Here is a 57,671-nt window from a genome sequence, read left to right as displayed (position 1 = left end):
AATTTTAGAATGAAATTCTTCGAGTTGTGTTCAACTAAATTTAGTCGGGACAAACTTAATATAAATGAGTTATGGACTACCAATGTATAGTGAACACGCCAGTGAGGTAATTAACGTCACTGGCGTGTTCATTATTAATTTCTGAATTATCGTCACGGTATTATATTTCAACGACGAATGCTTCATACGGTTTAATATGGTCTAAATTTATATCATTTAAGTGATAATTATGCAATTTTATATCTACAGATGAAATATCTAATTCAAAAGGTAGGTTTAGTTCTGATACTTCATTTGTTAGATTGGCTACAATTAATACTGTATTGTTTTTAAATGAGCGTGTATATGCAAAAACATGCTCATTTTCTGCATCGACCATATTAAACTTACCGTAGGTGTAAATCAAATCAGATTTTTTAAGTTGAATTAACGCTTTATAATAAGAGAGTATCGAAAACTTATCATTTAGTTGTTGTTTAACATTAATTTCTGTATAGTTAGGGTTTACATGAAACCATGGCTTACCAGTAGTGAATCCACCATTGATTGAATTATTCCATTGCATTGGAGTCCTTGCATTGTCTCGGTTTTCCATTTTATATTTATCTAGTAATTGATTGACATCTCCACCTTCTTTTTTGACTATTTGATATTCAGTTTTAACTGCGACATCGTTGAAACTTTCAATGCTTTCAAATGGATAATTAGTCATACCTATTTCTTGACCTTGGTAAATAAAAGGTGTGCCCTGTTGTAAAAAGTAGGCAGTAGCGTGACTAGTTGCTGATTCATACCAATAATTTTTATCATCACCCCAGGTTGAAACACGGCGTGGTTGATCATGGTTTTCGATAAATAAAGCATTCCAACCTACATTTTCTAGTTGCTTTTGCCAACGATTTAAGACTTGTTTATAGGATTTAACATCGAATTTCGTATCGCCAGTACTCCATAAACCGAGATGTTCAAACTGGAATATCATATTAAATTTCCCTTTTTCTTCTCCTACCCATTCTTCAGCATCATTAGGAGTGACACCATTAGCCTCGCCTACAGTCATAATGTCATACCGACTTAACGATTTATCTTTCATTTCTTGGAGCCATTCTTGTATTCCTGGCTGATTCATATCTACATCAAATGCTGGAGCAAATTTTTTGCCATCAGGTATAGGTAAATCTCCTGCTTCAAAATTCTTTTTAATATGAGTAATGGCGTCAACTCTAAATCCATCAATACCTTTTTCAAACCACCAATTCATCATATCAAACACAGCTTGTCTTACATCTGGATTTTCCCAATTTAAATCTGGCTGCTTTTTGCTAAATAAATGGAAATAGTATTGCTTAGTCGATTCGTCAAACTCCCAAGTTGAACCATTAAAGATACTTTCCCAGTTATTAGGTTCAGATCCATCAGGTTTAGGATCCGCCCAAATATACCAATCTCTTTTTGCACTTGCTTTACTAGATTTTGATTCAATAAACCATGGGTGTTCATCTGATGTGTGATTCACCACTAAGTCTAATATTAATTTCATTCCTCTTTGATGTATGCTTGATAACAATTGATCAAAATCGTCCATTGTACCAAATTCACTCATAATGCCTTTGTAGTCACTAATATCATATCCATTGTCATCGTTTGGTGATGGATACATTGGGCTTAACCAAATGACATCTATTCCTAAATTTTCTAGATAATCTAATTTTTCAATTAATCCAGGCAAATCACCTATTCCATCTCCATTACTATCATTAAAACTACGTGGATATACTTGATATGCAACAGCTTCTTTCCACCAATTTCTTTTCATAAAATCATCTCCTCTATTATTAAAAAAACTAAAATATTAAAATAAACAAAATTAATAAGTTAAAATAAAAGGACTCATTAATTTTGATAAAAATTATGCTAAGAGAAAACGTTTACATTAAAATTTCAATAAAATCCCACCCAATTTAGAGTGAGATTTTTTAATTTTAATTATTCTTCTACCCATTGTGTATGGAAAATACCTTCACGGTCTTTACGTTCATAAGTATGTGCGCCAAAGTAATCACGTTGTGCTTGAATTAAATTTGCAGGTAAATCCTCTGAACGATAACTATCATAGTAATTTATACTTGCTGAAAAACCAGGTGTTGGCACGCCATTGTATACACTAGTAGCTACTACTTCACGTAGTGCATCTTGATATTCCATAACAATGTTTTTGAAGTAAGGGTCTAATAATAAGTTTTGTAGGTTTTCATTATTATCGTAGGCATCTTTTATTTTTTGTAGGAATTGTGCACGAATAATACAACCTTCACGCCAAATCATTGCTAATTCGCCTAACTTCAAATTCCACTCATTATCTTCACTGGCTTTTCTCATTTGAGCAAAACCTTGAGCATATGAGCATATTTTACTCATATAAAGTGCCTTACGTATTTTTTCTAAGAATGCTTTTTTATCGCCTTCAAAATGTGCTTTAGGTCCTTTTAAAGATTTAGATGCAGTAACACGTTCTTCTTTAATTGATGAGATGAATCTCGCAAATACAGATTCTGTAACGATTGTTAACGGAACACCTAATTCTAGTGCGTTAATTGAAGTCCATTTACCTGTGCCTTTTTGACCTGCAGTATCTAATATTTTTTCTACAAGTGCTTCATTGTCATCATCTAATTTATTGAAAATATCACCTGTAATCTCTATTAAATAACTTTCAAGTTCTCCAGCATTCCATTCTTTAAAAGTTTGAGAAATTTCTTTATGTGACATGCCTAATAAATCTTTCATCATTGCATAACTTTCAGCAATTAATTGCATATCAGCATATTCGATACCATTGTGTACCATCTTAACATAATGTCCTGCACCATTAGGGCCAATGTAAGTCACACATGAAGCACCATCTTGTGCTTTAGCAGCAATTGCGTCCAATATATCGCTGACTTTATTATAAGCATCTTTTTGACCACCTGGCATTAAAGAAGGTCCCGTGAGTGCGCCGATTTCTCCACCAGAAACCCCCATACCAATAAAGTTAATGCTACTTTCAGCTAAAGCTTTATTTCGACGAATCGTATCTTGGTAATTAGTATTACCACCATCAATTAAAATATCATCATCGTCTAATAAAGGTAATAAACCATCTATAGTGGCATCTGTTGCAGGTCCAGCTTTTACCATTAATAAAATCTTACGAGGTTTCTCTAAAGATTCTACAAATTCTTCTAAAGAGTATGTTGGGTAAATTTCTTTTCCAGGTGATTCTTTAACCATTTCATCAGTTTTTTGTCTTGATCGGTTATAAACAGAAACACTATAACCACGTGATTCAATATTCCAAGCTAGGTTTTTCCCCATTACTGCTAAACCCACTACTCCAATTTGTTGTGTCATATTACTTACCTCTCTTGTTCAAAAATTTTCAATAATATTGTAACATAAATCGCTAATTAACAATCATGATATGCATGTTTTATTCAGCTACTAACTCAATAATTTTTATTATTTGTCTTGTGAGCATATACATATCTTTTATTGCTATTCTTTCTGAAGTAGTATGTATGTTTTCATATCCTACTCCTAAAATTACGGAAGGAATACCGTATTGATTCATGATGTTGCCATCTGAACCACCACCAGCAATACAGGTATCCCCTTTTAGCCCGAGGGCTAATGCACTAGATATAGCATATTGTGTTACTTTGTCAGTTTCATTAACTTCAAATCCAGGATAACTTTTTTCAACTAACACTTCAGCTTGACCACCTAATTCATTTGCTGTTGTTTCGAAAGTCTCTTTCATATGTTTCACTTGTTTATTAATGCTTTGATCATCATGTGACCGTGCTTCTGCCTCTAAAGTGACTTCATCAGCTATAATATTAGTTGCAGAGCCACCGTGAAATTTACCGATATTGGCTGTTGTTAATGCATCTACTTGTCCCAATTTCATTCGACTGATTGCTTTTGATGCAATATTTATTGCGCTAATACCTTTTTTAGGTGTGCTTGCATGGGCTGTTTTCCCTTTTATAGTTGTATAAATCTTTACTTGAGTTGGAGCACCGATAACAGTAGTTCCAACATCTTTACTTGCATCTACAGCATAGCCGAAATCTGCATCTAGAAGTCGAGTATCTATTGCTTTAGCACCTACTAATCCAGATTCTTCTCCCACGGTTATAATTATTTGAATCTGTCCATGTGGCAAATTTGATTCCTTAATTTGTTTAATCGCTTCAATTATTGCCGCAAGACCAGCTTTATCGTCCGCGCCAAGTATCGTAGTTCCATCGCTATAAACGTATCCATCTTCTTTTACTACAGGTTGGATGTTTTTTCCTGGAACTACAGTATCCATGTGACTTGTAAAATAAATTTTCGGCACATTCTGATGACTTATATTACTTTTTAGCGTGCAAATAAGATTGTTAGCACCTAATCCATCATTTTTTGAAGCTTCATCTTCAATAACATTGAGCCCCATTTTTTTAAACGTATCTTTAAGATAAGGTTGAATTGTTTCTTCGTGTCCTGTTTCCGAATTAATTTGCACTAATTCTAGAAAACAATCTAATAAACGCTTTTGATTAATCATTTTTGGTCCCCCCTTTTTACTTGTATAAATATATTTTAACTGACATTATGAATTGTCAAAACTAATTTAACTCTTCACTAATGATTTAATTCTATGACATTTTACAACCTATAAGATAAAGTATATAATTTTATTATTATAAAGTTGATATTTTACGAGTGAATGAATTATAGTTTATAGTGTCAATGACTCAATGGTTGAATATGACTTTATGATGCGGAGGATTAAAATTGAACAATAAAGTGTTACGTGTCATTATTGTTGTTATGTTAATTGCAGTAGTACTAGCATTACTATTAACTAGCATAGCTCCATTAATGAACTAATGAAAAAACCGTTACATGACGTTAATTAATATTTCGTCAAGTAACGGTTTTTTTATATTTCACTATGCAATTTTAAAGAACCAAATTGAGATTTAATATTTAAGTATTCTTCTAGTTCATTTAGAATTTGAATAATATGTGCACGGGAATTTAAAGTCTTATGAGTAGTCGGTAATGGTAAATCATCGAGAGATAAACGTATTTCATAAAGTGAATGTAGTCTTAGAGCCGTATAATCATTGCTATTTACATTACTTCCAATTTCATACATTAATTGTGAAATCTTTTCAAGTATAGGATCATCTGTATTTATCTTTTCTAATAACGATGTCATACGTTTTAATAATTCAACTTGTTCTTCCCTCATATCGAAATAATGATAAAATGAATTTTCGTTTCGTACAAAGTGATTTTTAACATCTCTAAAAGCAAGTGATTTTGCTTTTTTAATATTTAAAAGTAATGAATCAAATTTAATATTTAAATGATCATTATGCATTGAGCAGGCTTGACTAAAAATATTAAATATTTCAGTTATTTGATTTTCGATATCCTGCTTAAAATGATTCAATTTCTTATCTAAACTAGGCATCATTAAGTTCATTAGAAATGCTATACCTAAGCCCACTATTAATAGCATTATTTCATTTAAAATAAGGTGCCCATTAATAGCCTTGGCGTTAAAGACATGTAATAATATGACACAACTAGTAATAACACCTTCTTGCACATTTAGAACAACAGTCAAAGGAATAAACAACAAAACAATTAAACCTAAAACAAATGCATGTTGTCCTAAAAGACTAAAAATTGCTGAACCTAAAAATAATATGAGTAAACATGAAACTAGTCGAGATAAAATTGCTTGTACTGAATGCATCTTAGTGTGCTTTATGCACAATACAACTAAAATAGCACTGGATGCATAATTATCTAAACCTAAAAGTTTACATATGATTACTCCTAAAGTCATTCCCACAGCAGTTTTGACAGTTCTAAATCCTATTTTATAGGGATTTAACTTAAGCATGGAACTAACCTTTTATCTTTCTTCACAATATTTATCAAATAAAGATTGCAACTGATTGATTACGTCCATTACATCATGACCTTCAATCTGATGTCGTTCAATCATTTCGGTGATTTTACCATCTTTAATCAAAGCAAAAGATGGACTTGAGGGTGCATATCCTTCAAAATATTCTCTGGCTTGTTGTGTTGCCTCTTTATCTTGCCCTGCAAATACTGTAACTAATCGTTGAGGTAATTTATCATAATGTAATGCATGTGCCGCAGCAGGACGTGCAATCCCACCTGCGCATCCGCATACGGAATTTACCATGACTAAAGATGTCCCTTTTTGTTGTAAAACTTGATCAACATCCTCAGCAGAAGTTAATTGTTGATAACCAGCATGCTCAATTTCGTTTCGTGCTTGTTCAACAACATCATTCATATATAAATCAAAGTTTAAATCCATGATTTGTCACCTTCCATAATAAGTTAATTTTACTTATTTTATTCTACTAATTAACAGCACATTGTTCAACAGGATTAATTTATGATGATTGAAAAATTCTAGTTGAAATTTAAAATGAATACTGAAGAACGCTTTAAGAAGAAATTCTCCTCCTTAAAGCGTTCAACTATAATATGAAGTTTAATTGGTAATCAATGTTTGTAATTAATAAATAGATGTATTTTCAATAGAATATTGTTCTATTTTTTTCTTAACAAGATTCATAAATTTTCCCGTTTGAACACCGTCGAGAATACGATGATCGATTGAAATACACAAATTAACCATATTTCTAATTGCTATCATATCATCTATAACTACAGGTTTCTTTACAACTGATTCTACTTGTAAAATGGCAGCTTGTGGATGATTAATGATTCCCATTGAAGAAACAGAACCAAAGGAACCAGTATTATTAACCGTAAATGTACCGTTTTGCATATCACTTTGTGATAATTTCCCTAATCTCGCTTTAGTAGCTAAATCATTAATTTCACGTGCAATACCTTTAATTGACTTTTCATCTGCATTTTTAATGACTGGCACATACAATTTATCATCATCTGCAACAGCAATAGAGATATTAATATCTTTGTGGATAACAATTTCATCTCCTTGCCATGTACTATTGAGTAATGGATTTGCTTTTAAAGACTCTGCAACAGCTTTTACAAAGAACGCAAAGAAAGTTAAATTGTACCCCTCGTTCTGTTTGAATTGAACTTTATGATGGTTTCTAGTCTGAACCAAATTCGTCGCATCGGCTTCAACCATCATCCAACCGTGAGGTATTTCGCTGACACTAGTAACCATATTTTGTGCGATAGCTTTTCTAATACCTTTAACTGGTACGACACGTTCATTTGATAATGGTGCGTTTTCATTTTTAGATGAGGATTGATGTAAAAAGTCACCATGGTTGATTGAATGATCTTTTTTATCTGTTTGTTTAAATTCTTTTTCTTTTTCTTGATTGTTTGGATTGTTAATAATATTTTGAATATCCTTCTTAGTAACACGACCTTCAAAACCAGTTCCTATGACTTGTGTTAAATCAATACCATGTTCAGAAGCTAATTTAAAGACAACAGGCGAAAATCGTCCATTGTTATTTGCGCGACTTGAGGCTGTATGCTCCTCAATTTCATGAGTGTTAGGATTATTTTCGAATTGTGACACCTTTACATTTGATTGAGAATGCTGATTTTGTTCTTCCTTAAAATCATTTGCCGATTCTGTTTGATTTTGATCATTTGCCGAATCGATTTTACAAATCACTGTGTTTATATTAACAGTTTGTCCTTCTTCAACCACTAATTCTGTTATTGTTCCTGAAATTGTTGAAGGCACTTCAGCTGTTACTTTATCTGTAATAACTTCACATAATGGTTCATACTCATCTACATGATCTCCAACTGATACTAACCATTGTTCAATCGTACCTTCATGCACACTTTCACCAAGCTTAGGCATTTTTATATCCAATTGACACCCTCCTTAAAATTGTGCGAGTTCACGCATTTTGTCCTGTATCTTTTCTGGGTTCATCATAATTTCATTTTCTAATGTTGGTGAAAACGGCATAGATGGGACATCCGGTGCAGCTAGTCGCATGATTGGCGCATCTAAATCGAACAAACAGTTTTCAGCTATAATTGCAGATACTTCAGACATAATGCTCCCCTCTAGATTATCTTCAGTAACAAGGAGAACTTTACCAGTACGTTGAGAGCGTTCAATGATAGTTGCTTTATCTAGTGGATAAACAGTTCTTAAGTCGACTACTTCAACATCGATGCCGTCACTTGCCAAAATATCTGCGGCTTGTAAACAGTAATTCACCATTAATCCGTAACAAAATACAGTAATGTCCTCTCCTGACCTTTTAACATCAGCTTTACCTAGAGGTACAGTATAATATGTTTCGGGAACTTCCTCTTTTAGAAAACGATATGCTTTTTTATGTTCAAAGTATAAGACTGGATCGTTAGATTCTATAGAGGATAATAGAAGACCTTTAGCATCATAAGGTGATGAAGGAATAACAATAGTTAAACCAGGACTTGAAGCAAAAATGCTTTCAACACTTTGCGAATGATATAATCCACCATGAACGCCACCACCAAATGGTGCTCTGATAGTCAGTGGGCAATTCCAGTCATTATTTGAACGGTATCTCATTTTAGCTGCTTCACTTATAATTTGATTTGTAGCAGGCAAAATGAAATCTGCAAATTGTATTTCGGCAATAGGTCTCTTACCTAGCATTGCTGCACCAATAGCAGTACCAATAATATTCGATTCCGCAAGAGGTGTATCAATTACACGTTCATCACCATACTTACTTTGTAATCCTTTAGTTGTGCCGAAAACGCCACCCTTTTTTCCTACATCTTCGCCAAGTATAAATGCATTACTAAAATGATTTAATGCTAAGTCTTGTGCATTTTGTATAGCTTCTAAGTATGATAATTTAGTCATTTTGTTGACCTCCCTCTTCATAAACATATGTCAAAGCTTCTTCTACTGAAGGGTATGGTGCTGCTTCAGCAGATTTAGTAGCTTCATTAATGAGTTCTTTATGCTCTGTTTCTAATTGACTCAACCAATTTTCGTTTATGATGCCTTGATCGAGTAAGGCCGTTTTAAATTTTATATTACAATCCTCTTGTTTCAATAGGTCTCTTTCTTCTTTTGAACGATATGTATCATCATCATCAGATGAATGTGGTGTCATACGTGAAGTGACTGCTTCTATCAATGTTGGACCTTCACCTGCTAGCGCTCGTTCTCTTGCTTCTTTCATTGCTTTGTATACCGCAATTGGATCATTTCCATCTACCTGGATTCCATGCATACCGTAACCTAATGCACGATCAGATAACTTTTCAGCAGCATATTGTAGTGAATCAGGTACAGATATCGCATATTTATTGTTAATTATTACACAGACGAAAGGTAATTTGTGAACTGCAGCAAAGTTCATACCTTCGTGAAAGTCACCTTGATTTGAACTGCCTTCTCCAACTGTCGCAGTAGCAATGTTTGGCTTGTTATCCATTTTAAGTGCTAATGCAGCACCGACTGAATGTGGTATTTGAGTAGCTACCGGAGAACTTTGAGATAAAATGCCTTTTTCTTTGTGACTGAAATGAGAAGGCATTTGTTTACCGCCTGAGTTAATGTCATCACGTTTTCCAAAAGCTGATAACATGGTATCTAAAGGAGAAATTCCCATATAAGTAACAAATGCTAAATCACGATAATAAGGGGATGAGATATCACCTTTTTGCATTGCATATGCCATACCAATTTGAGTTGCTTCCTGCCCTTGACCACTGACGACAAATGGAATTTTACCTGCACGATTGAGTAACCATAGTCTTTCGTCTGTTTTTCTTCCTAAGTCCATCCATTTATATATTTTTTTGAGGTCTTCTTCTGTAAGGCCTGCTGACTTGTAATCTATCATTTTTTTACCTCCAACTATACATGAATTGCTTGACCATTAGCTTTTAAACCTAATTCCATGACTACCTCGGATAATGAAGGATGTGCATGTGTTGTTAAACCAAGTTCTAAAGATGAGCCATTCATAAATTGTAACAATGAAATTTCATTTATTAATTCTGTAACATGTGGCCCTATCATATTAAGACCTATGATTTCATCGTCATCTTTATTAACTACCATCTCGCAAAATCCTTTTGATTGGGTTACATCTTCAATCATTGCCTTTCCTATAGCTTTAAAAGGAACTTTGATACTTTTTGCTTTAAGGCCTGCTTTTTTTGCTTGTTCTAAATTTTTACCAATTGAAGCAATTTCTGGATTTGTATAAACACATTTTGGTATCAGGTCATAATTGACAGGTATAGGGGAACAATCAAACATATGTTCAACTGCAACTATAGCTTCTTTTGAACCAACGTGTGCCAATTGTAATTGCCCTATACAATCTCCTGCTGCGTATATATGTTTATCTTCAGTTTGCTGATAAGCATTAGTTATAATATGACCAGCATCAGAAGTCTTTATTTTAGTGTTATTTAAACCAATATCATTTGTATTAGGCTTTCTACCAATTGCAATAAGTACTTTATCGAATTGGACGGGCTCATCTGAAATATTAATAGTTACACCCTTATCAGTTTGATTAAAATGCTCTTTGGTCAATTGAATATTTTCGTAAAATGTAACGCCTCGATCAGTTAATTCTTCTTTTAGTAATGAGGCAACTTGTGGACTCTCGGTAGGAAGAACTCTGTCGTTCGCTTCGATTACTACTACATCAGTACCTAAATCATTCATCAGAGATGCAAATTCTAAACCAATAACACCTCCACCTATGATTGCTAATCTTTGTGGTAGTGTATTTAACCTTAGGATATCATCACTCGATAGTATTTGTTGATGGTCAAAGTTAATGAACGGAAGAGATTGTGGTGACGACCCAGTAGCTATAAGCACATTTTTATTAGGTAGTATATCTGATTCGCCGTCTTCATATTCCACAGAAATTGTACCGCTCTGAGGAGAAAATATAGATGTTCCCATAATTCGTCCAATACCATTGTAAATATCTATATGATGATGTTTCATCAGTTGATTGACGCCTTTATGCAACTGTTTAACAATCGCATCTTTACGTTCTAAAATTTTAGGGAAATTAATTTTAAAATGATTGACATCAATTCCAAATGTATGTGCGTTTTTAATAGTATGATTGACTTCAGCCGATTTTAAAAGTGCTTTAGTAGGTATACATCCTTTATGTAAACACGTACCACCTAAGAGTGATTTTTCTACTATCGCTACTTTTTTTCCTAATTGAGAAGCTCTGATGGCGGCTACATATCCTGCCGTACCACCACCTAACACGACTAAATCATATTGTTTTTCTGACATGGTCTAACTCCTTAAATTTATAGAAGACTAAAAATACAAATATAAATTCTGTATTTTAGTCCTCTAGAGGTTTATTTAATGTTCACGCTATTCATTAGATAAAAAGAATAAACAAGAGATGAAAATAATAGTAGTATTAACATTATTGATATTTCTAATTACAATCTTGTTTTCTTCAATTTTAAATAATACTTAACTATTTTACATCATTTGTAATTTTAATCAAAACCAAAATCATTGTGCTTGAATTTGGTAATCATAATTAAATATTGTGATTTTGCTTAATCATTTCTTTTGCATTTTCTCTTGTGAGCTCAGTCACACTTGCTCCTGAAATCATACGTGCTATTTCATCTATTTTATTTTCATCTTTCAATTCTTTGACTTGAGTTGTAGTTCTATCGGCATTGGATGCCTTGCTTATAAGTAGATGATGATCACTCATTGAAGCTACCTGAGGTAAGTGTGAAATACAAATAACTTGAATGTATTGAGCAATATCTCGCATTTTTTCAGCCATTTTTTGTGCTGCTTGACCAGATACACCCGAGTCAACTTCATCAAAAAGAATCGCTGTTTGACCACGTGATTTAACAAATATACTTTTTAGAGCTAGCATAATTCTTGAAAGCTCACCACCTGAAGCGATTTTATTAAGACTTTTAAGTGGTTCACCACGATTTGGACTAATTAAAAATTCCACAAATTCAATACCTTCAATTGTAGGTTCATCTAATGGTTTAAACGAAATCTCAAGGTTAGCATCTTTCATTTGTAAATTTTGTATTTCAGAAACAATATGGTCCCTTAACTCTCTCGCTACACGCCTACGTTCTTGAGAAAGTTTTTTTCCAATATCTATCACTTCGTTATAAAGTGTTTTAATTTCTTCCCTTAATTGTGATGTACTTTGTTCATAGTTTTCTATTTTATCAATTTCATTTGCAAGTTTACTCTGATAACCAATAAGTTCAGTAATATCCTTACCATATTTACGTTTTAAATTATTAAGTAAATTCATTCTGGATTCATACTCATTTAAAACTTGTTCATCGAATTCAGTGTTAGCCATTTCGTCGTAAATTTCATGCTTTGCATCTTCTAGTATATAGTAAAATTGATCAATGTCCTCTTTTAATCTTACGAATTTTTCTGGAACGATATCATTAATCGTTTGGAAGTAGTTGCTTAATTCGTACAACCTATCGGGTATTGCATTTTCATCAGTTAGAACTTGATGTGCGTTGTTTAAAGCTAGGTTTAATTTTTCAGAGTTTTGAATTCTTTTAATATCGGATTCAAGTTGATCCACTTCGCCTTCTTTCAGTGAAGCTTCGGTTAGTTCCTCTAATTGAAACTTCATTAAGTCTAATCGTTGTAATAAAGCTTGATCCGCAGATTCTAATTCCTCTAATTCTTTACGTTTATTTTTATATTGCTTATAAGAAAGTTGATATTGATTAAGTAAATCTGAATATTGATTGTCTGCATAATCATCTAATAGTTGAAGATGATATTTTTGCTTAAGTAAAGACTGTGTTTCATGTTGCCCATGAATATCAAGCAGTTCTTGCATCACTTTTCTTAAGTCTTGTAGAGTGACAGTTTGATTATTAATACGACAAATACTCTTGCCAGAACTGAAAATTTCTCTTTTAACTAATAAAAAATCTTCATCAATATCTATAGCTAATGATTCTAGTATTTTAATTGCGTCTTTACTCTCATCTATATCAAAGATACCTTCGATAATCGCTTTCTTTTCGCCATGTCTGACGTAATCAGAAGAAGCTCTCATACCGATTAACTGTCCAATGGCATCAATAATGATAGATTTTCCTGAGCCAGTTTCACCACTCATAACTGTTAGACCGTCAGAAAAGTTTATATCAAGTTCGTCAATAATGGCAAATTGTTTTATTGATAAGGTTTGTAACATAAATTCATCGCATCCTTATAATAAATTGAAAATTCGAGTTTTGATTTCTTCACTCGCTTCTTCGTCTCGACAAATAAGTAAGCATGTATCATCACCACAAATTGTACCAAGCACCTCATCCCAATCAATTTGATCAAGTATAGCACCAATGGATTGAGCATTACCAGGAAGCGTTTTAAGTACTAGTAGATTACCAGTGCCTTCAATATTTACAAATGAATCCATTAAATATCTACCCAACTTCTCTAATGGATGATATCTACGATCATTTGGTAAACTATAAACATATTGTCCTGTAGGTGCAGGAACTTTAATTAATTGCAATTCTTTAATATCTCGTGAAACAGTAGCTTGTGTAACATTTAAATCATACTCATTCAAACGTTTAACTAGTTCATCTTGTGTTTCTATTTGTTCATTTGAAATTATCTCTCTTATTTTTATGTGTCTCACTGACTTTTTTGGCACAATTAACACCTCAAATTACGAATATTTATACATTGATTTTAACACATGGCGTTCTGAACTACTACTAAACACTATTTTGAAATTGTGAAGTTAAAATATCTAATGAGCACTATATCAGTATTTATTACAAAATCACTTTCATAATTAATAATACTAAAATAAGTGTTTAGAAATAAAAATGTGAATAATTCTTGTATATAAATTGAAGAATTAAAAAAGATTGCCTCATAGATAAGCTATGAAGACAACCTACAGATATAAATGTGTTATAACGTTAAAGTAAACATTCTGACGATAGTATAAAATTTTGTTATAAATTAATGGTCTCTGTTATAGAATAAATCTACAATATCGCTTAATTCAGAAGTATCATATTGATCAGAAATTTGATTTAAGCAGTTCAATGCAAGACATTGATGATTGTTTAACTTTTCTTCTGCTCCATCTTTTCCAAGTAAAGAAACATAAGTACTTTTATGATTTACTATATCACTGCCTACTTTTTTGCCAAGTTTTGATTCATCACCATATACATCCAGCAAATCATCTTTAATTTGAAACATCATTCCTAAATGATGACTAAATTCATCTAAATTCTTAGCAATATTTTGTTCAACTTGAGCAATGTCTACCGCGGCCATAACTGAAAAATTTAGTAAAGCACCTGTCTTAGTTTTATGAATTGACTCTAAAGTTTCTAAACGAATTGACTTCCCTTCACTTTCCATATCAAGCGCTTGGCCACCTACCATTCCCAAATGTCCACTTGCTTTTGAAAGTCTTTGTATAATATTTACTTTCACACTATCTTCAATGGTAGTATCATTAGAAACTAATTCAAAAGCTTTTGTTAATAATGCATCACCAGCAAGAATGGCTTTCCATTCACCATATACTTTATGATTTGTTAATTCTCCTCTACGGTAATCGTCATTATCCATTGCTGGTAAATCATCATGAATTAAAGAATAAGTATGAATCATTTCCAATGCTAATGCACTATTTAGTCCTTGTTGATAATCTTTATTAAGCATTTTTAGTGTTAATAATAATATGACTGGTCTGATTCTTTTACCACCAGCATTTAATGAGTATTTCATACTTTCTTCTAAATTAGTCTTTAATGGTGATGATTGTATTGATTTATTCAGTGATGTATTAATTATATCTATTAATTTATTCATCTGTAGTTTCTTCATTGCTTTCATCACCAACTTCTTCTTGCATTAATTCATTCACTTTTTTCTCTGCTTCTTTTAAAGTTGAATCACAATTAGCAGATAGTTTCATACCACGTTGGTATAAATCGAGGGATTCTTCTAAAGAAACTGCTTCATTATCCAATTTTTGAACGATATTTTCAAGTTCTTTCATCATTTCTTCGAAACTTTGCTTTTCTTTACTCATCATTACACCTTACTTTCTTAACCATTGCATCGACACTTCCGTCTTTCATTGTTAAAGATATTTTGTCGTTTTCATTCAATTTATGTGTGCTTGTAATCACTTCATCGTCTTTGTTGACAATTGCGTACCCCCTAAGCATCGTATTGGTAGGGCTTAAATTATTGAGATTTTCTAATTTATTTTTTAGCACTGTTTTTAAATTAGTAATGTTATTGGACATTATTTTGGACAATCTAGAATGCAATTGATAAACAGATTGCTTTTCTTGAGTAATCTGCTGATTTAAATTTTTAAAATTAAAACTTTGTTGAAGTAACTTGAGGTGATGTTTTGACTTTTCAACTTTAGTATTTAATAGAAGATTTAACTGTCTTTCTAATTCATCACGTTTTTGAATTTGTTGATCGTACAATAAACTCGGTTGCTTAAATTTGTAATATGATGATATGTGATTAAGTTGTTTCTTCTGATGTTCGATATATTGTTTTATATATCTTGATAATGTATATTCATACTGTTTAATTTGTTGTAATAACTCATATTGATCAGGTGTTGCTATAACAGCAGCTTGAGTAGGTGTCGCAGCTCTAACATCTGCTACAAAATCGCTTAATGTAAAATCAGTCTCATGACCTACAGCTGATATAATAGGTGTTTGACAATTAAAGATGGCTTTAACAACATCTTCTTCATTAAAGTTCCACAAATCTTCAATTGAACCACCACCGCGTCCAACTATTATTGTATCAACATCTAATGAATCGGCATATTGAATCTTTTCTATTATATCTTGCCTAGCCTGCGTGCCTTGAACAAGGGTACTGATTTGAATTTGCTCGACCAAAGGGTAGCGATTATTAATCGTACTATGTATGTCTCTAATGGCTGCACCTGTGCTCGCTGTTAAAACCGCTATTTTCTTTGGATACTTTGGTATAAGTTTTTTGTTACTTTGATTAAAATAGCCTTCTTTTTTCAATTTCTTTTTTAGTTGTTCAAGCTTTTGGTATAAATTACCAATACCATCGATTTGCATCTTATTAACATAAATTTGATAATTTCCTCGTCTTTCATAAACAGAAACGCGAGCTTCAATTAAAACCTCATCACCTTCTTTAGGCTCAAAGCCTAACTTAGAAGCATTTCCTTTAAACATCATTGCACTGATGACACTTTCTTTGTCCTTGACATTAAAATATAAATGTCCGCTTGAGTGCTTTTTAAAGTTAGATAATTCTCCTTTAATAAGAACTGATTGAAGATGAGGATCTTGGTCAAATTTATATTTTATATATTTAGTTAGTGCAGAAACACTTAAATATTCAGTCATAGTTATCACTCATTTTAATCATTTATATTACTTAAAACACCATTAACAAATTTATAATGATCATCATCACTAAACTGTTTTGTAAGTTCTACAGCTTCATTAACAACTACTTTTTTAGGTGTATCGCTGTGCAATATTTCAAACGTTGCCATTCTTAAAATAATACGATCTGATTTCAGTAAACGATCGATAGACCAGTCTTTTAAATGGGGTTTTATTGTGTCGTCTAAAACGATTTGATGATCTTTGACTCCAGTAACTAACCAGTATATAAAATCAAAGTCTAAATCAGAATGATCATCTTTAATAAATTCAATTGCTTCTTGAATTGTTAAATCCGTCTCTTTTATTTCAAGTTGAAATAAAGTTTGAAAAGCTTGTATTCTTGCATCTTTACGACTCATATTTTACTCCTTCAAATGTATTTATAAAATTATAGGTACAACTTTCTAGTTAAAGTGCACCTATAATTTAAATTATTTATTTTTCTGCTACGATACTTCTGATGTGAATATTAATTTGCTGTGGTTCAATAGCTGTCATTGTCGTAATTGAATTGAAAATCGCTGATTGAATTTGATTTGCAGTTTTAGAAATATTTACGCCATGTTTTAGAGAACAAAATACATCAATGTATATTCCGTCTTCTTTAGCTTCGATTTTTAAATCTCTGTTTAAATTTTTTCGACTAATCTTCTCTAGATTTGTTTTTTTTAATTCAGCAAAATGACCTGTAATACCTTCTACTTCTGATGTCGCAATGGATGCGATAACAGATAATACTTCTGGTGCTATTTCAATTTTTCCTAAATTAGATTGAGAATAATCTGCTACATTGACCATCCTTTATCCTCCTATTGGTTATTATCGTCCATAATATTATACTTTTCTAGGAATTTTGTATTAAATTCCCCACTTCTAAAAATATGATTATTTAGAAGTCTTAAGTGGAATGGAATCGTAGTGTCGATACCTAAAACAAGATATTCACTTAAAGCACGAATGCCTGTCATAATTGATTCTTCACGTGTAGGTTCGTGAACTATAAGTTTTGCCACCATGGAGTCATAGTAAGGTGGTATCGTATAATTAGTATAACATGCTGATTCAATTCTCACTCCAAAACCGCCTGGGGCAAGATATTGGGTAATCTTGCCTGGTGAAGGCATAAAGTTTTTGTAAGGATTTTCAGCATTGATTCGAAATTCAATGGCATGACCGTTAATGGAAATATCTTCTTGTTTAAAAGGTAACGCTTCACCCATAGCAACTTTGAGTTGTAATTTTACTATATCTACTCCTGTTACCATTTCAGTTACTGGGTGTTCGACTTGAATACGTGTATTCATTTCCATGAAATAAAATTGATTATCATCTAAATCATATATAAATTCAATTGTACCTGCGTTTTCATAATTTACAGCTTTTGCAGCTCTGATTGCAGCATTACCCATTTCTTGGCGTTTATCTTCACTTAATACTGGTGAAGGTGCTTCTTCAACGAGTTTTTGCATTCTTCTTTGAATTGTACAATCACGTTCACCTAAATGTATAACGTTTCCATAAGTATCGCCAATTATTTGAATCTCTATATGTCTAAAGTTTTCTATAAATTTTTCTAAGTATAAACCGCCATTTCCGAACGCTGTTTCAGCTTCTTGTTGTGTCATACGGTAACCAGTTTCAAGTTCTTTCTCATCACGAGCAACCCGAATACCTTTTCCACCACCACCTGCAGTGGCTTTGATGATAACTGGATAGCCAATTTTTTTAGCAGTTTTTTTAGCGTCATCTATACTTTGAATAAGCCCTTCACTTCCTGGTACTACAGGTACATTGGCTTTAATCATTTCAGCTTTAGCAATATCTTTTATTCCCATTTTTTGAATTGATTGATAGCTTGGCCCAATAAATTTTAATTGGCATGCTTCACACAATTCAGCAAAATCACCATTTTCAGCCAAAAAGCCGTATCCAGGATGAACACCATCACATCCTGTAGAAGTAGCGATAGATAAAATATTTGGTATATTTAAATAAGAATCTTTTGATAAAGTAGGACCGACGCAATATGCTTCATCAGCAATTTGAGTATGTAATGCATCTTTGTCACCTTCTGAGTATATAGCTACTGTTTGAATACCTAAATCGTGTGCCGCTCTTATTATTCTTACTGCGATTTCACCACGATTAGCGATTAAAATCTTCTTCATTATTTCACCTTAAATAACGGCTGGCCATACTCTACCATTTGTCCGTCTTCTACTAAAATTTCTACGATTTCACCTGTTGTTTCGGCTTGAATCTCATTAAATAATTTCATAGCTTCTAATATACAAACAGTACTGTCATTCGTAACTTTATCTCCAACTTGAACATATGCTTCTTCATCTGGTGAAGGTGATTTATAAAATGTACCAACCATTGGTGCATTAATGGTATTGTAATTATTATCACTACTTTGTTCATCTTTAGAGCTATGTGATGGTTTTTGTTGTGTTTCATTATCGATTTGCGCATGAGTTATCGGTTGAGTTGGTTGTTGAGTAACTTGTGGTGTAACTATTTCAGTCTCTTTTTCTTTTTTTAAATTAACTACGCTGCCTTTATTATCTTCAATATTTATTTCAGTTAAACTAGATTGGTCAAGAATTTCGATTAATTCTTTTATTTCTTTATAGTTCATTTCTTACTGACTCCTTAGGTTTGTTTTCATCTACCCATCTATTTTACTTGAGTAAAAGATTCAATTCAAGCATGTTCATTAAACATCAAAACGTCGTTATTTATTTAAATATTTTAGAGATTGATTGAAGGCATAAAAAAGACACTCGTTTCGTTTTATTTTTTGTATTTTTAACGAAACGGTGTTTTAAAAGTTGCTTTGCTGAATTGTACACTCTGTATATCAACTCGATATTTTAGATAAGATACCATTTATAAATCAAATGATTTCAGTTAGTATTTCTATACCTTTTTCCAATTGTTTTTTAGTGATGCTCAATGGAGGTAATAACCTAATCACATTTGTACCAGCTGTTAAAATGATTAACCCTCTACGTTTAGCTTCTCGCACTATTTGAATAGGATCATTATTGATCTCTATTCCTACCATTAAGCCTATACCACGGACTTCAATTACATTTCTTTTATTTGCTAAACCTTTTCTTAAGTTTTCAATAAGAAATTGGCCCTTTGATTGAACATCATTCATCAAATCAGCATGATTAATGATAGCAAGCGTTTGGTTTGCAGCGGCTAATGATAATCTATTTCCACCAAATGTTGTGCCATGAGAACCATAGCCAAATGCATGACCTAAATTCTTTTTGCCTAACATTGCTCCAATAGGAAGGCCGTTACCTAACCCTTTAGCTAATGTGATGATATCTGGAGACAATTGATAATGTTCATGAGCATATAACTTACCAGTTCTACCTATGCCCGTTTGAACCTCGTCTACAATTATAAGAATATCTTTTTGTATACAATACTCATTTAATTGCTTCACAAATAAAGGATCAGCAGGTAGTACTCCTGATTCACCTTGAATGATTTCTATAATTACAGCTGCAGTATTATTTGAAGTTAATGATTTAAATGAATTGAAATCATTAAAAATAGCAAATTTGAATCCAGGAACAACCGGACCAAATTGATCTGTAATTTTCTTTTGTCCTGTTGCAGACATTGCGCCGTACGTTCTGCCGTGAAAAGACTTTTTAAAAGCAATAATTTCCGACTTGCCAGTAGCTTTACGTGCGAGTTTAATAGCCGCCTCATTCGCTTCTGTTCCACTGTTGCAAAAGAAAGCTAAATAATCTTGTTGACCAATTAATTTTTGAGCCACTTCCTCTTGAATACTACTTAGGTATAAATTGGGTGAATGCCATATTAAATTCAGTTGATTAAGTACTGCTTGGTAAATTTCCATATTAAAACCTAGATTTGTGACACCTATACCTGACGAAAAATCTAGGTAAACATTATTATCTTTATCAATTAATTCATTTTCATTAGCATCAACAAATTCTATATTGTCCCGTTTGTAATTATTAAAAAGATAACTCATCATTAATCACCCCTTATGATTGTTCCTTTTTGTAAATTATTTGCAATTAAAATCGATTCAACGCCTGATTCTACTGTTTGGATTGCACTCTCAATTTTAGGTATCATGCCGCCAGTAATTATTTTATTTTCAATTTTTGTTTTTGCCTCCTTAATTGTAAGAGTAGCAAGCGTTTTATCTTTTTCAATTACACCAGGGACATCAGTCATATATACTAATTTTTCGACTTTTAGTCTCTTAGCAATTGCGGTGGCGAGGTGATCAGCATTAACATTAAGATATTCCCCTTGCTCATTTACACCCAAACTAGTGATAATTGGTATAATGTCGCGTGATAAAATATTTTCTAATAGCATCGTGTTGATTTCTTTAACTTTCCCAACGTAACCATAGATATTTTTATTTAAAAATTCGGCGCTCACAAGTTCTTTTATCTTTTCTTTGAATTGAAAAAATTCTAAATTAGATTCTTTAAGTCTCACTAAAAGTTGGTGTCCTACTATGTTAATTAAAGCATCATATATGATAGGTAAGTCATTTTTAGCAGTCACTCTCATGCCATCAATTTTAATAGTTGAATGATTGTTTTTAGTTAATAAATCACTGATGACTTGGCCGCCACCGTGAACAATAATTATTTTTTTGTTTTCAAGGTGCCAAGCTTTAATTTGTTGTATAAACGCGTCGTTTAAATTTTCTATAGCTATACCACCGAGCTTAATTACGATGATGTTTTTCATATATTCCTCCTAAGTGGTGTAAAGTGCGTTGATTTTAACGTAGTCATACGATAAATCACATCCCCATGCTTGACCTTCGAAATTCCCTTGATGAAGGTCAAGTTCAATTGATATTTCTTCAGCACTCATTATTTCTTGAATTTCTTCTTTATCGTACTTTATTGGTGAGGATCTTATTAATACAGGTATCCTACCGATAAAAATGTCTACCTGATTAATATCAAAATTTGTTTTAGCGTAACCTGCAGAAGCAATAATTCTACCCCAATTAGGATCTTCGCCAAAAATTGCGGTTTTTACCAAACTTGAACCCACCACACTTTTAGCAATCATTCTTGCAGCACTAGATTCTTTTGCACCTTTAACCGTGACTTCTATTAATTTAGAAGCACCTTCGCCATCCCTTGCAATACTTTTAGCTAAATCGGTCATAATATATAGAAGCATCTGCTTAAATTTATAGTAGTCTTCACTGTCTTTTTTAATTTCGTTATTATTTGTACATCCATTTGACATTACAAGCACCATATCATTTGTTGAAGTATCACCATCTACAGTGATTTGATTGAATGTAACTTCCACTACATCTTTTAAAGCTTGTTGTAATGTTTGTGATGAGATGTTAGCGTCACAGGTTATAAATGCTAGCATTGTAGCCAAATTAGGATGTATCATTCCTGACCCTTTTGCTACACCTGCCATCGTTACTGTATCGTTACCAAAAACTTCGTTTACAACGCATGTTTTTGTATGAGTATCCGTTGTTAATATCGCTTTTGCAAAGTCATCAGCATTACCGTTTTTAACTAGTTTGGAAAAGCCATTCTCTAGAATAGACATTGGCATCATCTTTCCAATAACACCTGTAGATGCTACACCTACATATTCTTGTTGAATTTGCAATTTATTTGCGGCCAGTTGTTGCATTTTAAAGGCATCTTTTTCCCCTTGTTTACCAGTACAAGAATTAGCAATACCTGAATTAACAACAATAGCTTGCATTTTACCACTTTTTTCGATGCTGTTTTTTGTTAATTTTAATGGTGCAGCAATGACCTTATTAGTTGTAAATACACCTGCTACATTTGCAGGTACTTCTGAAACAATCCAACCAAAGTCTAATTTTTTCTTTTTAAAGCCAGCGTGTAGACCATCAGCTGCAAACCCAAGAGGACTTGCAATATTTCCCTTAATTATATTCATTATTTAGTCCCCCTATATTAGATATATAAAGGTGCCAAAATTAGACCATCAGTTTCGTCGAAATTAAACATCAGATTCATGTTTTGAATAGCTTGGCCAGCGGCACCTTTAATTAAATTATCAATAACTGATGAAATTGTTAAAACACCCGTAGTTTCGTTATAAACAAAACCAATATCAGTATAATTTGTCCCTATTACTTCATTTAATTGTGGTAATCCATCTTTAATTCTTATAAAAGGCTTATTTTTATATACAGTCTTGTAGGTAGATTCTATTTGATTTATTTTCACTCCACTTTCAAGCTGTGTGTATATAGTTGCAACAATACCTCTGTTAACCGGAATAAGTGATGTAGAAAACTGAATATTCTGTAAATTTTTGTTAAAAAACTGCAACGTTTGTACAATTTCAGGAATATGTTGATGTTTATTAAGTTTATACGTCACATAATTATTGTTTACATTTACATAATGGGTTGACTGATTTAATTTTTTACCAGCTCCAGTAAGACCACTTTTAGCATCAACAATTATAGAATCAACACGGATTAAATGATTGCTGATTAAGGGATATAGTGCTAATTCAGTTGCAGTTGCATAACAACCAGGGTTAGCAATAAATCTATTGCGATGACTAATATTCATTACTTCTGAAAGACCGTATGTAAAACGCTTTTGTATATCTACATTACACGGTGATTTTTTATACCATTTGAGATAAACATCTGGAGATAAACGATGGTCACCTGATAAGTCTATGACAGGAAAATTATTTTTAACAAAATTTTTAGATAAATCTTTTGCAACGCCACTTGGAGTGGCAAAGAATACCAAATCTGAATGTGTCATAATAAATTCACTGTCGAAAGCCTGAATTTCTTTATCACAAATACCTTTCAAATGAGGGAATATATCAGAAATTTGCACTCCCACTTCTTTTGTGGCATGAATCGATGAAACAGTTATATGATGGTGATTTAGTGCTAATCTTAACAATTCTAGTCCTGTATAGCCTGTGATACCTACTATAGAAATATGCATATATACACTCCTTATTGTATTATTATGTAATTATATACATATTTATTAATAATTACAATACTATACTTTGTAATTTTACATATTGAAAACAAAAACTCCAAAGTATAACATCTTATTGATGTATACTCTGGAGTTTAGTTAATTAGAGTTATCCTCTAGAAATGTAACTTCCATCACTAGTATTTATTACTAGTGTGTCACCTTCATTTACAAATAAAGGTACATTTAGTGTATAACCTGTTTCAACAGTCGCAGATTTTGTTGCGCCAGTGGCAGTATCACCTTTGATTCCAGGTTCAGTTTCAGTAACTTCTAGCTCTACAGTTTTTGGTAATTCAACACCAATAACTTCACTTTCATAAGATTGAACTTGAACTTCCATGTTCGCTTTTAGATAATTTAATTCATCTTTTAAGTAGTCACCAGGTAATTCGATTTGATCAAATGTCTCGTTATCCATGAATACATGGTTATCGCCATCAGCATATAAATATTGCATACGACGATTCTCGATCATTGCTTGTTCAACCTTTTCGCCAGCTCTGAAAGTTTTTTCTTGAATAGCACCTGTTCTTAAATTACGTAATTTAGAACGAACAAAAGCTGAGCCTTTTCCTGGTTTGACATGTTGGAAATCAATAACTTTCCAGATTCCGTTATCAACAGAAATCGTTAAACCTGTTTTAAAATCATTTACTGAAATCATTCAGTCTCCTCCTCAATTATACGCGCTTACTCTAAAATAATAAGGTCTTTTGAGCAATTAGTAAAGACATGACATCCATTTTCTGTAATAAGAATGTCATCTTCTATTCTAACACCACCCAATCCCTCAATGTATATACCTGGTTCTATAGTAACACAGTTATTTATATTTAATTCATCTGAACTATTTTGAGATAATAGTGGACCTTCATGAATATCAAGGCCAATACCATGACCAAGTGAGTGGCCAAACTGCTCACCATAATTGTGAGATGAAATATACTTTCTAGATATAGCATCTGCTTCTTTTGCAGTCATACCTGGTTTGATTTCTTCAATAGCTTTCTTTTGAGAAGTTAGAACTATATTAAATATTTCTTTGAGTTTTGGATCCGGTTCTCCTATGGCAAACGTGCGTGTAATATCGGAACAATAACCTCTATAGTATGCACCAAAATCTAATGTAATCATATCTCCCTTTTCAATACGCTTATCACTTGCAACACCATGCGGTAATGCACCTCGGTAACCTGAAGCTACTATTGTGTCGAATGAAGGGCCATCTGCACCTAATTCTAACATCTTACTTTCTAATTTAGCTTTGATTTCTCGTTCTGTCATTCCGATACTTACTTGAGTGAGGATATATTCATATGTTTGATCTACTATCTTAGCCGCTTGTTGAATGAGCTGAATTTCTTCCTTATTTTTAATTTCTCTAATCTTATCAATTTCATTAGATATGCTTATTAAAGTAATTAATCCTTTATTAAGTTCAACATAAGTATCATAACTGATTAAATGACCTTCAAAACCAATATTTGATAAATTTTCTCTTTCTAATATACATTTAATTTCAGAAATCAAACTTGATTTTCGATTTATAATTTCAAAATCTTGTGCCTGTTCTGTAGCTTGGTCTATATATCTAAAATCAGTAATAAGATATTGTTTTTTAGGTGTTATGATTAGTGCACCACTTGTACCAGTAAAATCTGAAAGGTAACGTCTATTATAATCTGATAATACGATGATTGCATCTAAGTGCTTATGTTCAATGATATCTTGAACTTTTCTTAATTTATTCATTATTTCCCTCCTACGTTTACATTTGTACATTTTTATTTTATACATTAGAATGATAGCATAACTAGTAATAATAATAATAGTTTTTGGTTTAGGGAGAATACAATGAAAAAGTTAATATTAATAGTTGGTGCGAGCAGTTTGCTAATGGGTTGTGGGAGTCAGAACTTATCTCCTTTAGAAGATAAAACGACTGAGTTACGTGATGATAATCATCAATTAAAACTTGATATTCAAGAACTTAATCAAGAAATTGGCGAACATAAATCTAAAATAGCCGCCCTTAAACAAGATAAAGAAAATACTAAAGAAGCTTCATCTAATAAGTTAAAAATAAAAAATTTAAAAGCATCATCTGATTATTATGATTCTATTGCAAAAGCCATTAAAGATTATAGAGATATTGAGTCAAAAGTTAATAAAAATAATAATAAAGTGACGATTCAAAGAAAATTAGATGACATTTCAAATAATATTGACAGTTCTTTCATTAAATATAAAGAATCTGTAGACTCTGAATCACAATCTGAAGAAGATAAGAAAAAAGAAAAAGAAATACGTCAACTTAATAAAGACTTATCTTCAGCATTCAATACAATTAAAAAAGGATATGAAACGAAAGATAATAAAAAAATAGAAAAAGGTCAAAAAAAACTTGCAACAATAAATACAAATTTAAATTAATAGGAGTTTTGAGATGCGTAAATTCATCTTTTATTTAATATTAGCGATAGCTGCATTTGGTTTAATGATGAATCTTGATGAGTTTTTATTTTCAATTATGAAAGCTATTATTAGTTTTGCAATTATAGCTTTAATTATTTATATTATATATTATTTCTTCTTTTTAACAGAAGATCAAAGGAAGTATAAAAAAGCACTTCGTAAATATAAAAGACAAAAAAGAAAGCAATAAGGCGATATCAAATGATTTCGCCTTATTGCTTTCTTCATAATTATTTACGGTACATCCATGCTTCAGAGCGATATTTTTCTTCGAGTTCTTGTACTTCCTCTTTTTGTTTTTCCGTTAATTCTAGAGGTTTAAAATCTATATTCAGTCCTTTTTTAAAACCTGATTTAAAGGCGTTCTCCATTTCATTTAATGTAATATGTTGATTTGAAATGTCATTAATAGCTACAGCTTTTTGAACAAAATTTTCTTTCATTTTCGCTTTTAGTCGTTCATTTTTAAATATAAACATATCAAATAAATCATCGATATCTATATCTTGTAAAATTGAACCATGTTGAAGAATGACACCTTTTTGTCTGGTTTGAGCGCTACCTGCAATTTTTCTGCCTTCTACTACAAGCTCATACCAACTAGGTGCATCAAAACATACCGAACTTCGTGGTTGCTTTAATTTGTCTCGTTCTTCTTTAGAACGGGGGATAGCGAAATAAGTTTCAAAACCTAAATTTTTAAAACCTTCTAATAATCCTTGTGAAATAATTTTATAAGCTTCAGTTACAGTTGAAGGCATATTTGGATGAGACTCTGGAACAATAACACTATATGTTAATTCTTTATCGTGTAACACGCCTCTACCACCCGTTTGACGTCTTACTAAGCCATAGCCCTTTTCTTTTACCTTATCAATATCAATTTCTTTTTGGAGCCGTTGAAAGTAGCCTATTGAGAGTGTTGCAGGATTCCAAGTATAAAATCTTATAACTGGATCAATTTCTCCACGCGATACAAAATTTAGTAACGCTTCGTCCATTGCCATATTATAATAAGGATTTTTGCTTCCAGTATTTATAAAATTCCATATTTCAGTCATAATCATACCCCTATCGAAATATTAAAATTAAAACTATTATGTTTCTCTTTGTATATTTAGATTATGTGATATAAACATAATCTAACTCGAAAAAATATTTTGATAAATTGTACTAACAGTCTTATAATTATAATATCGGTAAATTAGGGAGGATGCAAGATGAGTATCTCTTTGTACATTGCAATTGGTATTATTGTTATTATCATTGCATATATGATTATCCAACAAATTCTTAATAAGCGAGCTGTAAATGAATTAGACCAGAATGAATTCCATAAGGGTTTAAGAAAAGCTCAAGTTATTGATGTGAGGGAAAAAGTGGATTATGATTATGGACATATTAATGGTGCACGTAATATTCCTATCACAGTATTTAAGCAACGATTTCAAGGACTAAGAAATGATCAACCTATTTATTTATGTGATGCTAATGGTATAGCAAGTTATCGTGCTGCACGTATATTAAGAAAAAATGGATATAAAAATATTTACATGCTTAAAGGCGGTTACAAAAAATGGACAGGTAAAATAAAATCTAAAAAGTAATTTTACGAAATGATGTCTTTAAGTTATTAAACTCTTTGAAAGGATCAGGTTAATAGATGCTTTCAAAGAGTTTTTTAGATGATGATATATAAATCATTTAAAGAAAAGTCTGGGAGATAATGTTCTAGAATAAGTAAAAAAAGGCAATTTCTATTGAAAAATATAGAAATTGTCTTTTTGTATAAAGAAGCCAGTAAATGAATTATAAAAAACTCATTTACTGGCTATTTTGCTAGGAATGATGTCCCAGCCGCTTTCTTTATTTATATAATTTTCATATTGAGAACGACTCGTCATCAAAAGGTACCGTCTCAGCCCGTATAGAGGATTGGCGCACCTTTCTCAAAAATATCATAAAAAAGCTACGTATTAACATCAAATCTAATTTTTAAATGCTTTAAAAAAGATATTTTCTATTTAGTAAAAGATTAGTATAAGTTAACTTTTGATTATTGTAACTTATAGAAGTTTTAGCTAGTATAAAGATTTCTTTTTAGTGATTTAATTATTTTCAGAATCAATATTTGTGTGTTCTTTATACTTTTCGTTCTTAAGTTCTTCAAATTTAAGAATTGGTTTTCGTGCTGCAGTCGTCTCATCTAATCGGTCAATTATAGTTGTATGTGGTGCTTCTAAAACTTTATCTGGATCATTTTTTGTTTCATTAGCGATTTGAATCATCGCATCAATAAAGTAATCAAGTGTTTCTTTAGATTCAGTTTCTGTTGGCTCAATCATCATTCCTTCTTCGACATTGAGAGGAAAATATATTGTAGGTGGATGCACACCAAAATCTAACAGTCGTTTAGCCATATCTAATGTTCTGACACCATATTGTTTTTGTAAAGTTCCACTTAATACAAATTCATGTTTACAATATTGATTGAACGGAATTTCAAAGTGATTTTTAAGGCGAGATTTAATATAATTCGCATTAAGAACGGCAGCTTCAGATACTTCTTTTAAACCATTGGCTCCCATTGATCTGATATAAGTATATGCTCTTAAATAAATACCGAAATTTCCGTAAAACGGTTTTACTCGTCCAATTGAATTTGGAATATCATTGTCATATTTATATCTATCATTATCTTTTATAACCATAGGCTTAGGTAGATAACTGGCTAATTTCTCTACTACTCCAACTGGTCCTGATCCTGGTCCACCACCGCCATGAGGACCAGTGAATGTTTTGTGCAAATTAAGATGTACTGCATCAAAGCCCATATCACCAGGACGTACTTTATCTAAAATAGCATTTAAATTTGCCCCATCGTAATATAATAAACCACCTGCTTCATGAACGATTTTCCCAATTTCAATAATATTCTGTTCAAATATACCTAATGTATTTGGATTAGTTAACATGATTGCAGCTGTATTGTCGTTTACTACTCTTTTTAAATCTTCTATGTCAACTTCCCCACGTTGATTAGATTTTACAGTTACTGATTTAAATCCAGCAAATGAGGCAGAAGCAGGATTAGTACCATGTGCTGAATCAGGTACTATTACTTCATCTCGATGGCTTTGTCCATTTTTTTCATGATAAGCTTTAAAAATCATTAAAGCGGTCCATTCACCATGCGCACCTGCAGCAGGTTGTAGGGTAACTTCATCCATACCAGTAATTTCTTTCAATTCTTCTTGTAAACTATATATAATTTCAAGAGAACCTTGGACGTGTTCTTCTTCTTGTAAAGGATGAGATTCACTAAAACCAGAAATACGAGCTACCTTTTCATTAATTTTAGGATTATATTTCATCGTACATGAACCTAATGGATAAAATCCAGTATCAACCCCGAAATTTTTATTTGATAGTTCAGTGTAATGTCTAACTAAATCTAATTCTGAAACCTCAGGAAACTCAGCCTTATGTTTACGAATATACTTATCATCTAAGAGTGAAGCAATATTGATATTTTCAATGTCATTTTGTGGTAAAGAATACGCATATCTATCTTTTTTGGATCTTTCAAATATTAAAGGGCTTGATTTACTAATCATTTAACTCACCTGCTTTCATAACAAAATCATCTATTTCATCTTTAGATCTTAACTCTGTAACTGCGACTAACATATGGTTTTTAAAATCATCTGATACTTCACCTAAGTCAAAACCACCAATGTACCCATATTCTGCTAATTTAAGATTAATATTTTTTATTGGTTGATTAAATTTGACTACAAATTCATTAAAAGATTGTGCTTTTAGTACCTCAAAACCATGCTCTTCAAACTTATTTTTAGCATAATTAGCATTTATAAGGTTTTGAACTGCAATTTCATAAATCCCTTGTTTACCTAAAGCAGACATTGCTATTGAAGATGCAAGTGCATTTAAAGCTTGATTTGAACAAATATTAGAAGTGGCTTTATCACGACGGATATGTTGTTCTCTAGCTTGTAAGGTGAGAACAAATCCACGATTACCTTCGTCATCTTGAGTTTGTCCAACTAATCGACCAGGTACTTTTCTCATTAATTTCTTTGTTGTAGCAAAATATCCACAATGTGGACCCCCAAATTGGGTAGGAATACCAAAAGGCTGTGTATCTCCCACTACTATGTCTGCCCCGAATGTACCTGGTGGTGTTAGTAATCCTAAAGAAAGTGGATTGGCGTATACGATAAATAAAGCTTTCTTATCCTTTATATAATTATTAATTTGTTCTAAATCTTCAATAGAACCATAAAAGTTTGGATATTGTACAGCGACAGCTGCTGTGTTGTCATCGATAAGTTGTTCTAATTTTTCTAAATCAGTAATAGTACCTTTAAGGTCAACTTCAATTATTTCAAATTCATCACGAGTTTTGGCGTATGTGTGTAGAATTTGTAAGGCTTGATAATGTAGTCCACTTGAAACTACAATTTTATTTTTTTTCGTATGACTTAGCGCCAATATACATGCTTCAGCAAAACTAGTCATACCATCATACATAGAAGAATTTGCTACATCCATATCTGTTAATTCACAAATGAGTGTTTGAAATTCAAAAATTGCTTGTAACTCACCTTGAGAAATTTCAGGTTGATAAGGTGTATATGCGGTGTAGAATTCAGATCTTGAAATCATTGCATCGACAACAGCAGGAGTATAATGATCATAAACGCCCGCACCCAGAAATGTTGCATGTGTTTCTTTAGTTGTATTTTTAGCTGCGAGACGATTTAACCTTCTAAGTAATATCGTCTCCGCTTCGCTTTCGGCAATGTTTAAATTTCTTTTTAATAAAATATCTGTAGGTATATCATCAAATAATTCGGAAATAGACTTTGCCCCAATACTATTTAGCATTTCATTTTTATCTTGTTCAGTTAATGGTATATAACGATGACTCAATATTTACACCCCTTTAAATTTATTTCTCAATTTGATTTTTTTTAACTATTTTTGCCTCAACTTGACGCTTACGTATTTGCACTATTACTTTTTTGCCCATTTCAAATGCACCTCTATCTATTATTGCAAGTGCTATAGATTTACCAGAAGATGGGGATTGTGTTCCTGATGTAACGAAACCAATTTGATTACTATTTTCATCTAGTACTTCATAACCTGTTCTAGCAATGCCTTTACCTAATAGTTCAAGACCTACTGTTCTACGCTCGGAACCATTTTCCTTTTGAGCTTTGAGTACTGATTTGCCAATAAAATCATTTGCAATTAACGGTTTAGCAGCGAAGGCTATTCCTCCTTCATAAGGAGTAATTGATTCAGATAAATCTTGACCATGTAAAGGTAATCCAGCTTCAAGTCTTAGAGTATCACGAGCACCTAAACCGCATGGTGTAACATCGTATTTTAATAATTGTTCCCATATATCCTTAGTATCTTCTTGCTTACAGTAAATTTCAAAGCCATCTTCTCCAGTATAACCAGACTGCGAAAGAATAATAGATTTACCAAAAAGTTGTACATTCTGTTTAAATTCAAACATTGCCATATGGCTTACATCTACATCCACTAATTCATTTATCAATGCTCTTGAACGAGGACCTTGAATAGCTAATTGTCCGTATTTGTCTGAAGTATTGCTTACATCTACGGTGAAATTAGAGCTATGTTTTTTAATCCATTGATAATCTTTATTGGTATTTGCAGCATTTACAATAAGCAAGTAGTGGTTTTCATTAAGTTTATATGTAACTAAATCATCAATGACTCCACCTTCTTCATTACATAAAGCACTATACATTGCTTTATCATTTGTTAGAAGATTTGTATCATTAGAAAGGATGTATTGTATAAATTGTTCTGCATCTTTACCACTAATCTCTATCTCTCCCATATGACTTACATCAAAAAGACCAACATTATATCTAACTGCGTTATGTTCTTCTTTGATACTTGAGAATTGAACAGGCATTGCCCATCCACCAAACTCAACAATTTTAGCACCACTATCAACGTAATTTTGATATAAAGGTGTTTTTTTCAAATCTGTTGTCATACTTGTACCCCCAATTAATAATTTTTAAAAAACAGGATAGCATAAAGCTACCCTGTTTTAATACTCATTTCAGGAATGCGTCACAGTATTATCCTTTTGCCTGAGAGTTTCGTTATTTCACTTGCACCTTCGGCGATAGAGAGTCAAAATTGTAATAGACTATAATCGTTTAACTCATAATGATTCAAGTTTTGATCTCTATTCTCTCTAATACTGATCAATCGCTTAATAATTTTGTTTTAATTAAAGTACAAATTTCAGAGACACTCTGTGCACTATCAACTTTCATGAATGCGATTTCATTATATCTTGAAAGTCTTGAAGAATACAAGGCATCAAGTTGGTTAAGATTTTTACTTTTAGCATTGGGTCTATGTGAATCATTTTTAACTCGTTTGAAAATGATTTCAATGTCACAATCTAGCCAAACCACATGCTTTTGGCTTTTTAAGAGCTTTAATGAATTCGTATCTTCTATAATACCTCCTCCAGTTGAAATAATATCGAAAGTATTGAGACATGCTTTTAGGTACTTTGTCTCCAATGATCTAAAACCTTTTTCTCCGATATCATTAAATATATCAGGTATAGATTTACATTCATTTACTTCAATAAAATTATCTAAATCCACATAACTTAAATTATATAAATCTGAAAGATATTTTCCAACAGTGGTTTTACCAGTTCCCATGAAACCAACTAAAATAATAGGCACTTGAATACTCTTCAAATTAATCTACCTCTTTTAACTTATTAACGATAACTTTATTGTAGTAAACATCTAAGTTATGTATTGTCTTTAATTTTAAACTATATTGAGAGATATAAAAAGATATAATTGATAAATAAATTGAAAAAATTACTATTAAATATAAACTAATGAACGCTTTTTGGCTATAAAAAAAGGATTTCTTTGTGTTTATCGTTCGCATCTCCTGTTGTTATTAATAATTTCACTATATTATCGTTCGTTTTTAATATACGAGTAGATAAGACATGATTTAACAATGTAATATTACCTCTTTGATTAATATTTTTGTAAATTTTACGGTTCTTATAAATATACCTAATAACATCTTTATTTTTCTTAAGTTTAATTGTATATGCATTTTCGATCTCATAATTGTTTTTAGTCGTCATTTTCTCTTTAAGTAAATCTCTTCTAAAAAATTCAAATTGAATATCTTCGTTATTTTGAGCAGTATTTAGATAAAATGAAGTCAATTTAAGTATAGTAGGTAATAAAGTGAGTATTAAAGTAGTCACAAATAAAGCAAATAATGCTTCGATGTAGGTAAATGCTTTTATATTAAATAGAAATACATGTTCGCGTATTAAATGCTTTATCCGCCCCACATATTTTATGATTGAATAATTGTATTTCATAATTTTCTATTACAACCCCTTGATAAAGTTCTTTCTTTTTATAGTGTTGAAGACTAGTTATCATGATTTGCTTGATTTTTATGTTATTTAAATTGATAAGATACTGATTGTTTAAGTTTGAAAACATAGGTATTAAAATCATTGTTATTGTACTAACTATAAAAAAGGCTAGCAATGCATCAATAATTAAAGACCCTTTAAATTTATATTTTGACAAATCTCAAACGCCCCTTTTCAATATGGAAGATTAATCTATAAGCATGTGAATTATATTGTAAAATGAGCGAACCAAAATGATTGATATTTCCATTTTTATCAAAATTTAATGTTTGAATTTTAGCTATATTAGTCACTTTTCCTTTATTAAGTTTAAAACTATATTTATCTCCATTTTCTTCAACTACTTGTACTCTATTTGAATTATTAAAAAATAATAAAGTTATCGATTCATTGTTGCTAATAGCTTTAGATTTATAGTAATTAAATTTTGTTATTAATTGCTTAATTTCATGTTCTTCATCAATTAGCTGAATGTCGAATAGGTTTCGTGACCATAAAGTTGTTATCAACAAGCAACTGATAATAAACAAAGTAAAAATCATCTCGACTAAACTAAATGCTTTAATGTTTTTAATTGGCAACTGCCTCTCCATTTGCAATACTAATTATCTGACCGGATTTACATGTTTTTTGTCCTTCTTTTATAAAACCATCTGAAACCAAATCATCAATATTAGAAGGGTTGCGGTTATGTTTTAAAGCGTAGGCTTCTATTTGACTGTTTACCATTTTAACTTGAGCATCACATCCAGTTGACTGAATATGGGATGTTTGTTTTGCAATATTTGGAATTATAAGTATTAATAATAAACTGATTATTAGTAATACTAAAAGCATTTCTATCAAGGTAAATGCTTGTGTTTGTTTCAATAATTTCAATGTTTTCATTGATGTCACTCCTCAAATTATTTTATTGTTTGCATAAGTTCGAACATAGGAAGCATAATGACTAAGTATAAAGATACAATAAAAATTCCCAAGATAAAGAAGATGATAGGTTGTATAAATTTTGTTTGTTTTAACACTTTTTCCTCAAATTGCTGTAATAACATTTGACTGTATAATTTTAATTCTATATCTAATTTTCCATTTTTCTCTCCTTGTTCTATGAATTTAATTAAATCATTTTGAAAACATTGTAGATTCATTAATATAGTAGGTAACGGGAGCCCTCTATTAGCTTCTTTAAAAAGACGATTACCCAGAAATTTAAGAAATTCGTTATCTTGCTCATTACGATATATTTGGACAATTTGTTGAAGACTTGTACCATTTCTGTAAAATAAAGAAAGCTGATTGGAAAGTTGATAAGTTCTATATATTTTATAATACGTATTAATCATTGGGATTTTTAAAATAGATTTTAATTTTCTCTCAATTGGTAGATAATAGTAAAATTTATAAGTGATAAAAAATGCTATACCACTCATAAAGATAAAAATGAAAGTTAGCTTGGGAAGAAGGGTAATAATAAGAGTTAGTAGATTTTGAAATGTTGATAATTTAACATTCATAGTCTCATAAAGTTGTTGAAATTGAGGTATGACAGTTATATTTAAAATGGTTAATATGAATAAGAAGATAGAAATTAATGCAACAGGATATTGTAAGGTTTTGATGAGTCGTTTTTTAGCTTTCAAATTTCTTTTCATATATTGAACAGTATCAACGAGAGCCTCATCAATGTTACCGTAGTTTTCAGCAAATTTTATTTGAAGAAGAACTAATTCTGGATACCCTATCATTTTTAAAATATCATAACATGTAGCGCCGTTTTGTAGATGTTGGATAATCTTTTCATTTATTGTTCGTTCTTTATATTTAAAATAAGAGTTTAAAAATTTAAAACTTTGATATAAAGTGAATCCGTGACTTAAAAGCTGATGTAATCTCTGTAATAAGTTTATTGATTGTATTTCAGTAAGATATTTATTCCTCTTATATTTAAATGTATTTATCGACAACTTCTTCACATATAACACCTTCTTTAGACATTTTGTTTAAATGTGTAGATAATTTTGTGAAATTTTTAGGTAAAGAATGATTATGTTCAAAAAAATAATTGATTTGGCTTTGAAACATTAATTCCGATACTAGTTGACGAGTATTTGTAGTAGTAGTGATTAATCTTTGATTAGAAATTAAATTGATTGCCTGGCACAACTCTTGGACAGAAATACCCATTTCTAATAATCGTAATAATGCTCCCTTGCAATCATTCGCGTGCATTGTCGACAAAACTAAATGTCCACTTAAACTGGCTTGAATCACGTATTTAGCTACGGTAGAATCTCTGATTTCACCAATTAAAATTACGTCCGGATCACACCTTAAAATGGCTTTGAAAGAGCTTTCATAATTTATACCTGCCTTTTCATTAACTGATATTTGTGTGATTCCATTGAGTATTTGTTCTACTGGATCTTCAACTGATATTACATTTAAATTCAAATTTTGATGTGCATAAAGGACCATTTGGTACATTAAAGTACTTTTGCCAGAGCCAGTTGGCCCACTAAACAAAAGTAGACCTTGTTTCTTTTTCATGAAATGTTTAAAATCTTTAAATTCATATGATTCTCGTTTAGTTTGGAAGTATTGAGGTACTATACGAATTACACAACTTTCATTGCCTAATGATAACGGTAATGTAGAGATTCTTAAATAATATAAACGCTTCATCTTATAACTATATCTACCACTTTGTGCCCTATGCTGTGTTGATACATCTAACCCAGATTGAAACTTCATGTATATAAGTAATTTTTTATAAATTGGAAATGAAAGTGTATCATATATTGTGAGCTCATCTTTAATTCTTAGCTTAATTATAGTGTGTTCCTCACATGGTATAAAGTGTATGTCACTTGCTTCTTGCTTAATTGCATGATTGATAATCTGTTCAAATAAAATTTTCAAAAAAAATCACCTCCTACATATATAAACGTAGGAGGCGATTTTTTTACTCTCTAATATTAACCATTTATAAAAGGATTGAGTTGCTCATCGTCAACTGTGGTGTAAGGCCCATGTCCAGGGAAAAGTGGCATATCACCTTCTAATTCAAATAATTTATCTTTTATTGAATCAATTAATGTTTCATAATCTCCCTTATAAAGGTCTGTACGACCGATACCATTTTTGAACAGAGTATCGCCAACAACAGCAAAGTCATTAAAAACAAAACTAAGACTACCTGGAGAATGACCAGGCGTATGTAATACTTTGAATTTAAATCCTTCAATCTCTGCAGGACCCTCTGATAAACTTAATGGATTTGCGTGACTTTCTATTTTAGATAAACCATATTGTGTAAATTTAGATGAGCCATTTTTATCTGGATCAGTTAAAAAATCAAACTCATCTTTACTCATATAAACTGGAACCTGATATTTTTCAATAATATCATCTAATGCTCCGATATGATCATAGTGTGCATGTGTTAATAAAATTGCTTTTAAAGGTTTATTGATTTGATTTAATTTTTTAATTATTTTTTGACTTTCACTTGAGGGATCGATTAATATTACATTTTCTTCATTCTCAATGAAGTACGTATTAGTGTCAACGATTCCTAATGTTAAATTTGAAATTCGCATTATAATTCACCACTATGGTCTAGATGTTTTTGTACTGATTTTAATTTATCATTCATTTTTCTTGATTTATCTCGACGATCATCAATTCTAATATTTGTACAAACTCTATCTAATCCTTTATCAAAAGGTAATTCATGAATCGCTTGAATCACCTCAAAAAGATCTTTCAAATCACCTTCGATTAATGTATTCATTGGTGTTAATTGATAATCAATTTTCCCTTGTTGTTTAAATTCATTTAACTTTGTTTGGATTTCTGCTATATATTTACTTACACTAGGACCCTCTGTTCCTACTGGAATAACTACTACATCAACAATTGCCATTATTTAGCACCCTCTTTATCTATGATATATGTTTTGATAAGTCCAGCTGCACCAGTAATACCAGCATCATTCCCTAATTTAGCTTGTACTATCTCAGTATTATTTTGAGCTGGAGTAAAAGTTAAATTACGATATTCAGTTTTAATATTTTCTATAAGGATAAGTCCGGCAGTAGACATGCCCCCTCCTAGAACAATATATTTTGGATTACTAGTAACGCTAATGATACTGCATAAATAGCCGATATAATTTGCAACTTTTTCAGTTATAAATATACAGAATTGATCACCGGCTTTAGCTGCATCAAATACAGCTTTTGCTGTTACTTGGTTATCTTTAATAAGTTGTAAAATTGATGATTTAAACGTTAATTTAGGATAATAGAAATTAACTAAATTTACTACACCAGTAGCAGAAGCAACTGTTTCTATACACCCTGATTTACCACAATTGCATTGAAAACGTTGATCAAAATCAGCTCTTAAATGTCCAATTTCAGCGCCTGACCCATTGTGTCCATGTACGATTTCTCCATTAGAAATTATACCTCCACCAAGTCCGGTACCTAAAGTAATGGCTACTACATCATCAGCACCTTCGCCGGCACCTTTATGTTTTTCTCCCAAAGCAGCAACATTAGCATCATTATCAACATAAACTGGACAATTAACATATTGTTTGAAAATTTCTCTTACATTGACACTATCGGGCCAATGTAAATTAACAGCTCCGTATACAACTCCAGTATCAAAATCAACAGGCCCAGGAACACCAATACCGACTCCAACTACATTGTTAAAATCATATTTATATTCTGCAATCTTTTCAGTAAAAGAATTATAAATGTTTTTTAAAAGTAACTCACCAGTGTGGTCACTTGTATCAGTATCAATAGACCATTTATGCAATTGTTCTAAATCCTTGTCAAATATCCCCAATTTACAAGTTGTTCCGCCTATATCAGCAGCTAAAATAATATCTGTCATTACTTTTCATTCCTTCTTTGATTAATTATCAGTATACAATTTAGATATTCATCCTTCGTTAACAATTGATAACTATATAAGGATTTAATCTCTTGTATCATCATTTCATACATATCATCTGGATTTTTAAAATATATAATGAAACCATATGTTTTAAGTAATTGTAACACGTCATAAAAACTTTTAATTTTTCGTGTCATTAGATTTACTCAACTCTTTTTTTAAATTAACATATTTTTTATTATTAGGATTAATTGCTACAGCTTTTTTTATATATTTTAAAGCCTTTTTATCATCACTTAAAGAACGATTAGCTATAGCTAATTCATAATTAAGTACACCTGAATTTGGAAATTTTCTTAAACCTCTTTCCCATTCTGATACGGCCTCTGCTTGCGAACTCTTAGTTGCAGTAATCAAACCACTAAGGTAATATGTTTCATCATCGGCGTAATTATTATTAAGTGTTTGTTTTACAACATTTTTTGCTTCGCTATAATTACCTTTAATCATTTCATCCCGAATTAATTTATCATAGATATTATCCTCACTTATAGTAAATATTCTAATTTGTAAAATGATGAATATAAGTAAAAATACAATCAAAAATGACCAAAATAAAGAGCGTTGTGTTTTGAAATAATAGCCTATTAATGTAATTAATACACCACTGATAAATCCACCTAAATGTGCCATTATATTAATATTAGACATAAAAAGTGAAAAAACGATTAAAACAACCAAAGCAATTAATAACTGGCCAATCATTTTTTTATTAAAATTCTTGCTTAAATACATAATCACAAAAATAGAACCAATTAGACCAAATATTGCTCCACTAGCACCGACTGAAATTGTAGTCGTATTAAATGATAGAGAAACAAAATTTCCATATAATCCGGATATTATATAAATTATTAGCATTCGCCATGATCCAATGATTGATTCGACAATTTTACCAAAAATAAATAGAGAGAGCATATTCATTAAAATGTGTTCGAAATTAAAATGTAAAAACATTGACGAAATAAGTCTATACCATTCTCCGTGAACAACATTAAAATGAACAAGTCCACCTACTTCTAATAGTTTAACATCAGAAAATCGATTTAAGTATAAAATCATACATAACCATATCACAATATTAATTAAGATAAGTGTATATGTAATAGGGGTAAAACGTTGCATATGTTTATCAACAAGATTTTGTGTTAAAACTTTTCTTTTGTAATGAAGGTAAGTCCTTTTATCTTCATTATTAATTAGCATTTTTAAAAGTAAAAAGTTTATAGGGAGTGAATTTAAGCTTTGCTCATTGCTTATAATTTTAAATTTCAGTTTAATTGGTTTTTCTTCATTTAAATTTTCTTTTGAAAGCTCTTTATCCGTAAAATAATAAAATTCATAAGATTCAGGTATATAACCGATGAATTGTTGTATTTCTTCAGGTCGTTCCATAATTTTTGATTTATCAAACCTAATCTCTTGGGTAGATGTGACATCTTTTCTAAATACAACAATTGAATGTTTTCTCTTATGAGACAACCATATTTCATCGTCCTCTTTATCACGATAAATTACATTATAATTAAGATACCTAATCCAGTAGTATAAAGCCTTCCAATAAAGTTTATTAATATTCATTTATTCCTCCACCACTTTATTGTGATAAATAATTAATTGCTCTACAGGTTGATCGTGTGGTTCTATATTGAATTGGGCTAACTGAAAATCGTATAGTAAACTAACTGTATTACATTTATGTTGGCTCAGGAATCGGTCATAATAACCACCACCATATCCTATTCGATAGCCCAATTTGTCAAATGCAACCCCCGGTACTACAACTAAGTCCATTTTATTCGTTGTACCGACTGGGGAAATAGAATGATAAATACCTTTGCTATCTTTCTCGATATCCTCAATTGATAATAGTTGCTTAAAAGTCATGTCTTGCTGTTGATAATTTGTTTCAGGAACAAAAATTTTCTTATTATTGTTTAGCGAATGAGTAATAATTGGATATGTATTAACTTCATGAGGCATCGATAAAACAAAACCAATTGTGTTAGCTTTGCGATAAGCTTCACTTTGATATAATTTCTTAGCCAACCATTCATCAGCCAAATATTTTTGTTCTTTGTCGTAAGATTTCATCTTTTTAATTATATTTCTACGTAGTCCTTTTTTATCCATTTTATTCACCCATTTCGTTCACTTAACATTATAACGTTTATAGTTACTAATGTCATTAAGTTGGTATTTAATGATAAAAAAAGTAAATGAAAAATCCCTTCAAAGTTTTCACTTTTATAAGTGGTTACTTTAAAGGGATTAAATCGATTTTATATTGTCATGTACAAATTTTAAAAAATTTATTATTTAGTTTCACGATGTAAAGTATGTTTGTTATCACGTGAACAATATTTTTTCATTTCTACACGTTCAGGATTATTTCTTTTGTTTTTTGTTGAGATATAGTTTCTATCTCCACATTCTGTACAAGCTAATGTAACGTTTACGCGCATGAGTTTCTCCTCCTTACCTTTTCAAAATACGACTTTTTTATTATACCAATTACTTAACTAATTGCAAAGTATAATTTCGTGATTAGTTGAGTTGACAATTTAAATTAATCTTCTTTCTCTTCGTTATTAGATTGAGAGTCATCTTTTTTATTATCCTTATCTTTAAAATAGTAGTTGATTACGTCTCTACCTAAATCTCCACCATTTAACCAAGGTGGTGGAACAGGTTGATTTGTATAGACAATTGAAAAAGATAATTTAGGATCATCGACGGGTGCATAACCGATATATGTTGAGTTAACTCTAGGTTCTCCGTCTTGAAAAACTTCAGCAGTTCCTGTTTTACCAGCTGAAGGTACTACAGTATTTCTAAAACTAGCATAACCTGTACCTTGCTTTTCATTGAAAGCCATTTTGAAGCCTTCTTGAACTTCTTTAATTTCGTCATTTGAGTTATTTACCTTATTTAAAACATTACCCTTAATTTTACGTTTTAATGGACCAGTTTCATCTTTATTAGTAGATTCATAAATAGACAATCCAATATGTGGTTGAATTCTATAGCCATCATTAGCAATAGTTGATACGTATTGGGACAACTGAAGTGGTGTATATGTGTCGTATTGTCCAATAGCTAAGTCTAAATAGTTACCAGGATTATTAGTTAAGGGTTCTATTTGGCCTGGCGTTTCGTTCGGTAAGTCAATACCTGTTTTTAAGCCAAGACCTACTTGATTTAACCCTTTACGCAATTTACGACCAGCATCTGCTATATTATTAGGTAATGACATACCTGAAGTATAGGGGTCACCTGCTAATTTAAGTGCGGTTTTAAACATGTATACGTTTGATGAATGCATAAGTGCTTGTTTATCATCGATAGATACATGACCATTTTTATTAAAATAAGAACGCTTAGTTAAACCACCTTGGAATTTTAATGGCTCATCTACCATAGTTTCTCCAACATTAATAGCTTTATTTTGGTATCCAGCTAATAATGTTCCTCCTTTTACTGAAGAACCTACTGTGTATTGAGCTGTAAAGTTGCCGATATCATAATCTTTGAGTTTACCTTGCTTATCAATTTGCTTTCCTGCAATAGCGAGAATGTCTCCATTTTTAGGATTTTGGACAACCATTAACGCATTGTCCATATCCTTAGCACCTTGACTACGTAATTTAGAAATTTGTTTTTCTAATAAAGATTCTACTTTTTTCTGTAAATCAATATCTATAGTTAATTGTAAATCATGACCTCTTGAGCCAGGATTAAGTACTTCTGAACTTATTACTCTTCCAGATTTATCAGTTGTATATTTCATTTGTTTCTTCGTGCCTTTAAGAACATCTTCGTATTGATATTCAAGATAAGATTTACCGACCCGATCATTTCGTGAATAACCTTTTGATAAATATTGTTCAGTTAATTCTTTAGGTATACCTTCAGTCGAAGTCGACACATCTCCAAATATGCCTCTTAAAGTATCACCGTATGGGTATTTTCTATCCCAATCCATTGTAGTATTTACACCAGGTAATTTAGAAAGCTGTTGTGATACGGCTGCATATTCTTTCTCGCTTACGTCTTCATTTTTAATTGTTTGAGGATCTAGAGTTGACCCAGCGTTCATTTCCCGATAAATTGCTAAAACTTGCAAATCTTTTTTAGTTAACTGTTTTAATTGTTTTTTTCCTATTTTATCTCTAAGTTGGGTATCAAATTGGTCTTGTGAAATACTGCCATCCTCTAACATTAATTGTTCTTTTCTCATTAACTTTTTAGCAGATGACGGATACATTTGAATCCAAAAATCCTTTTTATCTCTCTCAGTAATTTTATCTGTATCCATTTTAATTAAATCTGTCAGTTTCTTAGCAGTATTTAACATTTCCTTTTGTGATGTTTTACGGTTTCTAGTGTATGTAATAGACATCTTTGAAGCATTATCAACTAGTACTTTGCCATTTCTATCTAGTATTCGGCCTCTTGGTACTGATTCATTAACAGTTATGTTTTCATCGTTTTTGATTAATTGTTTGTAATGAGATCCTTGTGCTATTTGTAAATAACCTAATCTCAATACGACTATAGCAAAGATAAATACTATAAATCCAAATATGAAATTGATTCTTTTATTCATGGTGTTTCTCATTTTTTCATCATTTGATTTTTCTTTTAATCTTTTTAGCAAAACAACCTACCTCTATTCAAAGTCTCTCATACAAATGATATATGATATTAGATTATTTTTCTATCATTTTAACAAAAAAGAAGCGCAGAAAAATTCCTTTATCAATTGATAGTCAAATTTATAAATATACTTTTAAACAATAATCAATAACAAAAATTTTTACATCGGTTTCATCAGTATTGTAATTCAAACTAAATGTATATACTTTTATGTTCATTTAGATTTTAATAAAAATGGATATTAAGTAATGAATCTCATTTCTCACGTGTTGTAGATAGTATATAGTTATATATGTAATTAGCCCTTAGATGCAAATCATCTAAGGGCTATGACAATAAATATAAGGTATTGTTCAAACTGATTTTTAGAATTTTTATGTTCTAAAGTTATTTAATATTGATTATTTAGTTGCATTATATAATTCATTAACTTTTTCCCAGTTAACAACATTCCAGAATGCATTGATATAATCTGGGCGTTTATTTTGATATTTAAGATAATAAGCATGCTCCCAAACATCTAAACCTAAAATTGGTGTTTTTCCTTCAGTAATTGGATTATCTTGATTTGGTGTTGTAACAATTTCTAATTGTCCATTGTTTACAACTAACCAAGCCCATCCTGAACCAAAGCGTGCTGCAGCTTTATCTGCAAATTCTTTTTTAAATTCATCTAAAGAACCCCATTGTTCTTTAATTTTATCTACTACTTCACCTTTTTCTTCAGAATTTGGTGATAATAGTTCCCAGAACAATGAATGGTTAAGGTGACCACCGCCATTATTACGAACAGCTGTTTGAATATTAGATGGCACACTATCTAAATTAGCAACAATTTCTTCGATTGATTTAGCTTCTAAATCTGTCCCTTCAACTGCTGAATTTAATTTTGTAACATATGTGTTATGATGTTTGTCATGATGAATTTCCATAGTTTGTTTGTCGATGTGTGGTTCTAATGCATCATATGCATAAGGTAAATTTGGTAATTCAAAAGCCATAAATAATCATCCTCCTAAATTGTCTATAACTATATCATAACAAGTAGATTTATAAGCAACAAAGAATATGCTTTCAAAAAAGTTTTAATTATTTTCCCGACTCACACGACAATTAAACAAAATTGTTAATGTGAATCTTGTTAATATTTTTCTAAACCTACTAATTGATATACTATAAATATATCTCAAATTTGTGAAGATTAAACATAAAAATGCATAAATTTTAATAAATACGACCAATGGCCTATAATTAATAAAAAGAACCTCAGTTATTGTCACTAGGTTCTTTTCCTACTAATCATGAGTATTCACTTTATGCTAAGAATTAAATATTTAAAATTCGATGATTGAAAATCTTAAATTTAAATGATGAAATGTGCCAGTATTATAATCCGAATGATATTTTAGTTTGCTTTACGTTGACATTCTTCACAAATACCATACACTTCTAATTTATGAGTATGAATATTTACATTGGGTAATTGACTTTTAATCTTTTCTATTGGACAAAAATCAATCACTTTAGTTTCTCCGCAATTTTCGCAAATAAAATGATGATGGTGATGATTTGTGCATGCGATTCTGAATTTCATTTCTCCATCTAATTCGGTACTCTCTATAATGCCTAAATCTTTAAATAAATGAAGATTTCTGTATACAGTATCAAATGATATTCCAGGATAGTCTTTATCCATTTGTTGTTGAATATGTTTAGCATTTAAATATTTATCCTCTTTAACAAAGATATCTAGCATATCTTTACGTTTATCAGTATATTTAAGTCCGTTTTCCTTTAAAACTTTAATTGCATCATTTGTATTCATTCTTAAACGACTCCCTTTTTAAACTTAATTTTTAACTTCTGAATAATCATCGTTAGTATGAGCATTAATACCAATAGTACAACAATGACGCCACCAGGTGATATATTCATATAAAAAGCTATAATTAATCCTAGAATTACAGATAATTCTCCTAATATAACACTTAATGCTATTAATTGTTTAAATCCTTTAGTTATTCTCATTGAAATTGCTATAGGAAGAGTTATTAACGCGCTTACTAATAATATACCTACAACTCTCATTGATGCAGATATTACCATAGCAACAATTACTATAAATAAAAATTGAATCCACTTTGGTATACCTATGACCTTACTATATTCTTCGTCAAATGATAAAATAAACAATTCTTTATAAAATAAAACAATAAATATGAGAACAATTATTGTAATGATAATAATTGTAGTTAAATCACTAATATTTACTGCACTAATTGATCCAAATAGTAGGCCTACGATTTCTTGATTAAAACCATCTGCTAGAGAAATAAAAATAGCACTTAGAGCAATACCAGCGCTCATTATAATAGGAATTGCAATTTCTTGATAATTAGAAAACGAAGTCCTTAATTTTTCAATTAATAACGCTCCAATAACAGCAAAAAGAATACCAAACCACATAGGGTTTATTACTGAGAAAACGGGAATAATGGTAAGCAAAAACATACCAAAGGAAATACCACCTAATGTCACGTGGCTTAAAGCGTCAGCAATTAAAGATAGTCTCCGAACTACAATAAATGCACCTATTAATGGTGCGATAAAGCCAATAAGCAGACCGCTAATCAAAGAATATCTAATAAAATCAAAATTTAATAACGCATCTATCAAAAGTTACACTTCCTCTTTGTTTCTAATATAAATTTATTCATTTCCCTCATTACAACATGTTCGGTTGTGTTGATGATCAACAAATTGAATAGGATGACCATAAATTTTTGAAATTTCAACTTCATCTAAAGACTTAAATGCTTCTGTGGAACCGTGGAAATGAAGATGTTTATTTAAACATGCTACTTCAGTAGCGGTATCTGCTACAACGCCAATATCGTGAGTGACTAAAATTATTGTAATCCCCTGTTTTTTTAATTTATCAAGTGTATCGTAAAATTTGCTTACATGTTTTGCATCAATTCCGTTTGTAGGTTCATCTAACACTAGCACACTTGGGTCTGAAATAAGTGCTCTAGCAATAAGTACACGTTGTTGTTGACCACCAGATAGTTCAGCTATATTTTTATTTATTAAATGAGATATATTTAATCTCTCTAATACCTTTGTGACTTTTTGATAGTCATTTTTATTAAATCTTTGAAATAATTTTTTTGTTTTAGTCAGACCACTTAAAACAACTTCCTTTACACTAGCTGGGAAACCTGCATTGAAGGCAGAAGCTTTTTGAGAAACATAGCTAATTTTCAATGAAGATTTATTACCTTTAAATGGTTTTCCATCAACAATTATCTCGCCCTTTTGTATAGGCAATAGCCCTAGTATAACTTTTAGTAAAGTAGATTTGCCTGCCCCGTTCGGACCAACAATTGCTAAAAATTCTCCCTGATTAATTTTGATATTTATGTTCTCTAATACATGCTTATTATCGAAATAATAATCTAAATTTCGTAATTCAAAAACTGGTGTTGTCATGGTTTTCACCTCGCATATAACTATACAACTTATTAATTTTTATGTAAATAGTAATGTTTACGACTATTTTAAATTACATATAGTTTTGCTTGTTCTATAATTAGTCTAGTGACTTTATAGTCGCAATTAAAACGATGTTATTTTTATTTAACATGATGAAATAATTAAGCCATTCACTGAATGAAAAGACGATGAATGGCTTAATTTTATAAATATTTTATTGAGTTAAAATTTTGTTTTTGAGTTCTGGATCAAATTTTTGTGATTTTAACATGTCTATTTCTAATTTATACGGTGGTTTTTTATTTTTTTTATCTTCACCAACATATGGAGTTTCTAATATTTTGGGAATATTTTTAAAAGTATCATGATGTACTACGTAATTAAGTGCATCAAAGCCAATATGACCAAAGCCGATATTTTCGTGACGATCCTTCTGTGCACCTCTTAGGTTTTTACTGTCATTAACATGTACTACTTTAATTCGATCTACTCCAATTATGCTGTCGAATTTTTCTAGTACACCATCGAAATCTTCTTTGACGTTATAACCGGCATCATGAGTGTGGCACGTATCAAAACATACTGATAAGCGATCATTATGTGTAACACCATCAATTATTTGAGCAATTTCTTCAAAAGATCTCCCTACTTCTGTTCCTTTACCCGCCATAGTTTCAAGTGCTATTCTTACATCATTATCATGTGTGAGTACTTCATTAAGTCCTTCAATAATTTTTTGAATTCCTTTATCTACACCTGCTCCGACATGCGCTCCAGGATGCAGTACAATATCTTTCGCTCCGAGCGCTTGAGTTCTTTCGATTTCTTTTTGTAGAAAGTCGACTCCTAAATTAAATACTTCAGGTTTGGTTGTATTTGCAATGTTAATGATATATGGTGCATGTACAACGATATTTGATAAGCCATATGTTTTCATTGCCTGCTGGCCTTTTTCGATATTTAAATCTTCAATATTTTTACGTCTTGTATTTTGAGGCGCACCTGTATAAATCATAAATGTAGATTCACCATATTTATGTGCTTCTTCTGCTGACCCTTGCAGCATTTTTTTGCCACTCATTGAAACATGTGATCCTATTAACATTCATTTCACCTATCCTTTATTATTTTTTCGTTTTTGTCTATTTTGCTTTTTACTATACTGCTTTCTTTCTTGACGTTTCATTTTTTCAACTTCTTGTTTAAACTTCTTTTTATAGCCTGGTTTAACTTTACGTTTTGATTTACTTCTTACTTTGTGTTTAACTTCATTTGTTAAATGGTCATCTTTGCGCTGTCTTGATTTACGCATATTGTATGCCTTTATCGGTTTTAATTCACCATTCTTAATATCTACATTTTCAAATTTATAACCTCTGTCTTCAATAAGAGTAATATTACTTTCTTCATCAGGACTATATAATGTAATGGCTACACCTTTATAATTACCTCTTCCTGTTCGACCTACGCGATGTGTGAAGAAATCGATATCATTGGGTACATCGAAATTAATAACATGACTTACGCCTTCAATATCTATTCCTCTAGAAGCAAGATCGCTTGCAATGACAAATTGAAAATCTAAATTTCTTATTCTTTTCATTTGTTGTTTACGTTCTCTTGGTGTTAAACCACCATGAATCATACCTATTTTAATTCCTTCTTTATTTAAAGTGTCTGCCAATTCATCGGCATTTTCACGACTGTTACAGAAAATAATACATAGATAAGGATTCAATATATCTATCAATTCCAATGTTTTATCTACCTTAGCAGAACCTTTTGTAGGAATTAGATAAAATTCGATATTTTCTTTATTATGAGCTTTGCCATCAACTTCTACAAATTCTGGTTGACTTAAATATTTATTTAAAAATGGTTGTAATGATTTAGGTATTGTTGCACTAAATACCGCTAGATGAGCATTTTCATCATCTAATCTCGCTGCAATATGGTCAACATCTTCAATGAGACCGAGGTCAATCATTAAATCAGCTTCATCTATAATTAAATATGACGCTAAATGTGCATGAAGATAACCTGAATGTGCTAAATCATTAATTCTTGTTGGTGTACCAATAATGAGTTGTGGTTGATGGCTACATCGTTGTTTATCTTTTTCTAAATCGGTACCACCAATGAAAAGTTTTACATTTATACCTTTTTTGAATTTTACTAAATGCATAGCAACTTGATATAGTTGCTGAGCAAGTTCACGTGTTGGAGCTACTACGATGGCTTGTGGCTCTTGAATGTCACTTTCTATAAGTTGAATTAATGGTAAAAGAAAAGCGTGTGACTTTCCAGTTCCAGTTTGAGATTGTCCTATTAAATTTGTTCCTTTAAGAATTCTCGGTATGATTCTATTTTGGATTTCAGTCGGTTTTTCAAAATTGAGATTTTTAACAGCTTCAATTAAATTCTCATCTAAATTAAAGTGTTCAAATGGATGTTTTGACATAATTTGTTCTCCTTTAAATGTTTATCAATAACATTTATTTATATTTAAATGGATCTGTGTTGATTTCAGAAGCATATATTGGAAATTGATTTTCATATTTAAATAACCATTTTTCTAATAATTCTTTTAATCCTTCTTTCATAACATACTCACTATAATGATTGATGTCTAATAAATTTACATTTTGGATTTTAGCATCTAAAGCATCATGGTGTTTAATATCACCAGTAACAAAAACATCTGCTCCAAGTTGGCTAGCTTTATACTCAAATCCTATACCTGAACCACCTATGATAGCTACTTTCTTAATTGGACTATCATGTTGACCTGTATATCGTACGCTCGGTATATTGAGCTGTTTTTTGGCATATTCAGAAAATTCATCTAAAGTCATAGTTTGGTTTAATTGTCCAATAATCCCTAATCCATACTCACTTTCTTTGTTCATTTTAATAAAATCAAAAACTGGTGTTTCGTATGGGTGATTATCTAAAATAGCACGTTTAGTTATTTCTAATTCATTGTCTTTTATCATAAACTCAAGTTTTATTTCATCAACATATTCGATACTATCTAACTTCCCTATATAAGGACTTGCATCACCTACTGGTTTAAATTGCCCTTTACCTTCACTTTCAAAGAAACAATATTCGTAATTACCTTCTTTAGCTAATCCAAGTTCGTTTAAACTGTCTTTGAAATCTTCAATATAATTTTTAGGTATAAAAGTTTGAACTTTGTAATAATATGAGCTATTTGTATTAATCATTGATATGTTCTCTAAACCTATTTGATCCGCTAACATTCGATTGACACCTTTAGGATTTACATCAAGATTAGTGTGTAATGCTATAAGATTGATATTATTTTGGATAAGTTTACGAATTATACTACCATATCCATCTTCAACGATACGTTTTACTCCTTTGAAAATAAGTGGATGATGAGCAATGATGGTATTGGTATTAAGTTCAATTGCTTGGTTAACAACATCATCGGTGCAGTCGAGTGTTGTCAGAATACCTGTAATATCTAACTTATCATTACCAATTAATAATCCTACATTATCCCATGATTCAGCTTGATGAAATGGAACGTGATTATTTAAAACTTCCATCAGTTCACTAATTTTCATTAATTAACACCTCTTGTATTAAGTTAATTTCATCTTCTATTTCTTTTAGTCTCTCATGATGTGATGTTGAATTCAATTGGGATTTTATATCACGCAGTGCTTCTAACTCTCTTTGCCATTTTTTTTGAAAAATGTTATTACATTCTCTAAGTAAAAATGGTCCGAATTTTTCTTGTAATATATTTAATTTAACTAAGTTATTATTAAACTCAGCTACCACGATTTCATATATGTGACCCTTTTCCTCAATGATTCTTTCATCAACGATTTCATATGAAAGTTTATTAAGAGTTTGTCTTAATGCTTGAGTTTGTATGTTGCTTTGTAGTATGAGTCTTGGATGGTTAACTAATTTATCTTTTCCATCGTTTAATATTTTTGCAATTAATGGCCCTCCCATACCACAAACAGTTATATTATCAATTTGGTCTTCTGTGTTTATAACGCTTAGACCATCGCCTAGACGTACATCAACCTGTTGATTTAATTCATAATTTGCAATATTTCTTTTAGCAGCCTTATAAGGTCCTTGAATCACTTCTCCCGCTATTGCTTTTGTGCATAAGTCGTTTTGAATTGCATATATAGGTAGATATGCGTGGTCTGAGCCAATATCAGCCAATGTTCCTCTTTTAATAAATGAGCATACAATTGATAATCTTTGGTTAAGGTTAATCATTTTTAAACTCCTTATATGTATTAAAAAAGAGTAGGATAGAATTCAGTAATAAGAAATTTGAATTCACTATCCCACCCTTCTTTAGTGTGATGATTTAGTTAAACGACATTACTATTAATTAATAATTCAAACGCCAATGTCTTATTCCTTTAATTTAATCCATGAAATCTTTAAGACGTTTACTTCGACTAGGATGTCTTAGTTTTCTTAAAGCTTTTGCTTCAATCTGACGAATTCTTTCACGTGTTACACCGAATACTTTTCCAACTTCTTCTAGTGTTCTTGTTCGTCCATCATCTAAACCAAAACGTAAACGTAAAACATTTTCTTCTCTGTCAGTAAGTGTATCTAAAACATCTTCTAATTGTTCTTTTAACAATTCGTATGCTGCATGGTCAGATGGACTTTGAGCTTCTTGGTCCTCAATGAAATCTCCTAAATGACTATCATCTTCTTCACCAATTGGCGTCTCTAATGAAACGGGTTCTTGTGCAATTTTTAAAATCTCTCTGACTTTTTCTGGTGGTAAATCCATTTCTTCTCCAATTTCTTCAGGAGCTGGATCTCTTCCTAAATCTTGCAATAATTGACGTTGAACACGAATCAATTTATTAATCGTTTCTACCATGTGTACTGGTATTCGAATTGTACGTGCTTGGTCAGCAATTGCTCGTGTAATAGCTTGTCTAATCCACCAAGTGGCATATGTTGAAAATTTAAATCCTTTGCTAAAATCAAACTTTTCCACAGCTTTAATTAAGCCCATATTACCTTCTTGAATCAAATCTAAGAATAACATTCCACGACCAACATATCGTTTAGCAATACTAACAACTAAACGCAAGTTTGCTTCAGCTAATCGTGATTTAGCAATTTCATCACCTTGTTCAATTCTTTTTGCAAGCTCAATTTCTTCTTGAGCACTTAAAAGATTAACTCTACCAATTTCCTTTAAATACATACGCACTGGGTCATTGATTTTGACACCAGGAGGGGCACTCAAATCATTAGGATTGATTTTATCATCCGTGTCAGAACTATCTTTTTCATTAACAAGTGTAATGTCATTGTCATTCAATTGGTCGAAGAAATCATCCATTTGATCTGAGTCCATTTCAAAATTTTGCAGTTTTTCAGCGATTTCTTCGTGACTTAAATGACCTTCTTTTTTTCCTTTATCAATTAATTGTTTTTTAACATCTTCTAGTGTTAAAGTCGGATCAATTGTTTGCTTTTTAATTTTAACTTGGTTGTCAGACATGAAAAGGCCTCCCGATTTTAGTAAATACTGATAATCTATTAATAATTATATATTATATCAATTTAATATGATTTGTATATTCTAAATAATCACTAGATTACACTGAGTAAGTGAAAATCAAGTGATATTACCTTAAATAAGCGGTGTTCAATTGAATAAATATACACTTTTGAAGTTCTGATATAACAAATTTACCCGATAAATAATTAAAGTAACCATATTCGATTAACTACTCTTGAATTTTAAATTAAATCCTTTTAAATATTGCTTTTACATTCGATTTTTATTTTTGTTAACGATAAGTTGCAAATAATATTTTTGTAATTCTGAATCTCCAATACGCGATGCTTCCCTTAATTTATAATTCAAACTTTCTAAGGAATCTTCGTTATTATTATTTTTAATAATTTGAATATAGTCCTCTATTTCGTTTTCATAAGGTTCATCATTTAGATGATATTGATCTAATTCAATAAGAACTTCTCTCAATTCATTAGATTCAATATATTGCATCATATCGCTAATTGTATAATAATCATTTTTTGAATAATAGTCGTACAAATAACTAAATATACGCTTTAAATAGCTATTTGTAAAGTCTTCTGGCACAATTTTTTGATAATAATTCAAAAAAGTATCTTTATCTTTCGTTAAATGCTTAATTAAAGCTCTTTCTGCTTTCTCATTTTTAGTCAGACGACCGAGTATTAATTGTTGTTTGCTTGGCTCATCTTGAAAAGTGGGATAAGTGTTCGACGACATCTGATGTTGATAAGTTGCATCTAACTCATATTGAATGGTTTCTGGATTAACTTTAAATATATCAGCTATGTTTTGAATAAGTTTATTACGAATGATACCTGAATTGACTAAAGAAAGGTCTCGCACAGTTTCTTTAAAATGTTTTTCGTATGCAAGATCATTATGATTAATCTCATTTTGATACATTTTAACTTTAAATAGCACAAATGATTGTTTGTCTTGTTGAACAAATTTTAAGAATTGTTCGTTATCATATTTTCTAATATAGTCATCAGGATCCATACCTGAAGGTAGTTGAACCACATACACATTTAAGCCTTGATTCAACAGTGCTTGTCCAGTTTTTAGAGTAGCTTCTTTACCAGCATAATCACCATCAAACATTAATGTTACATTTTGCGTTAGTTTTTGTAAAAAAGTAATATGTTCTTGTGATAACTGTGTACCCATACTAGCGACAACTTGTTTTAAACCAGCATAATCTGATTTAATTACATCCATGAAACCTTCTAATAAAATAATTTCATCTTGCTTTCGAATAAATTTACGTGCTTTATTTAAATTATATAAAATTCTACGCTTCTGGAAAATAGGTGTTTCTGGACTATTTAAATATTTTGGTTCTTGATCAGTATATGTCCGTCCTGAATACCCAACAATTCGTCCTTGTCCATTCTTTAATGGAAACATAATTCTATTTCTAAATCTATCAAAATATGTGAAATTCTCTTCATTACGAGATAACAAACCCGCTTCAAATGCTAGTTCTATATCATATCCTTTTTTTTCAAGAAAATCATGACAAAAATGTGAGTTATCAGGTGCATATCCAATTTCTCTTTCTTTAATAAGGTCATCCGTAAAGCCGCGTTCATGTAAATAATTTAGGGCTTCCTCACCTTCAACTGTTTTCATTAAAGCATAATGATAATAATCTTTAATGAGTTCATGCATCTCAATCATTTTCAACTCATCAGACGCAATTTTTGTCGAGGAATTTGTTTGGTTCTGCCCGATATCAACTTGAATATTAACTCGTTCACCCAAGTCCTTTACAGCTTCAACAAATGATACGTCTTTAATTTCTTGCGTAAATTGAAAAACATTACCACCTTTTTTACATCCAAAACAATGACAAATTTGTTTATCTTCTGAAACTGTAAATGAGGGTGTTTTTTCATCATGAAAAGGACACAAACCGATATAATTGCGTCCTCTTTTTTCAAGTTTTACATATTCACTAACTAAATCTAATATATCAGTTTTATTTTTTATTTCATCAATGACGGATTGATCTATACGCAAAAGACATCACCTATCAATATTCATAATTGCTAATTGTTTATTTTTATGTGGTTGCTAAAAGAATGAAGGAATATATTTCAAACATTAAATACCACCTATAAAATACATTTATTTCTATGGTAGCAATCTTATTAAAGTTCTATTATTATACCTTCAATTTATTGGAAAAGAAATCATTTCGATTTATTTTGTTCGATAAAATGAATAATATCATTTGCTGTTTCTTCAATGGCTTTATCTGAAACGTCAATAACAGGACAACCAATCTTATCGACTAACTTTTCAAAGTAATCTAATTCTTCCTGAATTCTTGCTTCAGTTGCATATCTAGCTTTGTCACCTAATCCTAATTGTTTTAATCTCTCTTTACGTATACGATTTAATTTTTCTTCACTAATTTTTAACGCAATACATTTTGATGGATCAACATTAAATAAACCGTCTGGTGGAGTCACTTCAGGTACTATTGGAATATTCATTACTTTATAGCTTTTATGTGCTAAATATTGAGATAAAGGTGTTTTTGATGTTCTTGAAATGCCAAGTAACACAATATCTGCTTTCGGCAATCCTTTAGGATCTTTTCCGTCATCGTATTTAACAGCAAATTCGATTGCATCAATCTTTTTAAAATAAGCATCGTCCAATCGGTGAACCATTCCTGGTTCATAATAAGGTGTTTCTTCAATAGAATTCGATAACAATTCCATTAGTGGACCCATGATGTCAACAGATTTCAATGCATGTTCATTGACTTTTGATATCATATACTTTTTAATTTCGGGTTTTATTAATGTATAAACAATGATTGCATTCGTATCTTTAGCAACCTGAATCACTTCATCAACATTTTCAAATGATTCGATATATGGATATCGAAGGAATTCATGCTTACATTGTTTAGGGTTGAATTGTGAAACGCCTGCTCTTGCAACGAGTTCCGCAGTTTCACCAATTGAATCAGAGGCAACAATTATCTTTATATTATCCATGTACTTACCACCTATTCTTTAAATAATGAAACGAATAATTTAGTGATTGTTGTTTTAGAGATGCGACCTATTACTTCAAATTTGTCGTTTTCTTTAGGTCTAACAATTGGTAATGAATCTATCTCTTTATCAATCATTTGATTTGCAGCATAAATAACGAGTTCCTGTTCTTTTAAATATGAAACATGAGGCATTCTAGTCATATTTACACTGATAGGCATTGTATGTATGTCCTCACCAATCATTGAGGCACGAAGTAAGTCTTTCCTAGAACATACTCCTACAAAATCGTTATTCTCATTTGTAATAAATAATGTACTGACATCTTCTAAAAAGATGGTACATATAGCATCATAAACAGTCATGTTTTCTTTTATGACAACAGGATGCGACATATAATCTTTTACAACATATTTTCGTAATTTTTCGTTTATGATTTTATTTTTAGATTTACCAGAATAGAAATAACCTACTCGAGGACGTGCCTCTATAAAACCAGACATCGTGAGTATAGCCAAGTCAGGACGTAATGTAGCACGAGTTAAATTGATTTTTTCAGCTATATGCTCGCCCGTGATAGGTCCTTCCGATTTAACAATCTCTATTATTTGTTCTTGTCTTTGACTTAATTCTATAGGTCTTCACCCCTTTTTAATACTTACTCATTATAACTTTTATTTTCAATTGCTACAAATACATATAAACACTTGCTATTAAAAATTATTTCAATTAGAATTATTAATAAGCGAGTTAAGGATGGTGTGAGCTTAACAAATATATTTTGGCATATGATTAAATTTTTATAAAAGCGAGTGTTTACACTAATTTGGGTGGAACCGCGGGTTGAAAAGTAAATAAACACATGTTATTACAACAATGTGTTTTAAATAATTTAAACTCGTCCCAAGATAATATTGCATAATCTATGTGTATTGTCTTGGGGCGTTTTTATGTATAAGGAGAGGCTTTTATGGTTAAAAATATGGATACAATTGTACAACTTGCGAAGCATAGAGGATTTGTATTCCCTGGTAGTGATATCTATGGTGGATTATCGAATACATGGGATTATGGTCCGTTAGGTGTTGAATTAAAAAATAATATTAAAAAAGCTTGGTGGCAAAAATTTATTACGCAATCACCTTACAATGTGGGTATTGATGCTGCGATTCTTATGAATCCAAAAACATGGGAAGCATCAGGACATTTAGGAAATTTTAATGATCCTATGATTGATAATAAGGACAGTAAAATTCGTTATCGTGCAGATAAATTAATCGAAGATTATATGCAAAATGAAAAAGGTGACGAAAACTTTATAGCAGATGGCTTAAGTTTTGATGAGATGAAAAAAATTATAGATGATGAAGGAATTGTTTGTCCGGTCAGTAAGACTGCAAACTGGACCGATATCCGTCAATTTAATCTTATGTTCAAGACTTTCCAAGGTGTTACTGAAGATTCTACTAATGAATTATTTTTACGACCTGAAACAGCTCAAGGTATTTTTGTGAACTATAAAAATGTTCAACGTTCTATGCGTAAAAAATTACCTTTTGGTATTGGTCAAATTGGTAAATCATTCCGTAATGAAATCACACCAGGAAACTTTATTTTCAGAACAAGAGAATTCGAACAAATGGAACTTGAATTCTTCTGTAAACCTGGCGAAGAAATTGAGTGGCAAAATTATTGGAAAACTTTTGCAAGTGAATGGTTAACAGATTTAAACATCTCAGAAGACAATATGCGCCTTAGAGATCATGATGAAGATGAATTATCACACTATTCCAATGCTACTACTGATATTGAATATAAATTCCCATTTGGTTGGGGTGAATTATGGGGTATTGCGAGTCGTACAGACTATGATTTAAGACAACATAGTGAACATTCAGGTGAAGATTTTAAATATCACGATCCTGAAACAAACGAAAAATACATTCCTTATTGTATTGAACCATCTCTTGGTGCAGATCGTGTGACTTTAGCATTTTTATGTGACGCGTATGCTGAAGAAGGTGTTGAAGGTAGTAAAGATGCACGTACAGTTATGCACTTCCACCCTGCTTTAGCACCATATAAAGCGGCAGTATTACCATTAAGTAAAAAATTATCAAGTGAAGCTATTAAAATTTTTGAACAACTAAGCTCTAGCTTTGCAATAGACTTTGATGAATCACAATCTATTGGTAAACGTTATCGTCGTCAAGATGAAATAGGTACACCATATTGTATTACTTTTGATTTTGATTCATTAGAGGACAACCAAGTAACAGTGCGTGACAGAGATAGTATGGAACAAGTACGTATGCCAATATCAGAACTTGAAACATTTTTAGCTGAGAAAGTTAAATTTTAGTTTA

Annotated in this window: 59 protein-coding genes, 1 pseudogene and 1 riboswitch; of the genes and pseudogenes, 5 read left to right on the top strand and 55 right to left on the bottom strand. The window is 31.1% G+C overall.

What is annotated here, in order from left to right:
- Window positions 1–160: 160 nt before the first annotated feature.
- The 3 genes from NST35_RS06315 to NST35_RS06305 all read right to left on the bottom strand — a co-directional run bounded on the left by NST35_RS06315 (window position 161) and on the right by NST35_RS06305 (window position 4,597).
- Window positions 161–1,816: a glycoside hydrolase family 13 protein gene (locus tag NST35_RS06315; protein ID WP_002457706.1), complete on the bottom strand. Its 1,656-nt coding sequence runs from the start codon at window positions 1,814–1,816 to the stop codon at window positions 161–163.
- 170 nt (window positions 1,817–1,986) lie between these two features.
- Window positions 1,987–3,393, bottom strand: coding sequence for an NADP-dependent phosphogluconate dehydrogenase (gene gndA, locus NST35_RS06310; protein WP_002457707.1), 1,407 nt, complete (start codon window positions 3,391–3,393; stop codon window positions 1,987–1,989).
- A gap of 79 nt (window positions 3,394–3,472) precedes the next feature.
- The gene (locus NST35_RS06305) at window positions 3,473–4,597 is read right to left on the bottom strand and encodes a M20/M25/M40 family metallo-hydrolase (protein WP_002457708.1); all 1,125 of its coding nucleotides are present in this window, start codon (window positions 4,595–4,597) and stop codon (window positions 3,473–3,475) included.
- 230 nt (window positions 4,598–4,827) lie between these two features.
- Between NST35_RS06305 and prli42 the strand changes: the two genes are divergently transcribed.
- Window positions 4,828–4,923, top strand: a complete 96-nt coding sequence (gene prli42 / locus NST35_RS06300; RefSeq protein WP_002493579.1) for a stressosome-associated protein Prli42 — start codon at window positions 4,828–4,830, stop codon at window positions 4,921–4,923.
- A 52-nt stretch (window positions 4,924–4,975) separates the two neighbouring features.
- Here the strand turns inward: prli42 and NST35_RS06295 are convergent, their stop codons facing one another.
- The 21 genes from NST35_RS06295 to NST35_RS06195 all read right to left on the bottom strand — a co-directional run bounded on the left by NST35_RS06295 (window position 4,976) and on the right by NST35_RS06195 (window position 25,346).
- Entirely contained in the window at window positions 4,976–5,953 is a 978-nt protein-coding gene (locus NST35_RS06295) for an aromatic acid exporter family protein (protein ID WP_002457709.1), read from the bottom strand.
- 12 nt (window positions 5,954–5,965) lie between these two features.
- Window positions 5,966–6,403, bottom strand: a complete 438-nt coding sequence (brxB, locus tag NST35_RS06290; RefSeq protein ID WP_002446504.1) for a bacilliredoxin BrxB — start codon at window positions 6,401–6,403, stop codon at window positions 5,966–5,968.
- A gap of 204 nt (window positions 6,404–6,607) precedes the next feature.
- Complete coding sequence (locus NST35_RS06285) at window positions 6,608–7,927, bottom strand: dihydrolipoamide acetyltransferase family protein (RefSeq protein ID WP_002457710.1); 1,320 nt, start codon at window positions 7,925–7,927, stop codon at window positions 6,608–6,610.
- A 12-nt stretch (window positions 7,928–7,939) separates the two neighbouring features.
- Entirely contained in the window at window positions 7,940–8,923 is a 984-nt protein-coding gene (locus tag NST35_RS06280; protein WP_340747277.1) for an alpha-ketoacid dehydrogenase subunit beta, read from the bottom strand.
- Window positions 8,916–9,914 carry a thiamine pyrophosphate-dependent dehydrogenase E1 component subunit alpha gene (locus NST35_RS06275; RefSeq protein ID WP_002446507.1) on the bottom strand — a complete coding sequence of 333 codons (999 nt, stop codon included), beginning with the start codon at window positions 9,912–9,914 and terminating at the stop codon, window positions 8,916–8,918. Before NST35_RS06275 ends, NST35_RS06280 begins: the two co-directional genes overlap by 8 nt.
- A 14-nt stretch (window positions 9,915–9,928) precedes the next feature.
- Entirely contained in the window at window positions 9,929–11,350 is a 1,422-nt protein-coding gene (lpdA, locus tag NST35_RS06270) for a dihydrolipoyl dehydrogenase (RefSeq protein ID WP_002446508.1), read from the bottom strand.
- Window positions 11,351–11,612: 262 nt separating this feature from the next.
- Window positions 11,613–13,289: a DNA repair protein RecN gene (recN, locus tag NST35_RS06265; RefSeq protein WP_002457711.1), complete on the bottom strand. Its 1,677-nt coding sequence runs from the start codon at window positions 13,287–13,289 to the stop codon at window positions 11,613–11,615.
- Window positions 13,290–13,304: 15 nt separating this feature from the next.
- Window positions 13,305–13,757 (bottom strand): transcriptional regulator AhrC/ArgR, encoded by a 453-nt coding sequence (ahrC, locus tag NST35_RS06260; RefSeq protein ID WP_002456185.1) that lies wholly within the window; start codon window positions 13,755–13,757, stop codon window positions 13,305–13,307.
- Window positions 13,758–14,074: 317 nt separating this feature from the next.
- Window positions 14,075–14,956 (bottom strand): polyprenyl synthetase family protein, encoded by an 882-nt coding sequence (locus NST35_RS06255; protein ID WP_002495739.1) that lies wholly within the window; start codon window positions 14,954–14,956, stop codon window positions 14,075–14,077.
- The gene (locus tag NST35_RS06250) at window positions 14,934–15,164 is read right to left on the bottom strand and encodes an exodeoxyribonuclease VII small subunit (protein ID WP_002496872.1); all 231 of its coding nucleotides are present in this window, start codon (window positions 15,162–15,164) and stop codon (window positions 14,934–14,936) included. The genes NST35_RS06255 and NST35_RS06250 overlap by 23 nt, the downstream gene beginning before the upstream one ends.
- Window positions 15,157–16,494 carry an exodeoxyribonuclease VII large subunit gene (xseA, locus tag NST35_RS06245; RefSeq protein ID WP_002457712.1) on the bottom strand — a complete coding sequence of 446 codons (1,338 nt, stop codon included), beginning with the start codon at window positions 16,492–16,494 and terminating at the stop codon, window positions 15,157–15,159. The genes NST35_RS06250 and xseA overlap by 8 nt, the downstream gene beginning before the upstream one ends.
- Before the next feature lie 14 nt (window positions 16,495–16,508).
- Window positions 16,509–16,898, bottom strand: a complete 390-nt coding sequence (nusB, locus tag NST35_RS06240; RefSeq protein WP_002446514.1) for a transcription antitermination factor NusB — start codon at window positions 16,896–16,898, stop codon at window positions 16,509–16,511.
- Between the two features lie 76 nt (window positions 16,899–16,974).
- Complete coding sequence (locus tag NST35_RS06235) at window positions 16,975–17,337, bottom strand: Asp23/Gls24 family envelope stress response protein (protein ID WP_002440021.1); 363 nt, start codon at window positions 17,335–17,337, stop codon at window positions 16,975–16,977.
- An 11-nt stretch (window positions 17,338–17,348) separates the two neighbouring features.
- Window positions 17,349–18,707, bottom strand: coding sequence for an acetyl-CoA carboxylase biotin carboxylase subunit (gene accC / locus NST35_RS06230; RefSeq protein WP_002457713.1), 1,359 nt, complete (start codon window positions 18,705–18,707; stop codon window positions 17,349–17,351).
- Window positions 18,707–19,180 (bottom strand): acetyl-CoA carboxylase biotin carboxyl carrier protein, encoded by a 474-nt coding sequence (accB, locus tag NST35_RS06225; protein ID WP_002457714.1) that lies wholly within the window; start codon window positions 19,178–19,180, stop codon window positions 18,707–18,709. Before accB ends, accC begins: the two co-directional genes overlap by 1 nt.
- Window positions 19,181–19,438: 258 nt before the next feature.
- A complete protein-coding gene (locus tag NST35_RS06220; protein ID WP_080009644.1) occupies window positions 19,439–20,569 on the bottom strand; it encodes an acetylornithine transaminase in 1,131 nt (376 codons plus the stop codon).
- Window positions 20,569–21,306, bottom strand: coding sequence for an acetylglutamate kinase (argB, locus tag NST35_RS06215; RefSeq protein WP_002457716.1), 738 nt, complete (start codon window positions 21,304–21,306; stop codon window positions 20,569–20,571). Before argB ends, NST35_RS06220 begins: the two co-directional genes overlap by 1 nt.
- Window positions 21,307–21,315: 9 nt before the next feature.
- On the bottom strand, window positions 21,316–22,509 hold the full coding sequence (argJ, locus tag NST35_RS06210; protein ID WP_002457717.1) for a bifunctional glutamate N-acetyltransferase/amino-acid acetyltransferase ArgJ: 1,194 nt from the start codon (window positions 22,507–22,509) through the stop codon (window positions 21,316–21,318).
- A gap of 17 nt (window positions 22,510–22,526) precedes the next feature.
- Complete coding sequence (gene argC, locus NST35_RS06205; protein ID WP_002457718.1) at window positions 22,527–23,552, bottom strand: N-acetyl-gamma-glutamyl-phosphate reductase; 1,026 nt, start codon at window positions 23,550–23,552, stop codon at window positions 22,527–22,529.
- 148 nt (window positions 23,553–23,700) lie between these two features.
- Window positions 23,701–24,258: an elongation factor P gene (gene efp, locus NST35_RS06200; protein WP_001831269.1), complete on the bottom strand. Its 558-nt coding sequence runs from the start codon at window positions 24,256–24,258 to the stop codon at window positions 23,701–23,703.
- Window positions 24,259–24,284: 26 nt separating this feature from the next.
- Entirely contained in the window at window positions 24,285–25,346 is a 1,062-nt protein-coding gene (locus NST35_RS06195) for a M24 family metallopeptidase (protein ID WP_002457719.1), read from the bottom strand.
- Window positions 25,347–25,448: 102 nt separating this feature from the next.
- Between NST35_RS06195 and NST35_RS06190 the strand changes: the two genes are divergently transcribed.
- Both NST35_RS06190 and NST35_RS06185 read left to right on the top strand, forming a co-directional pair.
- A complete protein-coding gene (locus NST35_RS06190; RefSeq protein WP_002446522.1) occupies window positions 25,449–26,027 on the top strand; it encodes a hypothetical protein in 579 nt (192 codons plus the stop codon).
- A 13-nt stretch (window positions 26,028–26,040) separates the two neighbouring features.
- Window positions 26,041–26,259, top strand: coding sequence for an SA1362 family protein (locus tag NST35_RS06185; RefSeq protein WP_001831076.1), 219 nt, complete (start codon window positions 26,041–26,043; stop codon window positions 26,257–26,259).
- A gap of 40 nt (window positions 26,260–26,299) precedes the next feature.
- Here NST35_RS06185 and NST35_RS06180 read toward each other — a convergent pair whose 3' ends face one another.
- Window positions 26,300–27,130 (bottom strand): lipoate--protein ligase family protein, encoded by an 831-nt coding sequence (locus tag NST35_RS06180; RefSeq protein ID WP_002457720.1) that lies wholly within the window; start codon window positions 27,128–27,130, stop codon window positions 26,300–26,302.
- A 159-nt stretch (window positions 27,131–27,289) separates the two neighbouring features.
- Here NST35_RS06180 and NST35_RS06175 point away from each other — a divergent pair, with 159 nt between their 5' ends.
- The gene (locus NST35_RS06175) at window positions 27,290–27,676 is read left to right on the top strand and encodes a rhodanese-like domain-containing protein (RefSeq protein WP_002446524.1); all 387 of its coding nucleotides are present in this window, start codon (window positions 27,290–27,292) and stop codon (window positions 27,674–27,676) included.
- A 501-nt stretch (window positions 27,677–28,177) separates the two neighbouring features.
- On the opposite strand, the gene gcvPB is transcribed toward NST35_RS06175, so the two are convergent.
- The 30 genes and pseudogenes from gcvPB to NST35_RS06025 form a co-directional block, all read right to left on the bottom strand.
- Complete coding sequence (gcvPB, locus tag NST35_RS06170; RefSeq protein ID WP_002446525.1) at window positions 28,178–29,686, bottom strand: aminomethyl-transferring glycine dehydrogenase subunit GcvPB; 1,509 nt, start codon at window positions 29,684–29,686, stop codon at window positions 28,178–28,180.
- On the bottom strand, window positions 29,679–31,025 hold the full coding sequence (gene gcvPA, locus NST35_RS06165; protein WP_002446526.1) for an aminomethyl-transferring glycine dehydrogenase subunit GcvPA: 1,347 nt from the start codon (window positions 31,023–31,025) through the stop codon (window positions 29,679–29,681). Before gcvPA ends, gcvPB begins: the two co-directional genes overlap by 8 nt.
- Before the next feature lie 19 nt (window positions 31,026–31,044).
- Window positions 31,045–32,136 carry a glycine cleavage system aminomethyltransferase GcvT gene (gene gcvT, locus NST35_RS06160; RefSeq protein ID WP_002457722.1) on the bottom strand — a complete coding sequence of 364 codons (1,092 nt, stop codon included), beginning with the start codon at window positions 32,134–32,136 and terminating at the stop codon, window positions 31,045–31,047.
- Window positions 32,137–32,214: 78 nt separating this feature from the next.
- Window positions 32,215–32,357, bottom strand: a riboswitch (glycine riboswitch).
- Window positions 32,354–32,866 (bottom strand): shikimate kinase, encoded by a 513-nt coding sequence (locus NST35_RS06155; RefSeq protein ID WP_002457723.1) that lies wholly within the window; start codon window positions 32,864–32,866, stop codon window positions 32,354–32,356. Its footprint overlaps the riboswitch before it by 4 nt.
- A 164-nt stretch (window positions 32,867–33,030) precedes the next feature.
- Window positions 33,031–33,522: a competence type IV pilus minor pilin ComGF gene (locus NST35_RS06150; RefSeq protein ID WP_002457724.1), complete on the bottom strand. Its 492-nt coding sequence runs from the start codon at window positions 33,520–33,522 to the stop codon at window positions 33,031–33,033.
- Window positions 33,446–33,739, bottom strand: coding sequence for a hypothetical protein (locus NST35_RS06145; protein WP_002446530.1), 294 nt, complete (start codon window positions 33,737–33,739; stop codon window positions 33,446–33,448). Before NST35_RS06145 ends, NST35_RS06150 begins: the two co-directional genes overlap by 77 nt.
- On the bottom strand, window positions 33,726–34,163 hold the full coding sequence (gene comGD / locus NST35_RS06140) for a competence type IV pilus minor pilin ComGD (protein ID WP_002446531.1): 438 nt from the start codon (window positions 34,161–34,163) through the stop codon (window positions 33,726–33,728). Before comGD ends, NST35_RS06145 begins: the two co-directional genes overlap by 14 nt.
- Window positions 34,153–34,470, bottom strand: coding sequence for a competence type IV pilus major pilin ComGC (comGC, locus tag NST35_RS06135; protein ID WP_340747276.1), 318 nt, complete (start codon window positions 34,468–34,470; stop codon window positions 34,153–34,155). The genes comGD and comGC overlap by 11 nt, the downstream gene beginning before the upstream one ends.
- A 17-nt stretch (window positions 34,471–34,487) precedes the next feature.
- The gene (gene comGB, locus NST35_RS06130; RefSeq protein ID WP_002457726.1) at window positions 34,488–35,555 is read right to left on the bottom strand and encodes a competence type IV pilus assembly protein ComGB; all 1,068 of its coding nucleotides are present in this window, start codon (window positions 35,553–35,555) and stop codon (window positions 34,488–34,490) included.
- Window positions 35,527–36,501 carry a competence type IV pilus ATPase ComGA gene (gene comGA, locus NST35_RS06125; RefSeq protein WP_002446534.1) on the bottom strand — a complete coding sequence of 325 codons (975 nt, stop codon included), beginning with the start codon at window positions 36,499–36,501 and terminating at the stop codon, window positions 35,527–35,529. The genes comGB and comGA overlap by 29 nt, the downstream gene beginning before the upstream one ends.
- 56 nt (window positions 36,502–36,557) lie before the next feature.
- Entirely contained in the window at window positions 36,558–37,181 is a 624-nt protein-coding gene (locus NST35_RS06120) for an MBL fold metallo-hydrolase (protein ID WP_002446535.1), read from the bottom strand.
- Complete coding sequence (locus NST35_RS06115) at window positions 37,181–37,507, bottom strand: MTH1187 family thiamine-binding protein (RefSeq protein ID WP_001831234.1); 327 nt, start codon at window positions 37,505–37,507, stop codon at window positions 37,181–37,183. The genes NST35_RS06120 and NST35_RS06115 overlap by 1 nt, the downstream gene beginning before the upstream one ends.
- Window positions 37,507–38,493 (bottom strand): ROK family glucokinase, encoded by a 987-nt coding sequence (locus NST35_RS06110; protein ID WP_001831113.1) that lies wholly within the window; start codon window positions 38,491–38,493, stop codon window positions 37,507–37,509. Before NST35_RS06110 ends, NST35_RS06115 begins: the two co-directional genes overlap by 1 nt.
- Window positions 38,493–38,693 (bottom strand): YqgQ family protein, encoded by a 201-nt coding sequence (locus NST35_RS06105; protein ID WP_001831138.1) that lies wholly within the window; start codon window positions 38,691–38,693, stop codon window positions 38,493–38,495. The genes NST35_RS06110 and NST35_RS06105 overlap by 1 nt, the downstream gene beginning before the upstream one ends.
- Window positions 38,677–40,137 (bottom strand): rhomboid family protein, encoded by a 1,461-nt coding sequence (locus tag NST35_RS06100; protein WP_001832757.1) that lies wholly within the window; start codon window positions 40,135–40,137, stop codon window positions 38,677–38,679. The genes NST35_RS06105 and NST35_RS06100 overlap by 17 nt, the downstream gene beginning before the upstream one ends.
- A complete protein-coding gene (locus tag NST35_RS06095) occupies window positions 40,138–40,689 on the bottom strand; it encodes a 5-formyltetrahydrofolate cyclo-ligase (RefSeq protein WP_001831001.1) in 552 nt (183 codons plus the stop codon).
- A 182-nt stretch (window positions 40,690–40,871) separates the two neighbouring features.
- A complete protein-coding gene (gene rpmG, locus NST35_RS06090; RefSeq protein WP_001830957.1) occupies window positions 40,872–41,021 on the bottom strand; it encodes a 50S ribosomal protein L33 in 150 nt (49 codons plus the stop codon).
- A gap of 104 nt (window positions 41,022–41,125) precedes the next feature.
- On the bottom strand, window positions 41,126–43,216 hold the full coding sequence (locus NST35_RS06085) for a peptidoglycan D,D-transpeptidase FtsI family protein (RefSeq protein ID WP_002456490.1): 2,091 nt from the start codon (window positions 43,214–43,216) through the stop codon (window positions 41,126–41,128).
- 400 nt (window positions 43,217–43,616) lie between these two features.
- On the bottom strand, window positions 43,617–44,216 hold the full coding sequence (locus NST35_RS06080; protein WP_001831217.1) for a superoxide dismutase: 600 nt from the start codon (window positions 44,214–44,216) through the stop codon (window positions 43,617–43,619).
- A gap of 404 nt (window positions 44,217–44,620) precedes the next feature.
- On the bottom strand, window positions 44,621–45,040 hold the full coding sequence (locus NST35_RS06075; protein WP_001831164.1) for a Fur family transcriptional regulator: 420 nt from the start codon (window positions 45,038–45,040) through the stop codon (window positions 44,621–44,623).
- A gap of 2 nt (window positions 45,041–45,042) precedes the next feature.
- Window positions 45,043–45,891, bottom strand: coding sequence for a metal ABC transporter permease (locus NST35_RS06070; protein ID WP_001831102.1), 849 nt, complete (start codon window positions 45,889–45,891; stop codon window positions 45,043–45,045).
- A gap of 33 nt (window positions 45,892–45,924) precedes the next feature.
- Window positions 45,925–46,723, bottom strand: a pseudogene (locus NST35_RS06065) (metal ABC transporter ATP-binding protein).
- 201 nt (window positions 46,724–46,924) lie between these two features.
- Complete coding sequence (locus tag NST35_RS06060; protein WP_002456488.1) at window positions 46,925–47,815, bottom strand: deoxyribonuclease IV; 891 nt, start codon at window positions 47,813–47,815, stop codon at window positions 46,925–46,927.
- A 9-nt stretch (window positions 47,816–47,824) separates the two neighbouring features.
- Entirely contained in the window at window positions 47,825–49,171 is a 1,347-nt protein-coding gene (locus NST35_RS06055) for a DEAD/DEAH box helicase (RefSeq protein WP_001832762.1), read from the bottom strand.
- Between the two features lie 34 nt (window positions 49,172–49,205).
- A complete protein-coding gene (locus tag NST35_RS06050) occupies window positions 49,206–50,306 on the bottom strand; it encodes a Nif3-like dinuclear metal center hexameric protein (RefSeq protein ID WP_001831093.1) in 1,101 nt (366 codons plus the stop codon).
- Window positions 50,296–50,985, bottom strand: coding sequence for a tRNA (adenine(22)-N(1))-methyltransferase (locus NST35_RS06045; RefSeq protein WP_002486240.1), 690 nt, complete (start codon window positions 50,983–50,985; stop codon window positions 50,296–50,298). The genes NST35_RS06050 and NST35_RS06045 overlap by 11 nt, the downstream gene beginning before the upstream one ends.
- 154 nt (window positions 50,986–51,139) lie before the next feature.
- A complete protein-coding gene (gene rpoD, locus NST35_RS06040) occupies window positions 51,140–52,246 on the bottom strand; it encodes an RNA polymerase sigma factor RpoD (protein WP_002440071.1) in 1,107 nt (368 codons plus the stop codon).
- Between the two features lie 270 nt (window positions 52,247–52,516).
- Complete coding sequence (gene dnaG, locus NST35_RS06035; protein WP_001831005.1) at window positions 52,517–54,313, bottom strand: DNA primase; 1,797 nt, start codon at window positions 54,311–54,313, stop codon at window positions 52,517–52,519.
- 173 nt (window positions 54,314–54,486) lie between these two features.
- On the bottom strand, window positions 54,487–55,305 hold the full coding sequence (locus NST35_RS06030) for a pyruvate, water dikinase regulatory protein (protein WP_001831146.1): 819 nt from the start codon (window positions 55,303–55,305) through the stop codon (window positions 54,487–54,489).
- An 11-nt stretch (window positions 55,306–55,316) separates the two neighbouring features.
- Window positions 55,317–55,940, bottom strand: coding sequence for a helix-turn-helix transcriptional regulator (locus NST35_RS06025; protein ID WP_010959185.1), 624 nt, complete (start codon window positions 55,938–55,940; stop codon window positions 55,317–55,319).
- Window positions 55,941–56,275: 335 nt separating this feature from the next.
- Between NST35_RS06025 and NST35_RS06020 the strand changes: the two genes are divergently transcribed.
- Window positions 56,276–57,667, top strand: a complete 1,392-nt coding sequence (locus NST35_RS06020) for a glycine--tRNA ligase (protein ID WP_002456487.1) — start codon at window positions 56,276–56,278, stop codon at window positions 57,665–57,667.
- Window positions 57,668–57,671: the final 4 nt, after the last annotated feature.

This window comes from Staphylococcus sp. FSL W8-0304, from assembly GCF_038006565.1.
Taxonomy (GTDB): domain Bacteria; phylum Bacillota; class Bacilli; order Staphylococcales; family Staphylococcaceae; genus Staphylococcus; species Staphylococcus epidermidis.
This window is presented reverse-complemented; position numbering and strand designations above follow the sequence as displayed.

Excerpts from the sequence above, each read along its gene's own strand:
- NST35_RS06055 (WP_001832762.1), bottom strand. The coding sequence starts at position 49,171 with ATGTCAAAACATCCATTTGAACACTTTAATTTAGATGAGAATTTAATT.
- NST35_RS06275 (WP_002446507.1), bottom strand. The coding sequence starts at position 9,914 with ATGATAGATTACAAGTCAGCAGGCCTTACAGAAGAAGACCTCAAAAAA.
- NST35_RS06255 (WP_002495739.1), bottom strand. The coding sequence starts at position 14,956 with ATGAAGAAACTACAGATGAATAAATTAATAGATATAATTAATACATCA.
- rpoD (WP_002440071.1), bottom strand. The coding sequence starts at position 52,246 with ATGTCTGACAACCAAGTTAAAATTAAAAAGCAAACAATTGATCCGACT.
- lpdA (WP_002446508.1), bottom strand. The coding sequence starts at position 11,350 with ATGTCAGAAAAACAATATGATTTAGTCGTGTTAGGTGGTGGTACGGCA.
- xseA (WP_002457712.1), bottom strand. The coding sequence starts at position 16,494 with ATGACTGAATATTTAAGTGTTTCTGCACTAACTAAATATATAAAATAT.
- NST35_RS06250 (WP_002496872.1), bottom strand. The coding sequence starts at position 15,164 with ATGAGTAAAGAAAAGCAAAGTTTCGAAGAAATGATGAAAGAACTTGAA.
- NST35_RS06150 (WP_002457724.1), bottom strand. The coding sequence starts at position 33,522 with ATGAAATACAATTATTCAATCATAAAATATGTGGGGCGGATAAAGCAT.
- argC (WP_002457718.1), bottom strand. The coding sequence starts at position 23,552 with ATGCATATTTCTATAGTAGGTATCACAGGCTATACAGGACTAGAATTG.
- NST35_RS06020 (WP_002456487.1), top strand. The coding sequence starts at position 56,276 with ATGGTTAAAAATATGGATACAATTGTACAACTTGCGAAGCATAGAGGA.
- NST35_RS06185 (WP_001831076.1), top strand. The coding sequence starts at position 26,041 with ATGCGTAAATTCATCTTTTATTTAATATTAGCGATAGCTGCATTTGGT.
- NST35_RS06060 (WP_002456488.1), bottom strand. The coding sequence starts at position 47,815 with ATGTTAATAGGATCACATGTTTCAATGAGTGGCAAAAAAATGCTGCAA.
- NST35_RS06080 (WP_001831217.1), bottom strand. The coding sequence starts at position 44,216 with ATGGCTTTTGAATTACCAAATTTACCTTATGCATATGATGCATTAGAA.
- NST35_RS06305 (WP_002457708.1), bottom strand. The coding sequence starts at position 4,597 with ATGATTAATCAAAAGCGTTTATTAGATTGTTTTCTAGAATTAGTGCAA.
- argJ (WP_002457717.1), bottom strand. The coding sequence starts at position 22,509 with ATGAATATAATTAAGGGAAATATTGCAAGTCCTCTTGGGTTTGCAGCT.
- accC (WP_002457713.1), bottom strand. The coding sequence starts at position 18,707 with ATGAAGAAGATTTTAATCGCTAATCGTGGTGAAATCGCAGTAAGAATA.
- NST35_RS06235 (WP_002440021.1), bottom strand. The coding sequence starts at position 17,337 with ATGGTCAATGTAGCAGATTATTCTCAATCTAATTTAGGAAAAATTGAA.
- recN (WP_002457711.1), bottom strand. The coding sequence starts at position 13,289 with ATGTTACAAACCTTATCAATAAAACAATTTGCCATTATTGACGAACTT.
- NST35_RS06050 (WP_001831093.1), bottom strand. The coding sequence starts at position 50,306 with ATGAAAATTAGTGAACTGATGGAAGTTTTAAATAATCACGTTCCATTT.
- NST35_RS06075 (WP_001831164.1), bottom strand. The coding sequence starts at position 45,040 with ATGAATACAAATGATGCAATTAAAGTTTTAAAGGAAAACGGACTTAAA.
- efp (WP_001831269.1), bottom strand. The coding sequence starts at position 24,258 with ATGATTTCAGTAAATGATTTTAAAACAGGTTTAACGATTTCTGTTGAT.
- gndA (WP_002457707.1), bottom strand. The coding sequence starts at position 3,393 with ATGACACAACAAATTGGAGTAGTGGGTTTAGCAGTAATGGGGAAAAAC.
- NST35_RS06105 (WP_001831138.1), bottom strand. The coding sequence starts at position 38,693 with ATGACACGAAAAATTAAAAGTTTTTATGACGTGTTACAATTACTTAAA.
- brxB (WP_002446504.1), bottom strand. The coding sequence starts at position 6,403 with ATGGATTTAAACTTTGATTTATATATGAATGATGTTGTTGAACAAGCA.
- NST35_RS06175 (WP_002446524.1), top strand. The coding sequence starts at position 27,290 with ATGAGTATCTCTTTGTACATTGCAATTGGTATTATTGTTATTATCATT.
- NST35_RS06030 (WP_001831146.1), bottom strand. The coding sequence starts at position 55,305 with ATGGATAATATAAAGATAATTGTTGCCTCTGATTCAATTGGTGAAACT.
- NST35_RS06195 (WP_002457719.1), bottom strand. The coding sequence starts at position 25,346 with ATGAATAAATTAAGAAAAGTTCAAGATATCATTGAACATAAGCACTTA.
- argB (WP_002457716.1), bottom strand. The coding sequence starts at position 21,306 with ATGAAAAACATCATCGTAATTAAGCTCGGTGGTATAGCTATAGAAAAT.
- NST35_RS06100 (WP_001832757.1), bottom strand. The coding sequence starts at position 40,137 with ATGAATATTAATAAACTTTATTGGAAGGCTTTATACTACTGGATTAGG.
- NST35_RS06295 (WP_002457709.1), bottom strand. The coding sequence starts at position 5,953 with ATGCTTAAGTTAAATCCCTATAAAATAGGATTTAGAACTGTCAAAACT.
- NST35_RS06315 (WP_002457706.1), bottom strand. The coding sequence starts at position 1,816 with ATGAAAAGAAATTGGTGGAAAGAAGCTGTTGCATATCAAGTATATCCA.
- gcvT (WP_002457722.1), bottom strand. The coding sequence starts at position 32,136 with ATGACAACAGATTTGAAAAAAACACCTTTATATCAAAATTACGTTGAT.
- NST35_RS06280 (WP_340747277.1), bottom strand. The coding sequence starts at position 8,923 with ATGACTAAATTATCATACTTAGAAGCTATACAAAATGCACAAGACTTA.
- accB (WP_002457714.1), bottom strand. The coding sequence starts at position 19,180 with ATGAACTATAAAGAAATAAAAGAATTAATCGAAATTCTTGACCAATCT.
- NST35_RS06115 (WP_001831234.1), bottom strand. The coding sequence starts at position 37,507 with ATGGCAATTGTTGATGTAGTAGTTATTCCAGTAGGAACAGAGGGTCCT.
- comGC (WP_340747276.1), bottom strand. The coding sequence starts at position 34,470 with ATGAAAACATTGAAATTATTGAAACAAACACAAGCATTTACCTTGATA.
- NST35_RS06095 (WP_001831001.1), bottom strand. The coding sequence starts at position 40,689 with ATGGATAAAAAAGGACTACGTAGAAATATAATTAAAAAGATGAAATCT.
- nusB (WP_002446514.1), bottom strand. The coding sequence starts at position 16,898 with ATGAGTCGTAAAGATGCAAGAATACAAGCTTTTCAAACTTTATTTCAA.
- NST35_RS06190 (WP_002446522.1), top strand. The coding sequence starts at position 25,449 with ATGAAAAAGTTAATATTAATAGTTGGTGCGAGCAGTTTGCTAATGGGT.
- NST35_RS06220 (WP_080009644.1), bottom strand. The coding sequence starts at position 20,569 with ATGATGAGTTATCTTTTTAATAATTACAAACGGGACAATATAGAATTT.
- NST35_RS06120 (WP_002446535.1), bottom strand. The coding sequence starts at position 37,181 with ATGCGAATTTCAAATTTAACATTAGGAATCGTTGACACTAATACGTAC.
- NST35_RS06110 (WP_001831113.1), bottom strand. The coding sequence starts at position 38,493 with ATGACAGATATTATTTTAGCTGCTGATATAGGCGGAACAACTTGTAAA.
- gcvPB (WP_002446525.1), bottom strand. The coding sequence starts at position 29,686 with ATGATTAGTAAATCAAGCCCTTTAATATTTGAAAGATCCAAAAAAGAT.
- NST35_RS06045 (WP_002486240.1), bottom strand. The coding sequence starts at position 50,985 with ATGATTAACCTTAACCAAAGATTATCAATTGTATGCTCATTTATTAAA.
- rpmG (WP_001830957.1), bottom strand. The coding sequence starts at position 41,021 with ATGCGCGTAAACGTTACATTAGCTTGTACAGAATGTGGAGATAGAAAC.
- NST35_RS06180 (WP_002457720.1), bottom strand. The coding sequence starts at position 27,130 with ATGACTGAAATATGGAATTTTATAAATACTGGAAGCAAAAATCCTTAT.